We start from the raw sequence: 56,129 nt of genomic DNA on the forward strand, positions 1-56,129 counted from the left end.
AGTACTAACTTACTCGCATGGTCAGGATGAGTGCGGACGAGAGGCGTGAGGGCGTCATTCGTGCGGCGATCGCGGAGTTCTCGCAGAAGGGCTACTACGGCACCTCGACCGAGGCGATCGCCAAGCGGGTGGGGGTCTCACAGCCGTATCTCTTCCGGCTCTTCCCGGGCAAGAAGGCGATCTTCGCCGCCGCCTCGCTGCGCTGCGTCGACGATGTGTGCCGGGTTCTGGGGGAGGCGGGTGAGGGCTTCGAGGGTGAAGAGGCCGTGCATGCCATGGCCCGGGCGTATGTGCGGCTGATCCAGGAGCAGCCGGAGCGGCTCCTGATGCAGATGCAGACGTACACCGCGGTCGCCGCCGCCGAGGCGGAGGGCGACCATGAGTTCGGCGAGGCCGTGCGGGCCGGCTGGATGCGGCTGTGGGAGACCGTGTATCTGCCGCTCGGGGCCGACGACGCAGAGACGACGGTCTTCCTGGCCTACGGAATGCTCATCAACACCCTTGCGGCCATGGGCTTTCCGCCGGGCCACCGGGTCTGGCAGGCCATGTATCCATCCGCCCGGGTCGGCGAGCCGGCCGACGGGCAGGGGAACTGAGGCGGGCCCGCATCGCCGCCTTCTCATGGGCTCAAAAGTTAGTAATCCATAACTAATCATCGATCACGCTCTGGGGGAGCGATGCCACAGCAGACCGGGCCGACCACGGCACCTCGCGGAGGAGTCATATGGGCCCTCGTCATCACCAGCGTCGCCGGATTCATGGCGTCCCTGGACAACCTCGTCGTGACCACCGCCCTGCCCTCTATCCGCGAGGACCTGGGAGGGGCGCTGGACGACCTGGAATGGACCGTGAGCGCCTACACGCTCACCTTCGCCGTCCTGCTGATGTTCGGCGCCGCGCTCGGCGACCGCTTCGGCCGGCGCCGGCTCTTCCTCGCCGGGCTCACGGTCTTCACCGGCGCATCCGCCGCCGCGGCCATGGCGCCCGGCATCGACTCGCTGATCGCGGCCCGCGCGGTGCAGGGCGTCGGCGCGGCGGTGATGATGCCCCTGACGCTCACCCTGCTGACGGCGGCCGTGCCCGCAGCCAAGCGCGGCATGGCGTACGGGATCTGGGGCGCCGTCAACGGACTCGCGGTGGCCTCCGGGCCGCTCATCGGCGGCAGCCTCACCGAACATGTCTCCTGGCACTGGATCTTCTGGCTGAACGTCCCGCTCGGCCTGGCCCTGCTGCCGCTCGCCCGTCTCCGCCTCGCCGAGTCCCACGGCACCGGCGCCCCGCTCGACATCCCCGGCACCCTGCTCGCCAGCGGCGGACTCTTCGGGATCGTCTACGGGCTGGTCCGCGGCCCCGCCGACGGCTGGACCGACTCCATCGTCCTCACCGGCCTGCTCGCGGGCGGCGCGCTGCTGATCGCCTTCGTCGTCCACGGCTCCCGCGCCCGCAACCCCATGCTCCCGATGCGGCTCTTCCGCTCCCGCGCCTTCGCCGGGATCAACGCGGCCAGCCTCCTCATGTTCCTCGGGATGTTCGGCTCGATCTTCCTGCTCAGCCAGTACATGCAGGGCGTGCTCGGCTACTCGCCGACCGAGGCCGGCTTCAGGATGCTGCCGTGGACCGGCATGCCGATGCTGGTCGCGCCGGTCGCCGGGATGCTCTCCGACCGCATCGGCGGCCGTCCGGTCGTCGCGGCCGGCCTGTTCCTCCAGGCCGCCGGGCTCGGCTATCTGGCCTCCGTGGTCACCGCCGACGCCTCCTACGCCGCCCAACTGCCCGGCCTGATCGTCAGCGGCATCGGCATGGCCCTGTACTTCGCTCCGGCCGCCAACCTGGTCATGTCCAGCGTCCGGTCGTCCGAGCAGGGCATCGCGTCCGGCGCCAACAACGCCCTGCGCGAGGTGGGCGGCGCACTCGGCATCGCGGTCATGTCGTCGATCTTCGCGGCACAGGGCGGCTACGAGTCCGCGCAGTCCTTCGTGGACGGCCTGCGGCCAGCCCTGGTGACCGGCGCCGCGACGGTGGCGCTAGCCGGGGCCGCCGCCCTGCTGATCCCGGCCCGCCGCACCCCCGGCCGGCTGGTGACCCGGACCGAACCGGCGCCGGCACTGGAGACCGCCGCCCACTGAACGCCCGACCGGTACGCGCGCGTACGGCCCCGCCCACCGGCTGGGCCGTACGCGCGCGTACCCGTGGGCCGGCCGGGGATGTCGGTGCCGTCTCGTAGTCTTGGGCGCGTGCAGGAACTCCACGACGCCCCGCTCGCCCCCCTGACCACGTTCCGGCTGGGCGGACCCGCCGCCCGGCTGGTCACCGCCGCCACCGACGCCGAGGTCGTCGCCGCCGTCCGCGAGGCCGACGACAGCGGAACGCCCCTGCTGCTGATCGGCGGCGGGTCGAACCTGGTCATCGGCGACAAGGGCTTCGACGGCACCGCGCTGCGCATCGCCACCCGCGGGGTCGAACGGGACGGCACGCGCCTGGAACTGGCGGCCGGCGAGGTGTGGACCGACGCCGTCGCCCGTAGCGTCGAGGCCGGGCTCGCGGGCGTCGAGTGCCTTGCCGGGATCCCCGGCTCCGCGGGCGCGACACCCATCCAGAACGTCGGGGCGTACGGCCAGGAGGTCTCCTCCACCATCACCGAGGTGATCGCCTACGACCGCAGGGCCCGGGAGACGGTCACGCTCACCAACGCCGAGTGCGCGTTCTCGTACCGGCACAGCCGCTTCAAGGCCGACCCGGAGCGGTACGTGGTGCTGCGGGTCCGCTTCGCACTGGAGGACGCGGACGGGCTGTCGGCACCCATCAGATACGCCGAGGCGGCCCGGGCGCTCGGGACGGAGCCCGGCGGCCGGGTACCGCTGGCCGCGGCGCGCGAGGCCGTTCTGAAACTGCGCGCGGGTAAGGGCATGGTCCTCGACCCCGAGGACCACGACACCTGGTCGGCGGGATCCTTCTTCACCAACCCGATCCTCACGGACGCGGAGTTCGCCGCGTTCCACGCGCGCGTACGGGAACGGCTCGGGGACGGGGCCGAGCCGCCCGCGTACCCCGCGGGCGAGGGCCGCACCAAGACCTCCGCGGCCTGGCTGATCGACAAGGCGGGCTTCACCAAGGGGTACGGCAGCGGGCCCGCGCGCATCTCCACCAAGCACACTCTCGCCCTCACCAACCGGGGCGGGGCCACCACGGAGGACCTGCTGGCGCTGGCCCGGGAGGTCGTGGCCGGGGTCCGCGAGGCCTTCGGGATCACCCTGGTCAATGAGCCCGTGACGGTCGGCGTCAGCCTGTAGCTCCGCCGGCCTGGCCGGATTGGTGTGCGGCTGGGGCGGGGCCGGTTGCGCAGTTCCCCGCGCCCCCATGTTCCATGGGTGCTGGAGGGGACCTCGCCGAGATCGTCCGCCAGGCCGCCCTCCTACGAGCAGAGCTTCCCGATCGCGGGCTCCCTGTACGCCGAGATCCAGCTCACACGCCGTCACGACGACGCCCTGCAGCAGACGGGCTCCGGCCCGTACCGGCCGATCGAGGGCCTGGACGCCTGTCCGCGCGCCGAACAGCGGGCGGCCGCGTCCGCCGCGGCGCCGACACCTTCGCCGCCGCGCCGCTGCTGCCCGGCGCCTGCGCTCAACGGGCGTTCGCCTACGGGGCGTCGGAGCCGGGTGGGCGCCCCCGCGGTCGACGACTTCGCCCGCCGCCTGGAAGGCACCCTGCCGAGCGGAATCTCCGCCGAGCACCACGGGCTTGCCGCCCTGTCCGCACCCGCCCCGTTTCAGGCGGCCGGGCGGGTGAGCCAGTCGTCGACGCCGGCCAGCAGCTTCGCCCGCATCTCCGGCGGCGCGGCCGACGCCCTGACCGACTGCCGGGCCAGCTCCGCCAGTTCCGCGTCCGTGAAGCCGTGGTGCTCCCGGGCCAGCCGGTACTGGGCGGCCAGCCGCGAGCCGAACAGCAGCGGATCGTCGGCTCCCAGCGCCATCGGCACCCCCGCCTCGAAGAGGGTGCGCAGCGGGACGTCCTCCGGCTTCTCGTACACGCCCAGCGCCACATTCGACGCGGGGCACACCTCGCAGGTCACCTCCCGGTCCGCGAGCCGCTTGAGCAGACGCGGATCCTCCGCCGCGCGCACCCCGTGGCCGACCCGGTTCGCGTGCAGGTCGTCGAGGCAGTCGCGGACCGAGGACGGGCCGGTCAGCTCGCCGCCGTGCGGTGCCGACAGCAGGCCGCCCTCGCGCGCGATGTGGAACGCGCGGTCGAAGTCCCGTGCCATGCCCCGGCGTTCGTCGTTCGACAGGCCGAAGCCGACCACGCCCCGGTCCGCGTACCGCACCGCGAGCCGGGCCAGGGTGCGGGCGTCCAGCGGGTGCTTCATACGGTTGGCGGCCACCAGTACGCGCATGCCCACACCGGTGTCCCGCGAGGCCGTGTCCACCGCGTCCAGGATGATCTCCAGGGCCGGGATGAGGCCGCCCAGGCGCGGTGCGTACGACGTCGGGTCGACCTGGATCTCCAGCCAGCCGGAGCCGTCCTTCAGGTCCTCCTCCGCGGCCTCGCGGACCAGGCGCTGGATGTCCTCAGGTTCCCTCAGACAGGAGCGTGCCGCGTCGTACAGCCGCTGGAAGCGGAACCAGCCCCGCTCGTCCGTGGCCCGCAGCCGCGGTGGCTCCCCGCTGGTCAGTGCGTCGGTCAGCGCCTCCGGCAGGCGCACGCCGTGCTTGTCGGCCAGCTCCAGCAGGGTGCTGGGCCGCATCGAGCCGGTGAAGTGCAGGTGGAGATGGGCCTTCGGCAGGTCAGAGACATCACGTACACGCTCCATCCCCGGATCCTGCCGCACCTCGCCCGTGTCCCGGTAGCCGTTTCCCCGTTCGTGGTCTTGCCCGCACACAGAAGCGGGCCGCCTCCCGAAGGAGACGGCCCGCCGGCCCGCTCACCGTGAGCGGATTCAGTCCCTGGCCTCCGCCAGCAGCTTCTGGATCCGGCTCACGCCCTCGATCAGGTCCTCGTCACCGAGGGCGTAGGACAGCCGCAGATAGCCCGGGGTGCCGAACGCCTCGCCCGGGACGACCGCGACCTCGGCCTCCTCCAGGATCAGCGCGGCCAGCTCCACGGTGCTCTGCGGGCGCTTGCCCCGGATCTCCTTGCCGATCAGCGCCTTCACCGACGGGTACGCGTAGAACGCGCCCTCCGGCTCCGGGCAGACCACGCCGTCGATCTCGTCCAGCATCCGCACGATCGTCCGGCGCCGCCGGTCGAACGCCTCGCGCATCTCCGCTACGGCCTTCAGGTCGCCGGAGACCGCGGCGAGGGCCGCCACCTGCGCGACGTTCGACACGTTCGACGTGGCATGCGACTGGAGGTTCGTGGCGGCCTTGACCACGTCCTTCGGGCCGATGATCCAGCCCACGCGCCAGCCGGTCATCGCGTACGTCTTGGCGACGCCGTTGACGACGATGCACTTGTCACGCAGCTCCGGCAGGATCGCGGGCAGCGAGGTGAACGTCGCGTCGCCGTACACCAGGTGCTCGTAGATCTCGTCCGTCAGCACCCACAGGCCGTGCTCGACGGCCCAGCGGCCGATCGCCTCGGCCTCCGGCTCGCTGTAGACCGCGCCGGTCGGGTTGGAGGGCGAGACGAAGAGGACAACCTTCGTCTTGTCCGTGCGCGCCGCCTCCAGCTGCTCCACGCTCACCCGGTAGCCGGTCGTCTCGTCCGCCACGACCTCCACCGGGACACCGTCGGCGAGACGGATCGACTCCGGGTACGTCGTCCAGTACGGCGCCGGGACGATGACCTCGTCGCCCGGGTCGAGGATCGCGGCGAAGGCCTCGTAGATGGCCTGCTTGCCGCCGTTGGTGACCAGGATCTGCGACGGGTCGACCTCGTAGTTCGAGTCGCGCAGCGTCTTCGCGGCGATCGCGGCCTTCAGCTCGGGCAGGCCGCCCGCCGGGGTGTACCGGTGGTACTTCGGGTTCTTGCAGGCCTCGACCGCGGCCTCGACGATGTAGCCGGGCGTCGGGAAGTCGGGTTCGCCCGCGCCGAAGCCGATCACCGGACGCCCGGCGGCCTTCAGGGCCTTGGCCTTGGCATCCACGGCGAGGGTGGCGGACTCGGAGATCGCGCCGACTCGGGCGGAGACCCGGCGCTCGGTGGGAGGGGTTGCAGCGCTCATGGAGCCATCGTTTCAGACCGGAAATGTCCCCGGCACGCGGGTTTCACAGACTGAACGGCAAGGGACCGACCCGTGAACATGCGTCCGGATTCGGCCTCCGGCCAGGAGATCTTGCGTCTCGCGGGCGTAGGCGGGCACTTACTGTTCGACGCCGGGCCCAGGACCACGTACACTCTCACCTCGTTGGCCTTCGGGGGCCGCCTTCGAGCCGGTGCACGCCGCGCACTCGGTCGGATGCGGTACGTTGGGGGACATCAAACATCAAAGGGTCGTAGCTCAATTGGTAGAGCACTGGTCTCCAAAACCAGCGGTTGGGGGTTCAAGTCCCTCCGGCCCTGCTACACACACCGCCAGGATGTGTGCGCATGTACGTACAGCATTGCACTGCCGTGCGGCTCAGAACCGGGCGCGGCACGGCCACGACCCGGGATCAGGTGAGGACGAATGACGGACGCCGTGGGCTCCATCGACACTCCTGATGCCCAGGACGAGGTGCCGGAGTCCAAGAAGAAGACCCGTAAGGGTGGTAAGCGTGCCAAGAAGGGCCCGCTGAAGCGGCTGGCGATCTTCTACCGTCAGATCGTCGCGGAACTCCGTAAGGTCGTCTGGCCGTCGCGGAACCAGCTGACGTCGTACACCACCGTGGTGATCTTCTTCGTCGCCATCATGATCGCGTTGGTGACCGTGATTGACTATGGGCTCAACCACGCGGCCAAGTACGTCTTCGGCTGAGCCAAGAGCGAAGGGCGCCGTGGTACCGGCGCCCGTTTTCGCATGTTCCACCTCTATGTATCCAGGAAGAAGCAGCCATCGTGTCTGACCCGAACCTGAACGACGCCATCGAGCCTCGCGGGAATGCCGCCGAGGCGGTGGACGACGAGCTCGACATCGTCGAGGGCGCGGATGAGCAGGACGAGTTCGAGGCTGCCGAGGCCGAGGCGGGGGAGCCGGCCGAGGAGGCCGCCTTGCAGGTCGTGGACGAGGACGCCGAAGCCACCGGGGGCGAAGCCACCGAGGAGCCCGCGGAGCCCGTCGACCCCGTCGCGGCGCTGCGCGAGGAACTGCGTACGCTGCCCGGCGAGTGGTACGTCATCCACACCTACGCCGGCTACGAGAACCGCGTGAAGACCAACCTGGAGCAGCGCGCCGTCTCGCTGAACGTCGAGGACTACATCTTCCAGGCCGAGGTGCCGCAGGAAGAGGTCGTCCAGATCAAGAACGGCGACCGCAAGACGATCAAGCAGAACAAGCTGCCGGGTTATGTCCTGGTCCGCATGGACCTGACCAACGAGTCCTGGGGCGTCGTCCGCAACACGCCGGGCGTCACCGGCTTCGTCGGCAACGCCTACGACCCGTACCCGCTGACCCTGGACGAGATCGTCAAGATGCTCGCCCCGGAGGCCGAGGAGAAGGCCGCCCGTGAGGCCGCCGAGGCCGAGGGCAAGCCCGCTCCGCAGCGCAAGGTCGAGGTCCAGGTGCTGGACTTCGAGGTCGGCGACTCGGTCACCGTCACCGACGGCCCGTTCGCCACGCTCCAGGCCACCATCAACGAGATCAACCCGGACTCGAAGAAGGTCAAGGGCCTGGTGGAGATCTTCGGCCGTGAGACGCCGGTCGAGCTGTCCTTCGACCAGATCCAGAAGAACTGACGTCCTTACGGACGTAACGCCTCCGACCAGGTCGGGTGGACGCTCGGGCGGCCGCCTGACCTGCTCGGTTTTTGGCCGCGCACGTGTACCCGTTACCGTGGTGCGGTATGCCTCCGTCCGGATGATCCGGATCGGATGGCGGAACACTCTCACTAAGGACCCGGAGAGAGAGCACATGCCTCCCAAGAAGAAGAAGGTCACGGGGCTGATCAAGCTCCAGATCCAGGCCGGCGCCGCCAACCCGGCCCCGCCGGTCGGCCCCGCGCTGGGTCAGCACGGCGTCAACATCATGGAGTTCTGCAAGGCCTACAACGCCGCGACCGAGTCGCAGCGCGGCTGGGTCATCCCGGTGGAGATCACGGTCTACGAGGACCGCTCCTTCACCTTCGTGACCAAGACTCCGCCGGCCGCGAAGATGATCCTCAAGGCCGCGGGCGTCGAGAAGGGCTCCGGCGAGCCGCACAAGACCAAGGTCGCCAAGATCACCGAGGCGCAGGTCCGCGAGATCGCCCAGACCAAGATGCCCGACCTCAACGCCAACGACCTGGACGCCGCCGCGAAGATCATCGCCGGCACCGCCCGTTCCATGGGCGTCACGGTCGAGGGCTGAGTCCCACCCCGCAGAACCCACGCGGCGGTGTGACGCCGCACGTGGCAGGGCCTGCTCGGCCCGTACCACGACTCCTTTCCAGCACACCTCAGGAGCAGTTGTGAGCAAGCGCAGCAAGGCTCTCCGCGCTGCGGACGCCAAGATCGACCGGGAGAAGCTGTACGCCCCGCTCGAAGCCGTCCGTCTCGCCAAGGAGACCTCCACGTCCAAGTTCGACGGCACCGTCGAGGTCGCCTTCCGTCTGGGTGTCGACCCGCGCAAGGCCGACCAGATGGTCCGTGGCACCGTGAACCTTCCGCACGGCACCGGCAAGACCGCCCGGGTCCTGGTCTTCGCGACCGGTGACCGTGCCGAGGCCGCGCGTGCCGCGGGTGCCGACATCGTCGGCGCCGACGAGCTGATCGACGAGGTGTCGAAGGGCCGTCTGGACTTCGACGCCGTCGTCGCCACCCCGGACCTCATGGGCAAGGTCGGCCGGCTCGGCCGCGTCCTCGGCCCGCGTGGTCTGATGCCGAACCCGAAGACCGGCACCGTCACCCCCGACGTGACCAAGGCCGTGGGCGACATCAAGGGCGGCAAGATCGAGTTCCGCGTCGACAAGCACTCGAACCTGCACTTCATCATCGGCAAGACGTCGTTCGACGACAGCAAGCTGGTGGAGAACTACGGCGCCGCGCTGGAGGAGATCCTGCGTCTGAAGCCGTCCGCCGCCAAGGGTCGCTACATCAAGAAGGCTGCCATCACCACCACGATCGGCCCCGGCATCCCGATCGACCCGAACCGCACCCGCAACCTCCTCGTCGAGGAGGACCCGGCCGCCGTCTGAGCCAGCGCTCATCCCCGGCCGCCGCGTCAGGCACGCGTCGTGAGGGCGGGCCCCGCACCCTTGGGAGGTGCGGGGCCCGCCCTTTCCTTGTGCGCTTCTTCTTTGTGCGCTTCGCGTACGGCTGTCGGTGCGCTGCGTTAGCGTGCGCACACAGGACTCGCACAGGGGTGGGACGACATTGAAGAGCACGAGTGTGCGCCGTATGACTCTCTCGACGGCGGTGGTGACCGCGCTGGCGGCGGTGGCCGCCTGCGGTTCCCCGGGCCCCTCCGGGGACGGGTCAGCGGGCGGCAAGGCGGCGAAGGAGGGCGCGACGCGGGTCAGCCCCGTCGCGGCCCTGCGCTCCGCCGAGAAGTCCACGGCCGGGGCCGAGTCGGCCAAGGTCCGCTCCACCACCACCGTGGGCTCCGTGATGTCCATGACGGCCGACGGCTCCCTCGACTGGGGCGACGGCATCACCGGCACGCTCACCCTCACCTACACCGGCGGCACGGCGGCCGACACGATGCGCCGGCTCGGCTCCGCCTCCATGCAGGCCCGCTATCTCTCCGACGCCTACTACGCCGGGGTGAGTGACACCTTTGCCGAGAAGGCGGGCGGCAAGCACTGGATCAGGTACGCCTACGACGACCTGGCCGGCCTCGGCGGGTCCTCCGGCGTGTACCTCAAGGACCAGATGCGGACCTCCACTCCGGACCAGTCGGTGAAGCTCCTGCTGGCCTCCGGGGACGTACGGAAGGTCGGCGAGGAGAAGGTGTCCGGCCGGAACACCACGCACTACGCCGGGACGGTGGAGGTCGCCGACCTCGTCACCCGCGGCTCCCACCTCGACGCGAGCCGGCTGGCCGACCTGAAGAAGCAGCTCGACCAGGCCGGCATCACCACCGAGACCGTCGACATCTGGGTCGACGACCAGAATCTGCTGGTCAAGAAGATGGAGAAGGGCGACACGGCCAACGGCACGATGACCAGCACCGCGTACTACAGCGACTACGGCGTACGGGTCTCGGTCCAGGAGCCTCCCGCGGCCGACACCGAGGACTTCAAGGCCCTCATCGCCCAGCAGGGCGGAAGCGGGCCGGCCCCCTGAGGTGGTGTTCGGTAAATCGCTTACCAAGAGAGCACCAACAAACCGGGAAGACCCCGCGTGGAGCCGCCGGATACGATCGAGCCCGTACCTGTGCATCAGGCATGTGTTCCATGTGTTCCACGTGTGACGTGGGGGGAGAAGGTTTTGCTGTGTCCATGAGGTCTTCGGTGGGGGTCACCGGTATCGCTGTCCTGCTGCTCGCGGGGGGCGCGGTCGGCTGCGGCGCAAAGGACGACGCGGCGAAGTCGCCCGCGATGGAGCCGGCCGCGGCCGTCGCCGCGGCCGCGAAGAACGCGGACGGCATCACGTCGTTCCGCTACCGGCTGACCGGCAGCGTCCCGGGCGAGGGCAAGATCAAGGGCGAGGCGGCGATGAGCGTCAAGCCGCTGGCCATGAGCATGAAGATGGCGGTCGAGGACAAGGCCACCGACGGACAGGTCGAGATCCGGCTCATCGACAAGGCGATGTACATCGGCGGCAACGCCGAGATGGCCAAGGAGATGGACGGCAAGAGCTGGATCAAGTTCGACATGTCCGCCCTCGGCGGGGACAGCGGCCGCGCCATGGACCAGCTCGGCGCGGGCGAGGCCGGCAAGAACCCGGCCGCCGACTCCACCTTCCTCACCGGCTCCAAGGATGTGAAGAAGGTCGGCACCGAGACCGTCGACGGCGTGGAGACCACCCACTACAAGGGCACGGTCAGCCTCGACGACCTGCGGACCACACTCAAGGACAAGGACAAAGAGGCCCGCGAGCGGCGCGAGACGAGCATCGAGCAGTACGAGAAGATGGGCCTCGACTCGATGACCATGGACATGTGGATCGACGGCGAGCACCACACGAAGCAGTTCCGTATGCGCGGTGACGCCCAGAAGGGCCCGCTCGACATGACGATCACCTTCCTCGACTACAACAAGCCGGTGAAGGTCACCGCCCCGCCCGCCAAGGACACCGCCGACCTGGCCGAGATGATGAAGGCCGCCGAGCAGGCCTGAGTCCGTACGGAAGCCCCCGCGGGGACGGATTTGCTTGACGGCGATCCGTTCCCTTACTCTCCTACAGAAGCCAAAGACCGCTGGTCGTTGCCGCGCGCTCGGACGAGTGCGCGGTGGCCGAAGGATCCGCTGAAAAGTGGGCGACCCGCGCAGGTGACAGAGGAAGAACTCCCGGAGTGCGCGCACCGCGCGTGTACGACCGGTCGAGTCCGCCCCGTGCGCCTGCGCCGGGGCGTTTCGTTTCCCCAGTCCTCCTTCGGGTCCGCGCGGTCAGAATCACCCGGAAGGAGGCCGAGGCTCTATGGCGAGGCCCGACAAGGCTGCCGCGGTGGCCGAGTTGACGGAGCAGTTCCGCAACTCCAGCGCCGCTGTGCTGACCGAGTACCGCGGTCTCACCGTGGCGCAGCTCAAGACGCTGCGCCGGTCGCTCGGTGAGAACGCCCAGTACGCCGTGGTGAAGAACACGCTGACCAAGATTGCGGCCAACGAGGCCGGGATCTCGACGCTTGACGACCTGTTCAACGGTCCGACGGCTGTCGCCTTCGTCACTGGTGACCCGGTGGAGTCGGCGAAGGGTCTCCGTGACTTCGCCAAGGACAATCCGAATCTCGTCATCAAGGGCGGTGTCCTTGACGGCAAGGCGCTGTCCGCCGACGAGATCAAGAAGCTCGCGGACCTTGAGTCCCGCGAGGTTCTGCTCGCCAAGCTGGCGGGCGCTCTGAAGGGCAAGCAGACCCAGGCTGCTCAGGTCTTCCAGGCGCTCCCGTCGAAGCTCGTCCGCACCGTGGACGCGCTTCGTGCCAAGCAGGACGAGCAGGGCGGTGCCGAGTAATTCGGCTCGCGACATGACCAGCGCCGCCTGAGCGGCTCAGGTCGTAGCGGGCCGTACGTACGCCCGCCAGACATGTACATCCGGCACCAGCCGAATTAGTGGAAGGAAAGCCATCATGGCTCTCACCCAGGACGAACTGCTCGCCGAGTTCGAGACGATGACCCTCATCCAGCTCTCCGAGTTCGTGAAGGCGTTCGAGGAGAAGTTCGACGTCACCGCCGCCGCCGCCGCGGTCGCCGTCGCCCCGGGTGTCCCGGGCGTCCCGACCGAGGCCCCCGAGGAGCAGGACGAGTTCGACGTCGTCCTCACCGGCGCCGGCGACAAGAAGATCCAGGTCATCAAGGTCGTGCGCGAGCTGACCTCGCTGGGCCTGAAGGAGGCCAAGGACCTGGTCGACGGTGCGCCGAAGGCGGTTCTGGAGAAGGTCAACAAGGAGGCCGCGAACAAGGCCAAGGAGTCCCTCGAGGGCGCCGGCGCCTCCGTCGAGGTCAAGTAAGACCTTCCGGGGTTCCGTGAACCCCGTCGCACGCCCCCTGCGGCCTCCGAGCGGGCTGTAACGCGAGCGCACCGAGGAGCGATCATCCATCCGGGTGGTCGCTCTTCGGCTTTCCCGGAGGTCCGACCGCGGCTGCCTTGCACCCGCGTGAGCGGGGGGTATGGTGATCTTCGTCGTGTCCCCGGAAGCCCGGGTTGGACTGGGGGGCCTTGACGAACCGCACGCAGCGCGCAATTCTCAGGACGCGTCGTCACAACGATCCAGGTTCCGAGGCATGGATCGACGGCGAAGAGGGCAGTATCAACGTGCGTTGAGGGCAGGCATGGCGCAGGCGTTGAGGACAACGAGGGTCTCAGTAAAGCGGGACTGGACATCAGTGTGCCAAGTGGCTACACTGACCCTTTGCGCTGCCTGTTAGCTGTCCCCTGCCCGTCACCAGGGGTCTGTCCTCCCCCGAGCATCGATGACCGAACCCCCCTCGACCTGGGGTTTCTGCCTTCGTGTATGGGAGAGGGGCCGGTACGCGCGTAGTGAGTCCGAGCCCTCGGAAGGACCCCCTCTTGGCCGCCTCGCGCAACGCCTCGATCGCGAATACGAACAACGGCGCCAGCACCGCCCCGCTGCGCATCTCCTTTGCAAAGATCAAGGAGCCTCTTGAGGTTCCGAACCTGCTCGCGCTGCAGACCGAGAGCTTCGACTGGCTGCTCGGCAACACCGCCTGGCAGAGTCGGGTCGAGGAGGCTCTTGAGAACGGTCAGGACGTCCCCACCAAGTCCGGTCTGGAGGAGATCTTCGAGGAGATCTCCCCGATCGAGGACTTCTCCGGGTCGATGTCGCTGACGTTCCGGGACCATCGCTTCGAGCCGCCGAAGAACTCGATCGACGAGTGCAAGGAGCGCGACTTCACGTACGCCGCCCCGCTCTTCGTCACGGCCGAGTTCACCAACAACGAGACCGGCGAGATCAAGTCCCAGACCGTCTTCATGGGCGACTTCCCGCTCATGACGAACAAGGGCACCTTCGTCATCAACGGCACCGAGCGTGTCGTGGTGTCTCAGCTGGTCCGTTCCCCCGGTGTCTACTTCGACTCCACCATCGACAAGACGTCCGACAAGGACATCTTCTCCGCCAAGATCATCCCGTCCCGGGGTGCCTGGCTGGAGATGGAGATCGACAAGCGCGACATGGTCGGTGTCCGTATCGACCGCAAGCGCAAGCAGTCCGTCACCGTCCTCCTGAAGGCGCTCGGCTGGACGACCGAGCAGATCCTGGAGGAGTTCGGCGACTACGAGTCGATGCGCGCCACCCTGGAGAAGGACCACACCCAGGGCCAGGACGACGCGCTGCTCGACATCTACCGCAAGCTGCGCCCGGGTGAGCCCCCCACGCGTGAGGCCGCGCAGACGCTCCTTGAGAACCTCTACTTCAACCCGAAGCGCTACGACCTGGCGAAGGTCGGCCGCTACAAGGTCAACAAGAAGCTCGGCGCGGACGAGCCGCTGGACGCCGGTGTGCTCACCACCGACGATGTCATCGCCACCATCAAGTACCTGGTGAAGCTGCACGCCGGCGAGACCGAGACGATCGGTGAGTCCGGTCGCTCGATCATGGTCGAGACCGACGACATCGACCACTTCGGCAACCGTCGTATCCGCAGCGTCGGCGAGCTGATCCAGAACCAGGTCCGTACGGGTCTCGCCCGTATGGAGCGTGTCGTGCGCGAGCGCATGACCACCCAGGACGTCGAGGCGATCACGCCGCAGACCCTGATCAACATCCGGCCGGTCGTCGCCTCCATCAAGGAGTTCTTCGGCACCAGCCAGCTGTCCCAGTTCATGGACCAGAACAACCCGCTGTCGGGGCTGACGCACAAGCGGCGTCTGAACGCCCTCGGCCCGGGTGGTCTCTCCCGTGAGCGGGCCGGCTTCGAGGTCCGTGACGTGCACCCGTCGCACTACGGCCGCATGTGCCCGATCGAGACGCCGGAAGGCCCGAACATCGGTCTGATCGGCTCGCTCGCCTCGTACGGCCGGGTCAACGCGTTCGGTTTCATCGAGACGCCCTACCGCAAGGTCGTCGAGGGCCAGGTCACCGACGAGGTCGACTACCTGACCGCCGACGAGGAGGACCGCTTCGTCATCGCGCAGGCCAACGCGCCGCTGACCGACGAGATGCGGTTCGCCGAGGCCCGCGTGCTGGTCCGCCGGCGTGGCGGCGAGGTCGACTACGTCGGTGGCGAGGACGTCGACTACATGGATGTCTCGCCGCGCCAGATGGTGTCGGTCGCGACCGCCATGATCCCCTTCCTGGAGCACGACGACGCCAACCGTGCCCTGATGGGCGCGAACATGATGCGCCAGGCCGTGCCGCTCATCAAGTCCGAGGCACCGCTCGTCGGCACCGGCATGGAGTACCGCTCCGCCGTCGACGCCGGCGACGTCGTCAAGGCCGAGAAGGCCGGTGTGGTCCAGGAGGTCTCCGCCGACTACATCACCACGGCCAACGACGACGGCACGTACATCACGTACCGCCTGGCCAAGTTCGCCCGTTCCAACCAGGGCACCTCCGTCAACCAGAAGGTCATCGTCAACGAGGGCGACCGGATCATCGAGGGCCAGGTCCTCGCCGACGGTCCGGCCACCCAGAACGGCGAGATGGCGCTCGGCAAGAACCTGCTCGTGGCGTTCATGCCGTGGGAGGGGCACAACTACGAGGACGCGATCATCCTGTCGCAGCGCCTCGTGCAGGACGACGTCCTCTCCTCGATCCACATCGAGGAGCACGAGGTCGACGCCCGTGACACCAAGCTCGGCCCCGAGGAGATCACCCGGGACATCCCGAACGTCTCCGAGGAGGTCCTGGCCGACCTCGACGAGCGCGGCATCATCCGCATCGGCGCCGAGGTCATCGCCGGTGACATCCTCGTCGGCAAGGTGACCCCGAAGGGTGAGACCGAGCTGACCCCCGAGGAGCGCCTGCTGCGCGCGATCTTCGGTGAGAAGGCCCGTGAGGTCCGTGACACCTCGCTGAAGGTGCCGCACGGCGAGACCGGCAAGGTCATCGGCGTGCGTGTCTTCGACCGCGAGGAGGGCGACGAGCTGCCGCCGGGCGTGAACCAGCTGGTCCGCGTCTACGTCGCGCAGAAGCGCAAGATCACCGATGGTGACAAGCTCGCCGGCCGGCACGGCAACAAGGGCGTCATCTCCAAGATCCTGCCGATCGAGGACATGCCGTTCCTGGAGGACGGCACCCCGGTCGACATCATCCTGAACCCGCTCGGTGTGCCGTCCCGGATGAACCCGGGACAGGTCCTGGAGATCCACCTCGGCTGGCTCGCCAGCCAGGGCTGGGACGTCTCCGGTCTCGCCGACGAGTGGGCGCAGCGCCTGCAGATCATCGGCGCCGACCAGGTCGACCCGCGCACCAACGTCGCCACCCCGGTGTTCGACGGTGCCCGCGAGGACGAGCTGGCGGGTCTGCTGGAGCACACCATCCCGAACCGCGACGGTGACCGCATGGTCCTCCCGTCCGGCAAGGCACGGCTGTTCGACGGCCGCTCCGGTGAGCCCTTCCCGGACCCGATCTCGGTCGGCTACATGTACATCCTGAAGCTGCACCACCTGGTGGACGACAAGCTGCACGCCCGCTCGACCGGTCCGTACTCGATGATCACCCAGCAGCCGCTGGGTGGTAAGGCGCAGTTCGGTGGTCAGCGTTTCGGCGAGATGGAGGTGTGGGCGCTGGAGGCGTACGGTGCCGCCTACGCCCTCCAGGAGCTGCTGACCATCAAGTCCGACGACGTCACCGGCCGCGTGAAGGTCTACGAGGCCATCGTCAAGGGCGAGAACATCCCCGAGCCCGGCATCCCCGAGTCCTTCAAGGTGCTCATCAAGGAGATGCAGTCGCTCTGCCTGAACGTGGAGGTGCTGTCCAGCGACGGTATGTCCATCGAGATGCGTGACACCGACGAGGACGTCTTCCGCGCTGCGGAGGAGCTCGGCATCGACCTGTCCCGGCGCGAGCCGAGCAGCGTCGAAGAGGTCTGACGGGAGTCCGGCGGGCCCCCTGACCAGGTGGCCCGCCGACCCCCAGGCCCCCGTTTCAGACCACAGACTTACAACCCTGAGAGGGATTGACGCATAGTGCTCGACGTCAACTTCTTCGACGAGCTCCGGATCGGCCTGGCCACCGCTGACGACATCCGTCAGTGGAGCCACGGTGAGGTCAAGAAGCCCGAGACCATCAACTACCGCACCCTCAAGCCCGAGAAGGACGGACTCTTCTGCGAGAAGATCTTCGGCCCCACCCGGGACTGGGAGTGCTACTGCGGCAAGTACAAGCGCGTCCGTTTCAAGGGCATCATCTGCGAGCGCTGTGGCGTCGAGGTCACGCGCGCCAAGGTGCGCCGTGAGCGGATGGGCCACATCGAGCTGGCCGCGCCCGTCACGCACATCTGGTACTTCAAGGGCGTTCCCTCGCGCCTCGGCTATCTGCTCGACCTCGCCCCGAAGGACCTGGAGAAGGTCATCTACTTCGCGGCGTACATGATCACGTACGTGGACGAGGAGCGCCGCACCCGCGACCTGCCCTCCCTGGAGGCGCATGTCTCCGTGGAGCGGCAGCAGGTCGAGAACCGCCGCGACGCCGACCTCGAAGCCCGCGCCAAGAAGCTGGAGGCGGACCTCGCCGAGCTGGAGGCCGAGGGCGCCAAGGCCGATGTGCGCCGCAAGGTGCGCGAGGGCGCCGAGCGCGAGATGAAGCAGCTGCGCGACCGTGCGCAGCGCGAGATCGACCGCCTCGACGAGGTGTGGACCCGGTTCAAGAACCTCAAGGTCCAGGACCTGGAGGGCGACGAGCTGCTCTACCGCGAGCTGCGTGACCGCTTCGGCACGTACTTCGACGGCTCGATGGGTGCCGCGGCGCTGCAGAAGCGCCTGGAGTCCTTCGACCTCGACGAGGAGGCCGAGAAGCTCCGCGAGATCATCCGCACCGGCAAGGGCCAGAAGAAGACCCGCGCCCTCAAGCGGCTGAAGGTCGTCTCCGCGTTCCTGCAGACGTCCAACAGCCCCAAGGGCATGGTCCTCGACTGCGTGCCGGTCATCCCGCCGGACCTGCGTCCGATGGTGCAGCTGGACGGTGGCCGCTTCGCGACCTCCGACCTGAACGACCTGTACCGCCGTGTCATCAACCGGAACAACCGACTGAAGCGGCTTCTCGACCTCGGCGCGCCCGAGATCATCGTGAACAACGAGAAGCGCATGCTCCAGGAGGCCGTCGACGCGCTCTTCGACAACGGCCGCCGCGGCCGCCCGGTCACGGGCCCCGGCAACCGTCCGCTGAAGTCGCTGTCCGACATGCTCAAGGGCAAGCAGGGCCGCTTCCGGCAGAACCTGCTCGGTAAGCGAGTCGACTACTCGGCGCGTTCCGTCATCGTCGTCGGCCCGCAGCTCAAGCTGCACCAGTGCGGTCTGCCGAAGGCCATGGCGCTGGAGCTGTTCAAGCCGTTCGTGATGAAGCGCCTGGTCGACCTGAACCACGCGCAGAACATCAAGAGCGCCAAGCGCATGGTGGAGCGCGGCCGCACCGTCGTGTACGACGTCCTCGAAGAGGTCATCGCCGAGCACCCGGTGCTGCTGAACCGTGCTCCCACCCTGCACCGCCTCGGCATCCAGGCCTTCGAGCCGCAGCTGGTCGAGGGCAAGGCCATCCAGATCCACCCGCTCGTGTGCACCGCGTTCAACGCGGACTTCGACGGTGACCAGATGGCCGTGCACCTGCCGCTGTCCGCGGAGGCGCAGGCCGAGGCCCGCATCCTGATGCTGTCCTCGAACAACATCCTCAAGCCCGCCGACGGCCGTCCCGTGACGATGCCGACCCAGGACATGGTCCTCGGTCTGTTCTTCCTCACCACGGACTCCGAGATGCGGGACGTCAAGGGCGAGGGCCGGTCCTTCGGCTCGGCGGCCGAGGCGATCATGGCGTTCGACGCGGGCGAGCTGTCGCTCCAGTCGAAGGTGGACATCCGCTTCCCGGTGGGCACCATCCCGCCGCGCGGCTGGACCCCGCCGGCGCAGGAGGAGGTCGACGAGCTGGTCGGAGCAGCGGCGTGGCAGCAGGGTGACAGCTTCCGGCTGAGGACCACGCTGGGGCGTGCGCTCTTCAACGAGCTGCTGCCCGAGGACTACCCCTTCGTCGACTACGAGGTCGGCAAGAAGCAGCTCTCCGAGATCGTCAACGACCTCGCCGAGCGCTACCCGAAGGTCATCGTGGCGGCGACGCTCGACAACCTGAAGGCGGCCGGCTTCTTCTGGGCGACCCGTTCCGGTGTCACCGTGGCCATCTCCGACGTCGTCGTTCCCGAGGCGAAGAAGGAGATCGTCCGCGGCTACGAGGCGCAGGACGAGAAGGTCCAGAAGCAGTACGAGCGCGGTCTGATCACCAAGGACGAGCGCACACAGGAACTCATCGCGATCTGGACCAAGGCGACCAACGAGGTCGCCGAGGCGATGAACGAGAACTTCCCGAAGACCAACCCGATCTTCATGATGGTGAACTCGGGTGCGCGCGGCAACATGATGCAGATGCGTCAGATCGCCGGTATGCGTGGTCTGGTGTCGAACGCGAAGAACGAGACGATCCCGCGTCCGATCAAGGCGTCGTTCCGTGAGGGCCTGTCCGTCCTTGAGTACTTCATCTCCACGCACGGTGCCCGTAAGGGTCTGGCGGACACCGCCCTGCGGACCGCCGACTCCGGTTACCTGACCCGTCGTCTGGTGGACGTCTCGCAGGACGTCATCATCCGCGAGGAGGACTGCGGCACCGACCGTGGCCTCAAGCTGCACATCGCGGAGCGCGGCGCCGACGGTGTGCTGCGCAAGGCGGAGAACGTCGAGACGTCCGTGTACGCGCGCTGCCTCGCCGAGGACATCGTGGTCGACGGCAAGGTGCTGGCCCCGGCCGGCACCGACCTGGGCGATGTGCTCATCGACGAGCTGATCCTCCAGGGCGTCGAGGTGGTCAAGACCCGCTCGGTCCTGACCTGCGAGTCCGCGGTCGGCACCTGCGCCATGTGCTACGGCCGCTCGCTCGCCACCGGCAAGCTGGTCGACATCGGTGAGGCGGTCGGCATCATCGCCGCCCAGTCCATCGGTGAGCCCGGCACCCAGCTGACGATGCGTACCTTCCACACCGGTGGTGTGGCCGGTGACGACATCACCCAGGGTCTGCCGCGTGTCGTCGAGCTGTTCGAGGCCCGTACCCCGAAGGGCGTCGCCCCGATCTCCGAGGCCACCGGCCGCGTCCGGATCGAGGAGACGGAGAAGACCAAGAAGATCGTCGTCACCCCGGACGACGGCAGCGACGAGACGGCATACCCGATCTCGAAGCGCGCCCGACTCCTGGTCAGCGAGGGCGAGCATGTCGAGGTGGGCCAGAGGCTCACCGTGGGTGCCACCAACCCGCACGACGTGCTGCGCATCCTGGGCCAGCGTGCCGTCCAGGTCCACCTGGTCGGCGAGGTCCAGAAGGTGTACAACTCGCAGGGTGTGTCGATCCACGACAAGCACATCGAGATCATCATCCGGCAGATGCTGCGCCGTGTGACGATCATCGAGTCCGGCGACGCCGAGCTGCTGCCCGGCGAGCTGGTCGAGCGCTCGAAGTTCGAGCACGAGAACCGTCGTGTGGTCCAGGAGGGCGGTCACCCGGCCTCCGGTCGTCCGCAGCTCATGGGTATCACCAAGGCGTCGCTGGCGACGGAGTCGTGGCTGTCGGCCGCGTCCTTCCAGGAGACGACCAGGGTCCTCACGGATGCGGCGATCAACGCCAAGTCCGACTCCCTGATCGGCCTCAAGGAGAACGTCATCATCGGTAAGCTCATCCCGGCCGGTACGGGTCTGTCCCGCTACCGCAACATCCGGGTCGAGCCGACCGAGGAGGCCAAGGCCGCGATGTACTCGGCCGTCGGCTACGACGACATCGACTACTCGCCGTTCGGTACGGGCTCCGGCCAGGCCGTGCCGCTGGAGGACTACGACTACGGTCCGTACAACCAGTAAGCGAGCATGAGTCGAAGGGCGGTCACCCCGTCGGGTACGGGGTGGCCGCCCTTCGGCGTTCCCTGGTGCTTTTCAGCGCGCGGTGATCTGCAGAGCCGTGACGACCACAGTCGCCACGGCGGCCAGCGCGCCGATGCTCGCCAGCGGCCACCGCGTCCGCTCCAGGGCGTCGAGCCGCTGCTCGTGATCGGCGAGCTGCTTGTCGGTCTGGTCGCTGCGCTGGACCAGCAGCGCGAGCGACCCGTCGACCCGGGCGAACCCGGCCTCCACGGTCCCACGCAGCCGCTCCAGCTCGACGGCGACGGCGGCCGGGTCGGAGAGGGAGGAAGGGGTGGGGGGTTCGTTCATGTGTCCCGCCCTTCCCCGTCCGTCCGCAGCCACGCCGGCAGCAGCGCCTGTACGGCGGGTACGGCCATCACCCGGGTGACCCCGGCCGCGACGGCCAGCGCGCCGGCGGCCCGGGGCAGGGTGTCCGGGATGCCGGCGGCGTCGACGACCGCCGGCAGCAGGACGCACAGGCCGACAGCGGTTTGTACGACGGTGCGCAGGGTGCGCTTGGCGGCCTCTGACATGGTGAACCTCGTTTCTCCGAACGGCTTTCAGGAGCTGTGGGGGACCTGGAGCGCCGCCCAGGACTTCGCCCCCGGCCAGCCGTCCGCCGACGAGCCCGTGTAGCCGAGCTTGCGCTGCCACCTGGCGTACGACGCCCGGTCGGCCTCGGTCCACTGCGGGCCGGGCCCGGAGGAGTATGCCGAGCAGCCTTTGGCGACCAGCCGCTTGCCCATGGCGGTGACGATCGGCGACCTGGGGTTCTTCTTGAACCACTCGGCACCGGGGAAGGGCTGGTAGGCGGGCGTGCCGGGGGAGGTCTTCGTCTGCAGCCGGGCGGCGACCCGGCTCCGGAAGCCGGCCATCGCGAAGCCCTTCGGGTCGATCTTGGTGTTCGTCCACTCCTTGTGGCCGATCACCGACCACGCGCTCCAGCCGTGCGCCCGGCACAGCGCGGCCGACGCCCGGACCATGGCCTCCGTCTGGGCCTCGGGCCACGGGTCCTTGCCGTCGCCGAGGTTGACGCACTCGAAGCCGTAGAAGTGGACGTTGCCGTCGGTGTCGTTCGTGGTGGGCGCGGGCAGCGCGGTCTCGGCGATCACCGCCTTCAGTACGCCGCCGGCGCCGCTGCCGGCGTGGTTGGCGCGGCCGTTGCCGACCAGGTGGACCGTGCCGTCCTTGGCGATGACGCCGTGGCAGAGCGGGCCGGGCAGGTCGGAGTGGCCGTTGAAGCAGAGGCCGACCGAGGCGGCGGTGCCCGAGGTGACGGTGTGATGGATGACCACGCCGTGCACCGGGCCCCAACGTCCCTTGCTGTTGCGGTTGTTGGTGCGCCAACCATCGGTCTGGACGACGGTGACGCCCTCGGCCCGCAGGGCGGACACGAGGGCGTCGGCGGACAGGGGAGTGGCCATGGGCGGTGCCTTCCGGACAGGGGCGGACAGGAGAGAACCCCGGCCGGCGGGGCGGCACGGGGCTGCGGGTGTGGGTGCGGGCGGGGGAGTGCGGGGCGTCAGAGCGCGCTGTCCGGGGCGGTGGACAGGCCGGAGCCGCTGTCCACCGGCGGGTCGACCGGGTCGTCGGTGCCGCCAGGACCGCCGCCAAAGCCGCCTCCCGAGCCCCCGTCCCCGGTGCTCGTCCACCTGGCGCACAGGGCGGCGTGAGCAGTCACGTTCGCCGCGAAGTCGGCGAGCGCCGCGGCCACCGCCCGCTGGATCGCCGTCTGGTCGGGGACGACCGGGGCGGTGCCGATCGGCGGGACGGTGACCCGGCCGAGGCCGCGCAGCACGGCGCCGCCGGTCCCGGACTCGGTGAACTGTGCGGTGATGTCGACCGGCGCGTACGTGCCGGTGATCGAGTCGGGCGCGATGACGCTGTTGAAGCTGGTGTCGGAGACGTTGACGTAGATGGTGTGGCCGGCCTCGGGGAGGGTGGCCCGGCCGGCGAAGTCGATCGCGAGACCCCAGGGCTGGCTGGTGTCGATGTCCATGGGTGGTGGGTCCTTCCTCAGGTCTGGCGGCCGTACATCAGTACGGGGTTGGCGTAGACGGTGCCGGACGCGCTGGTGACCATCGCCTGGATCTCGACCTTGAGCAGGGTGCCGTAGACCGAGGCGAAGTCGGAGCTGATCGCCGCCGAGTAGTCGAAGACCGAGCCGGCGCTGACGGCGCTGCCCCACGGGGAGCCGTTGACGAGCACCTGCACCGAGCCGGTGGCGCCGGAACTGGCCCGGGTGTTCACGAGCAGCCGCATCCTCGGCTGCCAGACCAAGTTGTACGACATCGCGATCGTGGTGAAGGCAGTCGCCGTGGTCTGCGGCCAGCGGCTGACCGCCGTGTCCTGGGGCGGCAGCATGTTCAACCAGGGCTTGGCGATCCCGCCGGTGTCGATGTCGTCGGAGACGATCTCCCGTCCGGCGCTGTCGTAGATCCGCAGGGGCTGCTGCGAGGTGCTGGTGCCGTCGCCGTTGTACAGGGCCAGCCTGCCGGTCTGGCGGCGGATCGCCAGGCCGTACTCGTCGCCGCTCCACCGGCCGACCGCGAAGACGGCCGGGCCGCCGCCCGGCGGCCGGACTTCGAGAAAGCCGCCGCCGGTGATCTCCACGCCGCCGCCGGAGATCTTGTTGAGGGCGGGCCGGGTGTTGACCGCGGTGGACAGCTGTTGGATGCGGCGTTCCATCTGGGTCAGCCGGTCGATGATGTCTTCGGGCAACTGCGGCATCAGACCTCCTCCAGGTAGAGCTGGGCGGTGTCCGGGTGGCCACGCTGAGCGGGGCTGACCTTCACGCCGATGATCCGGTAGCGGGCGTCCAGGCCCTCGGTGAACCACTCGTCGGTGATCCGGATGCGCGCGGTCCGGCCGAGCAGCGCGGTCGGCACCAGGTCGTCCAGCGTGACGCTGATCTCCGGGATCACCACCGCCCCGCCCGCGGCGGCCAGTTCGGTGCGGGCGAGGGCGGTCAGGGTGCCCTCGTCGGTGATGTCGTTGTGGTCCGAGGTCAGGTCGATGCGCGGATAGCCGGCCCGCTCGATCAGTTCGGTGGCGACCGCGACCGTGGAGCACAGCGGCCGGGACTCGGAGGCCTGGTCGGCGTTGGTCGACGCGCCCCGGGCCCGGGCGGTGGTGCCGCCACGGGTGGCGTCGCGCGGGAAGGAGTACGACAGGATCGTGCCCGGCCGGTCCAGCACCAGGTCGGTGGTCCCGGTGGTGATCGTCGGACTGCCCAGCCGCAGCCGGCGCACCCGGGCGCCGTTGGCCGGGTCGGTGTAGACGGAGATGTGGTGCTCGAAGCCGTGCTCCAGCGCCGCCAGCGCGTCCAGGGCGTCGAGGTAGGCCGTCTCGTCGCCGTCCCGGTAACTCACCGAGCGGGTCACGCCCGAGGTCTCGTCGCCGTAGCTGACGCCGATGTCACCGCCCGGCAGCCCGGTCTGGAGGTCCTTCCACAGCGCTCGCGCGATGTCCAACTGGTCGCCTTGAGGGGCGAGTCGGTAGTCGGGGTCGTACGCGGGCGTGGTCGCCCGGATCAGGCGCCTGCCCGCGTACGACTCGAAGGTCGCCGCCTGGATGCCGAGGGTGAGGACGCCCTGCTCGTCGCTCTGCAGGGTGCTGGTCCAGACGATGCCGCCCCACCACAGGTCGGTGCCGCGCTGGAGGTAGACCGCGGTCCGGCCCTCCTCGATGCGGCGGACCCGGGCGGCGATCGCCGCGTTCGGCACCGGGACGGTCCCGGACAGGGAGCCGGCCTTGCCGATGTAGTCGTCGACGGTGACGTCGCGCAGCGGCAGGATGTCGAGGGTGCTGTCGGTGCGCAGATCGCAGAAGATCGCCCGGTAGGGCGTGTCGGCCGGGGTGGTCATGAGGCCGCCTCGTAGGTCGCGCCGCCCTTGATGACGTTGCCGCTCGCCCAGGTCCAGGGGGTCAGGGCGTCCACGGCACCGGACTGGGCCAGAGCGGTCGCGCTCGGCTGCCCGGAGATGACGAGCAGCTCGAAGGTGCCAGTGGTGGCGCAGTACAGGCGCGCGGTGGCGCGGGCGCTGTTGGAGACGCCGAGCTCGGCGTAGCCGATGTGCGGCTGCACGGACGCCGCAGTGACCGGCAGTGAGAACCGCCAGTTGTCGCTGGTGGTCGCGCTGGTGCCGTAGGTGGTGGTGCTGCCGAAGGTGATCGAGAACGTCATGTGCACGGTGGTGCCGAACTCGACGTACCGCCCGCTGACCGTGGCGTTGCCGTACGCGGGCAGGGCGCTGCCGCTGCTGGTCGTCCAGGTCGGCGACCAGTCCTGCCAGGCGGGCAGCACCGGGTAGGTGGTCCAGGCGGTGCCGTTCCAGCGCTGCAACTGGCCGTTCGCGTCCCGGTACTGGCCCGGGTAGGAGCCGGCGGAGGTGTCGGTGGTGACCGGCAGGATGCCGCCGATCCCGACGGTGGCGGTGCGCAGGTTGGTCAGGGCGGTGTCCCAGTCGATGGCCGTGGTGCCGGCGCTCGCGCCGGCCGGCACGACGACCTGGTACAGCGGGAGCGACAGGGGCGGGGTCGCGGGCGCCATCGGGATCGCGGCCGCGGTGCCCTCCACGATCTCGACGACGGCCTCGCTGCGGCCGAGGCCGTCGTAGGGGTCGTCGTAGACGCGCAGCACGACCAGGTCGATCCGGCCGTACTGGGCGCCGTCGGTGAAGGTCAGCGGCTGGTACTCGGTGAGGGCGACCGGGTAGGCGCCCTGGGCGTCGGTGCCCTGGATGACGGCCCGGCCGGGGCTGACGGTGGCGCTCATGGTGCCACGGGTGCCGGTCAGGGTGAAGCCGGAGATCCGCCACTGGCCGTCCGGCGAACCGGGCAGGATGCCGGAGCGGGTGGCCACGGGCGAGGTCGGGGTGAGGGGGCCGAGCGGGACCAGCCGGGTGTCCTCACGGGACTGGTCTTCGGACAGCCATCCGGAGCGCAGGGGCATGGTCGACTCCTTTGCGTGTCAGCGGGGTGGGGGTGGTCGGGCGATCGGGTCGAGGCGCGGACCAAGTGGGCCGCTGCGGTCAGGAAGCGGACTCGTATGTGCCGTAGACGGACAGCACGTCACCGGTGGCCCAGGTGATGGGGGCCGACTTGTCCCAGATGGCGGTGGTGGCGGCGATGCCGTCGCGCAGCGAGCGGACGATCCCGCCGTTGGCCGTCGAGAGCAGGCCGGTGCCCTGGTAGAACAGCTGGGCCGAGGAGTCGTAGGCGACCGTGGTCAGCACCCGGCCGTCCAGCTTCCACGCGGCGGAGATCGGTGCGACCGGCAGCGAGAACGTCCAGTTGGCGTTGGCGCCCTGCGCGGAGAGGTTGGTCGTCGACCCGATCAGCAGATAGATCCGGACGTGCACGACGGTGCCCGTCTTCACGTACGACCCGGCCAGCGTGCCGTTGCCGATCGCGGGCGCGGTGCCGGTCTCGGCGCGCCAGACCGGCGTGTAGTCGGTCCAGGCCGGCACCGGCTGGTACGACACCCATGCCGAGCCGTTCCAGCGCTGCAGCAGCCCGCCGGACGAGTCCCGGTACTGCCCGGTGTAGCTCGCGGTGGTGACCGCGCCCGCCGGGGCTATCCCGCCCAGCGCGCTCGGGTACGGCACCCACGCCGAGCCGTCCCAGCGTTGCAGCGCGCCGCCGGAGTCGCGGTACTGGCCCGGGTAGGCGCCGTTGCCCGTCTCGCCGTACACCGGCAGGATGCCGCCGACCGCGACGGTCGGGGTGCGCAGGTCGGTGGCGTCCGTGCTCCAGTTGATACCGCCCTTGCCGGAACTGATCCCGGCGGCCACCCTGACCTGGTAGATCGGCAGGCAGATAGCCGGGGCGGCGGGCGGCACCGGGGTGGCGGACGGGGCACCCTGAACGATCTCCAACGCGGCCTTGGTGACCCCGGAGTTGTCGTACAGCGCGTCGTAGATCTTCAGGACGACGAGGTCGATCCGGGGGTCCGCGGCGTCGCCGTCGGCGAAGGTGAGGGCGGTCGGCTCGGGCAGGGTGACCGGGTAGGCGCCCTGGGTGGCGCCCGCCTGGATGACGGCCCGGCCCTCGTGGACGACCGCCGTCATGGCGCCCGGGGCTCCTTCGAGCCGGAAGCCGGACAGGCGGTTCAGGCCGTCGTAGGACCCGGGCAGGATGCCGGAGCGTACTTCCAGGGGATTCGCCGGGGTGGTGGCGCCCAGCTGGGTCAGCCGGGTGTCCTCGCGGGTCTGGCCGGTCTCGGCCACCCATGAGCTGCGCAGGTTCATCTGCTGGTCTCCTGAGTTCTTGTGGCTTTGGTGCGGGCGGTCGGGGTGCTCACCACTCCGCTGAGCGCCAGCGGACGGTGAACTGGGCGCCGGTGCCGAAGCTGTCGGGCCGGAAGGCGAGTTGGGCGCGGCCCGGTCCGAAGGCGAACAGTTCCTCGGGGCTGCTGTCGGCGGCGGCGGTGTGGCGGCGCGCCGCGGTGCCGTTGAGGATGACCGTGCCGGCCGCCGTGTCCACGACCAGCTCGTCCACCGCCGCGAGCCCGATCTCGTAGCGCAGCCGGCGGCCGGTGGTGCGGTCCGTGACCGTCGGGTTGGTGCAGGGGCCGGTGAAGGTGAGGACCGGATGGGCGGGCGCCGAGCCGTGGTTGTCGGCGCTGACGTCACCGGTCGCCGCCGCCTCGCCCCAGTACAGCGGCCAGTTCAGCGGCCAGGTGAGGCCGCTCTCCGGCTGCGGGCCGCCGGTGACGGCCGCCTGCTCGTCCACGGCGTAGCGGCGCGGGTCGGTGGCGTACCACTGCACGGACGCCTTGGAGATGCCCTGCGTGGTGTACGTCCGGTCGGCGGTCAGCACCCGCTGGCTGACCCGCGCCCTGACGGCCAGGGTCTCGCCGTGCAGGCGCACCGCGAGCCAGCGCTCCGCGTCGCCGAGCAGCAGGGCCTGGCGCAGGGCGCGCATCGCGGCGAGGGAGGATGCGGTGTCGTCGGCCGCCGGTACGGTCCACACCGTGCCGCCGACCCTGCGTGGCTTGGCGTAGCGGGCGCCCGGCCAGGCGCCGTGCGCGGTGGGGCGGTCGGCGTCGGTGGTGTCGTACTCGGGCAGGTCCTCCCAGCCGGTGAGCCCGTCGCTGCCGATCTCGTACGGCGTGCCGGGGCCCAGCAGCAGTCCGGCCCACTGCATCTGCCCGTCGCGGGTGATGAGTGAGCCGGGGGGAACGTCGTCGGTGTATGCGGTTGTGGTCAGGTCGGCCATCGGGGCTTCACCTCACGTGACTGTCGTCATGGGCAGGCGTGGGCGGAGGCCAGGAAGAGCAGGTCCGTCGCGGTGGCGTGGGCGCCGGCGGCGTGGCTCTCGTGGAACTCCTTGATGTGGTGGCGGTGTTGGGCCTTTACGCTCCGGTTCCTGCGGGCGAGGGCGGTGAGCGGCAGGACGCGGCCGGTACGAGGGGCGGCGCCGGGGACGGCGACACCGCCCTCCGCGAGCATCGGGATTTTGCTCAGATGCACCCCGAACTTCTTGCCGAGGATGTTGAAGCTGAGCTTGTTGAGCCCGTCGATCACCCAGTTCGCGAAGGCGATGAGCCCCTGGATCGGGCCCTTGATCACCTCGGCCACGGTCTGCGCGCCGGTGGTGACGAACTGGCCCATGGCGTGCAGGGTGTTGGAGGTGGCGTCCTTGATCCGGGTGAACCCCTTGGAGATGTCCCTGGTGATCCAGTCCAGCACGGGCTTCACGGCGTTCTTGAACCCGCTCCAGATCGCCGACACCCTGCCGCTGAGCGCGCGGGTGTCGCCGGTGGTGAGGACCTTCAGGGCGGCGAAGCCGGTGCCGATGAGGGTGCCGAGGGCGCTGAGGACACCTTTGACCAGGGTGAGGTAGCCGGTGACGTACGTGCTCACCGCGCTCGCGATGGCCTTGAGGATCGGGGTGAGGATGGCCAGGTACTGCTGGACGTACTGGAGGATCAGCTTGGCGAGCTGGTCCATCAGCCGCTGCCCGGTCTCGGAGTTGACGGCGATGCCGAGCAGCCGGCCGGCGACGGGGAGCAGGATGCCGGTGACGAAGCCGATGGGGTTGGCGCGGGTCAGGACGTTGATCAGGATCATCACCCCGGAGCCGACGGTCATGGCGGTGCCGAAGGAGTCCAGGAGGCCGCCGAGGACGCCGGAGGCGGCGATGACCGTGCCGACGACGGCGAAGACACCGCCGAGGCCTTCCTTGAGCTTCCCGAGGGACTTTCCGGCGCTCTTGACCCTGCTTCCGACGGACTTGATGTCCGACGCGGAACCGGTGGCGGTCTGCCCGGCCTTGGTGACGGAGCGGGCGGCGTTCCCCGCCTCTTCCTTCACGTTGCTCAGGACGGCGGATGCCTGGTCGGCACCAGCACGCAGCCGGGCGACTGCATCAGAGGCGGAGCCCAGGCCTGACTTGGCCGTCCGCAGCGACCTGGTGGCCTGAACGACGGCACTCTCGGACTTGTCGAGCGCTCTGACCGCGACGGCCAAAGCGCTCGTCATGCTGCTCATCCGCGCGCCTTCGCCAGGAACATCAACGCGTCGGCGGTGCGCTGCGGGCTGCTGGTCTCGGCCGCGTAGTAGTGCTCGATGTGCAGCGCGCCAGCGTCGGAGCCGGAGGCCCCGGCATACGCCCGCCCGCGCGCGGCGGCTCGCTTCAGCAGCCGGTCGAGCTTGCTGAGCGGCAGCACGGCCTCCGCCTCACCGGCCTCGGCGAGCAGCGCCGGAACACCGCCCGAGCGGGGCATGACGACACCGCCGGTGGCCAGCGCGGGGATCCTCGGCAGACTGACCCCGAAGGTCTTGCCGCCGACCATCGGCACCCAGCCCGGGATGGAGACGTGGATACCGTTGAGGGCGCCGATCGCGGAGTTGATGATCCCGATGACCGCGTTGATGGGGCCCCGGACCGCGCCCTTGATGCCGTCGAAGGCGCGGCTCGCGATGCCCTTGAGCCCGCCCCAGATGCTGGACAACCTGTTCTTGACGGCCTGGAAGGCGCTGGGGATCGCGGACTTGATCCAGCTGACGACCGGCGAGATGACGGCCTTGATGCCCTTCCACACGTTGGAGACGACCGAGCGGATCGCGTTGAGGGCGCCGCTGATGATCGACTTCCACATGTTGACGTAGGTCCGGATGACGGTGGCGACGGCCTTGACGATGTTCGTGATCGCCGTCTTGATACCGTTCCAGACCGACTTGATCAGCTTGCCGGCGTTCTTCATGATCGGCCCGATGGCCTTCATGACATTGCTGATCACGGTCTTGATGACCTCGAAGGCCTGCTTGAGGACCTTCTGCATGGTCTTCGAGTTGGTCACCATGTCGATGAGCGGCTGGAGCAACTGCATGAGCAGGCCGAAGAAATTGCCTTTCATCGACTTGTTCATCTTGTCCTGGCCCTTGGCCGCCTTGCTCGCCCCGGACTCGTACTTCCCGAGGTTCTTCCCGGCACTGGAACCGGTCCTGCCGGCCTTCCCGAGCGACTTCTCGGCCTGGTCCGACGCGGCCTTGAGGTCCTTCAGCTCCTTCGTCGAGCCCTGGGCCGAGCTCTTCAGCTGCTTGAGGGTGGTCCCTCCAGACTTGGCGTTCTCCCCCACGCTCTTCGCGGCTTTGCCGGCAGCATCAGCCTGGGTCTTGAAATTCTTGAGGGCCGTGGATGTGCTACTCAGCGAGCGAGCGAGTCCCATGGTTCATCCGTCCTTTCGGTCGAGTGCCAACCGCTATGCGGCGGCCTGCACCACTCGCTCCATTTCCTGCGAAAGATTGGTCAGAGACCGCGCCAAGGCCGTGGCAACCCGTCGGGCATCCTTAAGGTTCTGGATGTCTGCCGAACGTATCGGACCCTGCGGCTGAGGAGCGGTCGGCTTCTTTCCGTACTTCAAGAAGCCATCCGACTTTTCTTCGTAACCCCTCTTGTCCATTGCTTTCTTGAGCAGGCTGGTCCATGAGACGAACTGGACACCGAAGAGGGCCAGGACGGCGAGGGTCAGTGCTTCCCACTTGCCGGCGAGTAGATTTTCTACGACCTTTCCGACACCGCCGAGGAGTCCATCGGACCAGTTGGTGATTCGTGTCTTCCAGTCCTCGTCGTCCTTCTTCTCGGCAGAGGATTCCTTTCCGGAAAGTTGCTCTATTTTCGCGTCGAAGTCGGCTCGGCTGAGCATCTCCTGCCTGATGCGGTTGACGTTCGCGTCAACCCGGCCGAGTTGACCCTTGACCTCCACTATTTTGTTGCATATGTCCGTATTGCTAGGTTCGCTCATTTTTGATGACCCTCCAGTGGGTTCACCTCGTGGCGGTGAAGTCCGTACAGTGATGGGAGACTTGGCCGGTTCTTTCTCGTCGGAGGTGGGCGCCTTGAGTGTATGGGCTTATGTAGTGATCTCAGCCGCCTGTGTCGGCGTGCTGCTGTGGGATTTGCGTGGTGTGCGCATCTATCGCGCATTGCGCGTTCGGGGTGTTCCCGTGAAAGCTAGGTGTGTCGGCATCGAGAAGGACAAGAGTGGCCAATACGCCATCAAGTTGAATTACACGAATGTTCAGGACGGCCGCGTCTATCAATTCAAGGAGTCCAACTACAAGAATCCGCCCCTCGGGATCGGTGAAGAGTCCGATGCGCTCTACGACCCCGCCGGCTACGCGCCGGCCTCTCTCGTTTCGCGGCACACCTTGACGGGAGCCTTCCCTTATCCCTCCTGCGTGGCGCTGCCGTTGTTGGTGGCGGCGACAATCGCGTTTGCGGGTGGAATCTGATCCTCGACCCACCGTGCGACGGACTGTCTGCTGTCTGGGGGCAGGGAAATGTGAACAGGTGCTTGCTGACCTGTGATGACGGGAGTGAGGCTGGAATCGGCCGACTCGCGGGGGCGTGTGGTGCCTGTTCCCTGCGCCCCCGAAAGCCCGGCGCGTGTGAAAGCCGAATCGACGTTGGTAAATTGCGTGCACGTACGAGAATCAGGGGGTTGTGACGAGTGCGGTGCCGGCCATGGCCGGAGTCATCGTGATTTTTCTCGGTATCGTGGCCTGTTTCCTCAATCTAGAAGGTCTCTTGATTTTTCTGAAGGCGGAGCCTGAAACGCCATGGCGTTTCAGGCGAAGCGGTTTCTGAGCTTCAGGAGTGGATCAGGGCCGGGCATCGCGTCTATTACAAAATCCTTGTTCCGGGGATTTCGCCCCAGCAGAGATCGCCCCGGTTCATTGAGGTAGGGCCTGAGCCGCAGGGGCCGGTGGGAACGAACGATCGTTCCTGTCGTGTACGACCGTAGGAAACCGAGGCGGGCCAAGACCGGAACGCTTGCCGACATCGACCTGTCCGACGAAGGGGACGGTGTCAAGCTGCACTGGGGTGATGGATTCGCTCTGATCTTCCTAGGCTTGGCGCTCGTGCTGGTCTTCCAGTGATGAGAAATTTACAAGGGTGGTCCTGGTCGCGGTCGGCGTCTTCTTCTTTCTAGGGGCGAGCCAGAGAAACGGCCTCCTCGTTTCATCGACTCGTGACTCAGACATTGGTAGTGTGATCATTCAACCATAAAAATAGGGGGTGGGCGGTGAGTACTGCCCTGGCCGTAATCGGATTTATCCTTATGTTTCTCGGTGTCCTGGCCTGCTTTGCGAATTCGGGGGGCCTCGTCAAGTTCCTGAAGGGTGCCGCCCCGATTCACCGAGGTCGGCCGGAGCCGCGGGAGCCGGTGCGCACGGTCGTGCTGGTGGTGTATGACCGCAGGAAGCCGAGTCGGGCCAGGACGGGAAAGCTCGCGGACATCGATCTGTCCGACGAGTGGGGCGGCGTGAAGGCGTTCTGGGGTACCGGGTTCGCATGCATCGGCCTGGGGCACTACGTCACGATGTCGGTCATAGTGGCTGGCTGTGCCGGCCCACCCGGTGGCGGGACATCGCGGGCACGAACAAGGAGCGCACGGTTTCCGCGGCCTTCGTCTCCGACTCCGGCCACGTGGTCTGGGGCACGACTCCGAAGGACGACTACGTGTACTACCTGCGCGCCGCCGGCGCACCGGTGTGCCAGACGGACACCGCGCTCGCCGCCGCACCGCTTCCCCGGCCGTCCCGGTACTTCCCGAAGGCACACACCTCACATCTGGGCATCGCGGCGGTCGGCGCGCTCCTCTCCGTCCCCTGCCTGCTGGGTGTCGTCCCGCACTGGGCCGGCATGCTGCTGGGTGTGCTCTCGGGGGCCGTGGGGCTCCTCGCGGGGATGACGATGGGCGGAGTGGGAGTGGACCAGGAACCGTGGACCGTACGCACGACATCGCATCCGTCACTGCGGTAGGCGCCCGCTACGGACGGGCAGGCGCCAGATCGCACCCGGCTCGCGCCACGTCGTGCAGCACGCTGCCGCCGGTGAGGAGGGTGTCCAGTGCCATGTCCTGGGCGCCGGTCACTGTGGGGGCAAGGGGTGTTCCAGGGCTTCGGTGAACTTCGTCCAGGCCGACCGGCTCACCGTGGCCCAGGGCAGCAGCGGGTGCTTGGAGTCGCGGATTGCGATCAGGGGGCCGGTCTCCGCTATCTCCACGCAGGCGTTGCCGGAATCCTCGGAGTACGAGGACTTGCGCCACCGTGGCTGGGACAAGGGGCACCTCACAGGTCATGGGTGACCTCGCGGATGAGGTCTCTCGACTTCGTCGGATTCAACGCCAGCTGTTCGACCAAGTCCAGCCGTCGGCGGAAGTTGGCCAGTTGCGTCGGTGAGTCGAAGAAGACCGCGCCGCTCCGGGAGTCAACCTCGACCGTGTCCAGACGAGGGCTGGCAGCGTAGACGTACATCATCGTGTCGCCGGCCATGGGGAAGCCCCCAGCGGTGAAAGGGATCACGAGCAGACGGACGTTGGGGCGTTCGCTCTCCTCCAGCAGCCGTTGCAGCTGTGCTCTGGCTACCTGGCGGCCACCCGTCTGCATGCGGAGCGCCGCCTCGTGCACCAGACCGACATACGGCGCTGTCGGCTCGTTGCCGATGACGGTGTGCCGTGCCATGCGCTGCGCGATCCTCAACTCGACCTCCAGACGCGGCAATGCGGGGACGAAGAGGTCGAAGAGGGCTCGGGCGTGCTCCTCGGTCTGGAAGGGACCGGGGATGTGGATGGTCTGAAGGGTGCGCAGGGCCGTGGCGTGGTGTTCCAGCTCCGCCACGTCCAGGAAGTCCGGCGGGATCTTGCCCCGGTACTCGTCCCACCAGCCCTTTGGACGCCCGCCCGTCATCGTGGCGAGGGCGTCGATCAGTTCGGCGTCGTCGCACTCGTAGATGCTCGCGAGCCGCCGCAGCCGTTCCTCGCTGATGCCGAAGCGCCCTGCCTCGATGTTGGAGATCATCGTCCGGTCCGCGCCGAGGCGCTCGCCCGCGACCGGTGCCGACATGCCGATCGCCTCGCGCAGCCTGCGCAACTCGGCTCCGAAACGCCGCTGACGGACGGTGGGGGTGGGGCGGGGTGCCATGCATCAACTCCTCTGTTCGCGCGCACAGTTTGCCCACCTTCGGGGCACCCGTCCACTCGATCAGAGAACAGCACTCGTTCTAGTGAGTTCAGTAGCACGCGTTTTAGAGATGCCAGTAGCGTGTGTTTTAGATCACTCCTCGACTCCCGTGAGGTGAACGATGGACCCCTGCTGTTTCGACACCACCCCCACCCGCGTCGGCTGGGACGTCTCCGCCCTCGATCCGCTCCGGCCCGTCGCCGAGGCTCGGTACCGGACGCGGGTGTGGGTTCAAGAGCGGTGGGGGCTGGGGGAGTTGGCCGATTCCGTCGAGTTGGCCGTCGGGGAGCTGTGTGCCAATGCCGTACGGCACGGGGGTGGGCTCGCCGGGCTGGAGCTGGTGTTGGGCGCCGGGCGGCGGTTCGCGCTGCCGTCGCTTCGGGTGGTGGTGGTCGATCGGGAGCCCGCGCGGGTGCCTCAACTCACCGTCAGCAGCGACCCGTTGGTGGAGAGCGGGAGGGGGCTGCGGCTGGTCGAGGCGGTGTCGCGGCGGTGGGGGTGGCATCGGGCGGGATGCGGCGAGAAGTCGGTGTGGAGCACGTTCGCCGTGTGAGCCAGGGACTATGGGCGGCTTCGGCGGGCTTCCGTCAGGGCGTCCGTCCAGCCGGCCACGTAGGCGCGCGACTCGCGGGTGAGCAGTTCCTCGTACAGCCGGTCGAGCAGTGCCTCGCGGTCGGGCGCGGGGGAGTGCAGGAGGTGGGCGAGGCGGGAGTAGGTGTCGATCGGCTGGTGCGGGGAGTTGCTCGTGCCAGTCGCCATGGCGTCGTCCTGCTTTCCGGTCTGTCCGCTGGGCTGGTGGTACAGGTGTGCTCCTGACGCGTTCGAAGCGTCTGTTCGAACTAGTGTACGAGTAGCCTCGTGGTGTCGCTCCGTGTTTGCCGAAGGCGATTGGTTCCACTCTCTGTTGCCGCCCGGTCCGGACCTGCGGAGATGCTGGGGGTGCGGTGGATGTTGTGTCAGGTTCGTGGAGTAGGATCCCGCCGTTCTCCCGTCGGTGAATCGACAGTGAACGGTGTGGCCTGACAACGGACCTGAGGGCCTGTCATGCGACGGCGGACGGCGACCGGGCGGCCGTCCTCGCGCTGGGGGCGCGATGGGGCAGGTACGAGAGCAAGGCCTATGGGGTGGACGGGGACGCGGGCGACGCGCGGCAACGGCACGGGATCGACTGGCTCGAACAAGCCGCTGATCTGCCACATCTCATCGCTCGTCTCTCCGAGCTGGTCCTGAGCCTCGGTTACCAGCCCGGGGATCTGGTGATCCTGCCGCGTGGTGAGCTCGACCGGCGTGAGACGGCCGCGTACAGCGCAGGCTGGGCCGATGTGGTCGAGGAGCAGATTCCGGTCGTACGGCGGGCGTACGAACAGCGGATCACCGCCGCCTATCTACAGGGGCAGAGGACGCTCGGACCGGGCGGCCGCCTCGGCCGGACCGACGGCCGGAAGGGAAGCAGGGCGGTGAGGTCATTCCGCTGCCCTACGTCCAACTTCTGCGTCCTCCATCCGAATTGACGCGGGTGGAGCAGCGCGGGGATCGGGAGCGGTCGGTCGCGGACGGGACGCCGTGGGACGACGGCGTCGGCGATGGCGATATGGACGGTACGGAGGCCGGGCCCGGGAACGACACCCTGCTGTCCGCGCGTGAAGTGCGGGAGAAGCGGGTGTCACCGGCCGCCGCCGAACGGCGTTCGGTCGTACGGCGGAACGGGCGGCCCAGTGTGCCTCCGCTGACCCGGGACGGTTCGGGCGGCGGAGGCCGGGACAAGGGGCGTCGGGCGGGTGCGGGGGATCGGGGGCACCAGGAGCAGACCGAAGCGCCGTCGTCCGGCAGCTGGCTCTCGGACAAGGCCCGGGCCCTCGCGGACGAGCTGGAGGACCGGGCCCCGAGTCGGCGCCGGGACGAGTAGAGCGCCGTACAGCATGGTCAGCCGAAGAAACGGGCCAGCTGTACGGCCGACGGTGCCGAGTCGGAGGGGGCCGGGTCCGTTTTTGGGGGTTGTTCGGCCGGGGGTGCCTCGTCGTCGTACGACGGCCTCGGTACCGGTGCCGGTGGCTCCGGCTGGTCGCCCTCCTCCGAGTTCACGCACGCGAACATCCAGTTCGCGGCGGCCAGATGGTCCACCGCGGCGGCGAGGAGATGGTCGGAGACCGACCACTCGGCGGCCTCGCCGTGCAGTTCCCTGTTCAGCGCGCTGTCGCGCGGCAGGTGCTTGACGAGCAGTGCGAGCCGCCGTGCGGTCAGCGTCTCGCGGTGCCAGTCGAGCAGGTCGATGCCGTAGTAGCGGAGCAGGTCCGCTTCGAGGGCCTCGGCGTGTTCGTCGACGAACCCGACGAGGCTCAGCCTTCCCCCAGGCCGAGCCCGGTCTCCTTGCCGTAGGCCTCCAGGATGGCGGCGATGTCCTGCATGGTGACCTCGTGCTGCTCGAAGCGGGCGAACTGCTTCTCGCCGAGCAGCAGGCGCAGCAGCCCGTCCACGTCGTTGTCGTCGAGCTTGCGCAGGGCCTTCGCGGTCGCGCGGGTCAGCTCGGTGGGCAGGGTGTAGCTTTCGCTGTCGAGTTCGAACGACCAGGTACGGCCGAGGGCTTCGAGGCGCTGGGCGCGGGCGGCGTTGACGTCGAAACGGGCCATGCGTGCTCCTTGATCAGAGACAGGGGTGGCTGGTACGGGTCCGGAGTGGGGCAGACGGGTGCGCCGGCCCCACCCCGGCGGGTCAGGACGCGGCGTATGCCGGGTCCTTCATCACGAAGCCGGCCAGTGCCGAGCCGTCGGCGGAGGCCATCGCCGTGAAGGTGATGCCGAGCTGGACCGCCGACTTGCGCGCCAGCTTGATGTCGTCCGCCGCGGTGACCTGGCCGCGCGGGATGCCGAAGCGGTAGGTGACGGTGGTGCCGTTGCTCGCCTTGACGTCCGTGAACTCCAGGCCGAGGGCGCGCGCGTCGGCGAACGGGCGGTCGGCGATGTCGTACGTGTAGACGTCGCTCGATCCGGTCGCCGCGGCGACCGAGCCGCCGCCCATGAAGAACGGCAGCGTGTCCTCGTTGAACTGCATCAGCGAGAACTTCAGCGTCAGGTCGCGGTCCGAGTACACGAAGTGCACCGGGCTGACGGCCTGCCACACGTCGACCGGCTCCAGCTTGTCCTTCTTGGAGAAGGTGACGCCGTCACCGGAGGTGAAGCCGAGGTTCTTCCAGCTCGCCCAGTCGGTGGAGGTGTCGTCGGAGAAGGTCGTCGGAACGGCGGTGCCGCTGGTGGCGACGTACAGACGGCCTACGCCGGCGATGCGGATCTCGGAGGAGTTGGTTCCTGCCATGGTTGTTTCTCCTTGTTCGATATCGGTGTGGGTGAGTGCCGTACTCGGTGGTGGTCCGGGTACGACGAAGGCCCCGCCGGGGTGGCGGGGCCTTCGGTCTGTGGGGTGCAGGCGCTTCGCGTCCGTCAGTAGACGTCCACGGACAGCTTCGTCAGGCTGACGTAGCGGTTGGCGGCCGAGTAGAGGTAGTCGGGCAGCCAGCGCGGGCCGTCCTGTTCCTCCACGTCCGTGACGAGGTTCGTGCCGTACTGCTTGTTGGCCATGGACAGCAGAACCTGACGGGCGTCGTTGGCCAGGACGTGTGCGGCCTGCTTCGTCGGGCCGTACACCTCCAGCTCGATGACCGGATGGTCGACGTGGAGTTCGCCGACCCAGGCGCCGCCGCGGCGGTTCACGAAGACGGCGGCGCTCGTGCCGTTGAAGCCGGACGGCGCCTGTACGGCGACGGTCGCGCCGGAGAGCCGCGAATCGTCCTTCAGGACGTCGACGATCATCGCCTCGACGTCGGGGAACGATGCCGGTGGGGTGGGTGTGGTCATGCCGGATCACCTCGGGGCAGCGGTTGGATGCGTGCGGAGGCGGCGGGATGCGGTGAGCCGGTGTGTGGCCGTCCTGCGGGCACAGCTCCGCCGCTGCACCAACTGTGACATAGATGCGTGCGCGCGCGCAACTAAATCGGGGATCCGTTGTGGACGACGATTGAGCGAGGCGGGGGAGAGGGGGGGGCCTCGGGCCGGGGGGAGGGGCCTCGCGCGTGCGGGCGCAGGGCTCACGGCGGTTCGCGCCGGGCCGGCGCCGCTCCCGTAGGCGCACCCGTCGGTCCACGGGTGCCCTCGATGGCGCGGTCGGCGGTGGTGGTGCGGTGGAGCTCAGTCGGCGGTGGTGGTGTCCGCCAGTGGCCGGGTGTCCTCGTCGTGCTCCATGGCCGGCGGCACGTCGTTGGGCAGGAACTGCTCCACCACCCGCACGAACATCTCCCGTCGGTCCGCCGGCACTCCCAGCAGGTCGGCCACCTCCTCCAGTGTGGGTCGGCGGCCCAGCTCCGCGCCGGGTGCCGGGGAGGTCAAGCAGTCGTGCGGGTCGGCCAGTTCCTCCGCCGTCAAGCGGCCGGAGCGGATGAGCATCTCCCGGACCGGAACTCCCAGCACGCGGGCAAGCCTGCGCGTGGTCTCCAGGTCCGGCATGCTCTGGCGCTGCAACAGGCGGGTGACGGCGGCCCGGTGGACCCCTGCCTCGTCCGCCATCCGCGACTTGCCGCCGCCGCGTGGGCTGTCGATGTCGTATCCGCGTTCGCGCATCAGGCCTTCGACCCATGCGGCGAACGCGTCCAGATCCTGGCTGGTCATCTGAGGGCTCGCTTCCTTTGGAGTGCGGCAACTTTAGCTTGCTTGCGCGCACGGAATTACGTGCTCTCGTGCAGGCATCAAGGGGAATTGGCGCAACAGGGGAGTTTTGGTACAGATGATGATGGAGGTGTTCGGATCTTTCGAAAAGGTCACTGGCATATTTGTTGCGAGCGCGCGCGCAATCTGTAAGTCTGGTGGCGCTTACCTCACCCAGCCACACCGGAGCCACCCTGGGAGGCCCTATGTCCGTCACCGGCTCGTGCCCGCCGCCGGAACGCAGAGAACCCGCCGCCTGGCAGGCCGCGGCCGCCTGTGCCGGGCTTCCGACCCGGGTCGTCTTCTCGAAGAAGGTCAAGGAGGCCGCCCCCGCGCTGCAGGCCTGCGCCCGCTGCCCGGTCCGGCGCGCCTGCGAGGAGACCGTCGCCCCCGCCGACAACTGGTTCGACGGCGTCTGCGGCGGCCGCCTCTGGCGCCGGGGTCGTCCGGTCCAGATACCCGCCCTTCTCCTCCCGGTCATGCAGGGTGTCCTGCGTCGCGGAGGCTCCGTTGCCTGACCCGTGCCCGCCGCCCGACCACCGGCCCCTCGCACACTCGCCTTCCGAAGACCGCCCCGCCGACAACGCCGCCCTCTGGATCGGCCTGCTTCTCCAGCAGTTCCCCGAGCTGACCATCGAGCTGGCCCCCGGCCGCGCCACCCCGGCCCACCGGCCGACGCCCGCCCCGCCCCCCGCGGACCTCGCCGACCGGCTTCGTGAGGAGCGCGCCGAGGCCCTGCTCCTCCAGCAGGCCCACGGACTCGTCGCCCCCGGCCCCGGTGCCGCGCCCCTGCGCCTGCACATCTCCGACACCATCCGCGACATCACCGACGGCGTGATCGAGTTGGAGGAAGCGGTACGGGACCGGCTCGGGCTGCCCCGCGTGCGCCGCGCCTCGGTGCCCGAGCGGCTGCGTCGGATCGTCGGCCTCCTCGACAGCATCGCCGCCGACCCCGTGCTCGCCGCCCACGTCCGGGACGAGACCCGCCGGATGGCCCGGCGTTGCGCCCGTGCCCTGGGCGACACCGAGACCGTCGTCCGTGTCTCCGGGCGCTGCCCCTGGTGCGACTCCGTCTCGCTGCGCGCCTTCCCGGACCGTGCCGCCGTGCTCTGCGTCAACCCGGCCTGCCGCTGCACCGACCCGGACTGCGGCTGCCACGACGACCCGGCCTGCCGGCACACCTGGGACGAGGGGGAGTGGAGCCACCGATGAAGACACAGAGCCTGCCCACGCTCGTCCCCGGGCCCCTCGCCGCCCAGGAGGCCGGTGTCGCCCCGGCGACCATCCGCAAGTGGGTTCAGCTGGGCCGCCTCAAGGCCGCCGGCAAGGCGGGCCGGGCGGCGCTGTTCCGCCTGGAGGACGTCTTCGCGGCGGAGCGTGCGGCGACCCGCCGGGCCAGGTAAGCCCGTACGGCGGGGCCGCCGCTCCAGGGGCCGCCACCCCAGCCGCCCCCGCCTTACGGACTCCCCCGCTCGGAGATCACGTAGTGCGCGTACCACCCCGAGGCCACCGCCGCCGTTCCGAAGAACACCGCCAGGCTCGGCCACTTCGCCTCGTCATCGCCGCCGCCGGGGCCAGGAGCAGCGGAAGGACCGGGAGCAGACAGCGCGCGGGGTGTTGCCGCACAACTGCTGGGTGCCGAGACAAGGACGGGGCCCGGGGGAGGCGGAAGGGGCTCGGCGGTCTTTCGGCGGCCGGCGCGGTGTCGCTCGGAGCCGTGCTTGTGATCGTCAAGCCCCCTGAGAAACGCCGTGAGGAGTGCCGCGCGTGGTCATCGGGCGGCTGCGGGTCCGTTGTGGTTGATCGCGCCCACGCGGCGGAGCCGCACAGTGACACAGCCCCGCGCCCCTGTCGTCCGTCGGGGCGCTGTAATGAACCGGCGATCAGAAGACCGGATCGGCGTCGTACAGCCGCCCAATCGATCCTCGTCGGTCCGCGTCCACTACCGTTCGCGTGTCGTTCGCCTTCGTGGTATATCGGAATCGGATCTCAAAACCGCAGCTCAGCACCTCCGCAGCCGGTCCCGCACCTATTGTTTTGACCGAAGTGACTGCGCTGGGTACGCTCAGACCTTGTGCCTGGGGTGTGCCCTGGCTCTCGTGCGTGCCTTCAACCGCATGGCGAGCCGACACCGGCCACCGTAACTCTGCGACCTTTTCGCCGCGCGGCGGGAGTCCGCGGGATTCGACACACCCGACCGCGTGGGTCGGAGGCGTTCCAGGTTAGCTGTACACATCGGCACACAGAAACCGGAGAAGTAGTGCCTACGATCCAGCAGCTGGTCCGCAAGGGCCGGCAGGACAAGGTCGAGAAGAACAAGACGCCCGCACTCGAGGGGTCACCTCAGCGTCGTGGCGTCTGCACGCGCGTGTTCACGACCACCCCGAAGAAGCCGAACTCGGCCCTGCGTAAGGTCGCGCGTGTGCGTCTGACCAGCGGCATCGAGGTCACCGCCTACATTCCGGGTGAGGGACACAACTTGCAGGAGCACTCCATCGTGCTCGTGCGCGGCGGCCGTGTGAAGGACCTGCCGGGTGTTCGCTACAAGATCATCCGTGGCTCCCTCGACACCCAGGGTGTCAAGAACCGCAAGCAGGCCCGCAGCCGTTACGGCGCCAAGAAGGAGAAGTAAGAATGCCTCGTAAGGGCCCCGCCCCGAAGCGCCCGGTCATCATCGACCCGGTTTACGGCTCCCCTCTGGTGACCTCCCTGATCAACAAGGTGCTGCTGAACGGCAAGCGCTCCACCGCCGAGCGCATCGTCTACGGCGCCATGGAGGGTCTGCGTGAGAAGACGGGCAACGACCCGATCATCACGCTGAAGCGCGCGCTTGAGAACATCAAGCCGACCCTTGAGGTCAAGTCCCGCCGTGTCGGTGGTGCGACGTACCAGGTTCCGATCGAGGTCAAGCCCGGCCGTGCCAACACCCTGGCGCTGCGCTGGCTCGTCGGTTACTCCCGCGCCCGTCGCGAGAAGACCATGACCGAGCGTCTCCTCAACGAGCTTCTCGACGCCTCCAACGGCCTCGGTGCGGCCGTGAAGAAGCGCGAGGACACCCACAAGATGGCCGAGTCCAACAAGGCCTTCGCGCACTACCGCTGGTAGTCGCTACCCACATCGAGACCGAGAGAAGACTGAAGCCTTATGGCTACCACTTCACTTGACCTGGCCAAGGTGCGCAATATCGGCATCATGGCCCACATCGACGCGGGCAAGACGACCACCACCGAGCGGATCCTGTTCTACACCGGCGTTTCGTACAAGATCGGTGAGGTCCACGACGGCGCCGCCACCATGGACTGGATGGAGCAGGAGCAGGAGCGTGGCATCACGATCACCTCTGCTGCCACCACCTGTCACTGGCCGCTGGAAGACGTCGACCACACCATCAACATCATCGACACCCCGGGCCACGTCGACTTCACGGTCGAGGTGGAGCGCTCCCTGCGCGTTCTCGACGGTGCCGTGACGGTGTTCGACGGCGTCGCCGGCGTTGAGCCGCAGTCCGAGACGGTGTGGCGTCAGGCGGACCGCTACGGCGTCCCGCGCATCTGCTTCGTCAACAAGCTCGACCGCACCGGTGCCGAGTTCCACCGCTGTGTCGACATGATCAGCGACCGCCTGGGCGCGCAGCCGATCGTCATGCAGCTCCCGATCGGTGCCGAGGCCGACTTCCAGGGCGTCGTGGACCTGGTCCGCATGAAGGCGCTCGTGTGGTCCGCCGAGGCCACCAAGGGCGAGATGTACGACGTCGTCGACATCCCGGCCACCCACACCGAGGCTGCCGAGGAGTACCGCGGCAAGCTGCTCGAGGCCGTCGCCGAGAACGACGAAGAGCTGATGGAGCTGTACCTGGAGGGCGAGGAGCCCACCGAGGAGCAGCTGTACGCGGCCGTCCGTCGTATCACCATCGCGTCCGGCAAGGGCACCGGCACCACCGTCACCCCGGTGTTCTGCGGTACCGCGTTCAAGAACAAGGGCGTCCAGCCCCTGCTCGACGCGGTCGTGCGCTACCTCCCCTCGCCCCTGGACGTCGAGGCCATCGAGGGCCACGACGTCAAGGACCCCGAGGTGATCATCAAGCGCAAGCCGTCCGAGGACGAGCCGCTGTCCGCGCTGGCGTTCAAGATCATGAGCGACCCGCACCTGGGCAAGCTCACCTTCGTCCGCGTGTACTCCGGCCGCCTGGAGTCCGGCACCGCCGTGCTCAACTCGGTCAAGGGCCGCAAGGAGCGCATCGGCAAGATCTACCGTATGCACGCCAACAAGCGTGAGGAGATCGAGTCGGTGGGCGCCGGCGACATCGTCGCCGTCATGGGCCTGAAGCAGACCACCACCGGTGAGACGCTGAGCGACGAGAAGAACCCGGTGATCCTGGAGTCCATGGACTTCCCGGCGCCGGTCATCGAGGTCGCGATCGAGCCCAAGTCCAAGGGCGACCAGGAGAAGCTGGGTGTCGCCATCCAGCGTCTCGCGGAGGAGGACCCCTCCTTCCAGGTGCACACCAACGAGGAGACCGGCCAGACCGTCATCGGCGGCATGGGCGAGCTGCACCTGGAGGTGCTGGTCGACCGCATGCGTCGTGAGTTCAAGGTCGAGGCCAACGTCGGCAAGCCGCAGGTCGCGTACCGCGAGACCATCCGCAAGGCCGTCGAGAAGGTCGAGTACACCCACAAGAAGCAGACGGGTGGTACGGGCCAGTTCGCCCGCGTCATCATCGCGATCGAGCCGATCGAGGGCGGCGACGCCTCGTACGAGTTCGTGAACAAGGTGACCGGTGGCCGTATCCCGAAGGAGTACATCCCTTCGGTCGACGCCGGTGCGCAGGAGGCCATGCAGTTCGGCATCCTGGCGGGCTACGAGATGACCGGTGTACGGGTCACCCTGCTCGACGGTGCCTACCACGAGGTCGACTCCTCCGAACTCGCGTTCAAGATCGCCGGCTCGCAGGCCTTCAAGGAGGCCGCGCGCAAGGCCAGCCCGGTACTGCTCGAACCGATGATGGCCGTCGAGGTCACCACGCCCGAGGACTACATGGGTGAGGTCATCGGCGACATCAACTCCCGCCGTGGTCAGATCCAGGCCATGGAGGAGCGGGCCGGTGCCCGCGTCGTCAAGGGCCTCGTGCCCCTGTCGGAGATGTTCGGCTACGTCGGCGACCTCCGCAGCAAGACGTCGGGTCGCGCAAGCTACTCGATGCAGTTCGACTCCTACGCCGAGGTTCCGCGGAACGTCGCCGAGGAGATCATCGCGAAGGCCAAGGGCGAGTAACGCACCCCGTTCACACGCCGTAGGCTTGACTCCGGAGCCTCCAGGGGCATACCCCCGCAAACGCGGACGGAATGCCCCCGGGTTCCGGGCCTTTACAGCAAAGATCACCTGGCGCCGATGAAGTAAGGCGTACAGAACCACTCCACAGGAGGACCCCAGTGGCGAAGGCGAAGTTCGAGCGGACTAAGCCGCACGTCAACATCGGCACCATCGGTCACATCGACCACGGTAAGACGACCCTCACGGCCGCCATTACCAAGGTGCTGCACGACAAGTACCCGGACCTGAACGAGGCCTCGGCCTTCGACCAGATCGACAAGGCTCCTGAGGAGCGTCAGCGCGGTATCACCATCTCCATCGCGCACGTCGAGTACCAGACGGAGGCGCGCCACTACGCCCACGTCGACTGCCCGGGTCACGCGGACTACATCAAGAACATGATCACCGGTGCCGCGCAGATGGACGGCGCCATCCTGGTGGTCGCCGCCACCGACGGCCCGATGCCGCAGACCAAGGAGCACGTGCTCCTGGCCCGCCAGGTCGGCGTTCCGTACATCGTCGTCGCCCTGAACAAGGCCGACATGGTGGACGACGAGGAGATCCTTGAGCTCGTCGAGCTCGAGGTCCGTGAACTCCTCTCCGAGTACGAGTTCCCGGGCGACGACGTTCCGGTCGTCAAGGTCTCGGCGCTCAAGGCCCTTGAGGGCGACAAGGAGTGGGGCCAGTCGGTCCTGGACCTGATGGACGCCGTCGACAGCGCGATTCCGGAGCCGGAGCGCGACATCGACAAGCCGTTCCTGATGCCGATCGAGGACGTCTTCACCATCACCGGTCGCGGTACGGTCGTCACCGGCCGTATCGAGCGTGGTGTCCTCAAGGTCAACGAGACCGTCGACATCATCGGCATCAAGACCGAGAAGACCACCACCACGGTCACCGGCATCGAGATGTTCCGCAAGCTGCTCGACGAGGGCCAGGCCGGTGAGAACGTCGGTCTGCTCCTCCGCGGCATCAAGCGCGAGGACGTCGAGCGCGGCCAGGTCATCATCAAGCCGGGCTCGGTCACCCCGCACACCGAGTTCGAGGCGCAGGCCTACATCCTCTCCAAGGACGAGGGTGGCCGCCACACGCCGTTCTTCAACAACTACCGTCCGCAGTTCTACTTCCGTACGACGGACGTGACCGGCGTCGTGACCCTCCCCGAGGGCACCGAGATGGTCATGCCGGGTGACAACACCGAGATGAAGGTGGAACTCATCCAGCCCATCGCCATGGAAGAGGGCCTGAAGTTCGCCATCCGTGAGGGTGGCCGGACGGTGGGCGCCGGCCAGGTCACCAAGATCAACAAGTGATCTCGGGCTGACCCGGTAGGTCTCTGAGAGGCCCGTACGACTCCGGTCGTACGGGCCTCTCGGCGTTCCGGCGACTCGTCGCCGCGTTGACTGCGTGGGCGTTGGGACGGCTGCGTCGGCTGCCGTGGGCTGCGTGGGCTGCGTCGGCGCTCAGGGGGTCACTGCGCCCCCCGTTGGCGCGGGTCTCGTGTGTCCTCTGTCTTCACCGCGTCGTTGACCTTCTTCGCCAGTTCGTCGTCGAGCTTCTTGAACTCGCGCACCACCGTGTCCGACATGTCGGCGAGGGCGTCCAGTTGCTGCGTGATGTCCTCGCGCCCGTCCTCCCAGTTCGACTCGAAGTCGTCGAGGGCGTCGTTGACCTTGCCGTCGCCGATGTCGTCCTTGTAGCTCTCGAAGAGCTTCTTGGTGTGGTTCAGGCGGGTCTTGATCGAGCGCAGCCGCCGGCCGTAGTCCTCCAACTCGGTCAGCGGGAGCGAGAGGTCGCTCTTGCCCTTGCCCATGCGTCCGTCCCCCGTTCTCGGTTCTCGTAGGCTGGGCCGCACCGTACAACAGCATGCTGCCCGGACGAGTGATCGACTGAACGGGGGACACGACAGCCATGGCCCGCTACATGGAGACGCTCACCGTCGAGCGCGGCGGCTTCCGCATCAAGGTGCCGGAGTCGTGGTGGGAGTTCGACGTACGCCCGGAGTCACGTGACGACTCGATCCGGCGCATGGTGAACGAGCGGATCGAGCAGCACCCGGAGCTGGCCCCGTACCGCGACACGTACACCGGTTTCCTGCGGAAGGCCGCGGCCGATGCCTGGAAGTCCGGCGCGCTGTACTGCGGCTGCATGGCCGAGAGCTTCGGCGGTGACACCCCGATCACCGGTTCGGTCACCGTCTCCCTGGTCGGCGGACGTACCGGCGAGGGCGCGCCTCTGCCGAGCGACCCCGCCACGATCGCCTCCCAACTCGCCGTCAAGGAAGCGAGGAAGCCCGGCGACTCCTGGCGCAAGGTGACGACCGTCGAGCTGCCCGGGGTCGGCCCGGCCGCCCGCACCCACGGCATCGAGGACATCCCCGTCCCGGGCGACAGCCTCAACCGCACCGTACGGGCCGTGCTGATGCAGACGTACATCCCGGTCCCCGGGCAGGAGGGCAAGGTGGCCCTCGTCGCCGGCAGCAGCCAGGTCCTCGACCTGGCCGACTCCTTCTTCGACATCTTCGACGCGATCACCTCGACGTTCCGCTTCGCGGACTGAGCCGCTCGACGGCGCGGGTCTCAGATCGCGGACAGCCGTGGCAGGGAGACTGGCCTTCGCGTTTACACAGAGGTAACACTGAGGTGCCGGCCGCCCCTGGACATTCGCTCCGGGGCGGCCCCAGTCCTGCGCGCGGCAACGGCGCCGAGCGCTCGCCACCGGTGTGTACCGGTAGTAGCCGTGCCCGGAAGGGAACCACGTGACGACCCGATCCGAAACGAGCATCTCGCCGACTTCGCCGACTTCGCCGACTTCGCCGACTTCGCCGACTTCGCCGACTTCGCCGACTTCGCCGACTTCGCCGACTTCGCCGACTTCGCCGTCCTCGTCGTCCTCGTCGTCCGCACTCGACATCCTGCGGACCGAGATCGAACACCGCAATCCGGCCCAATCCGAGTTCCACCAGGCCGTCCGCGAGGTGCTGGAGACGCTCGCTCCGGTGCTCGCGGCCCGCCCGGAGTACGCGGAGCCGGGACTCGTCGAGCGGCTGTGCGAGCCGGAGCGGCAGATCATCTTCCGGGTGCCATGGCAGGACGATCACGGCCGGGTCCACGTCAACCGCGGTTTCCGCGTCGAGTTCAACAGCGCGCTCGGCCCGTACAAGGGGGGCCTGCGCTTCCACCCGACGGTGAACCTCGGCATCGTGAAGTTCCTCGGTTTCGAGCAGATCTTCAAGAACGCGCTCACCGGGCTCGGCATCGGCGGCGGCAAGGGCGGCAGCGACTTCGACCCGCACGGCCGCAGTGACACGGAGGTCATGCGGTTCTGCCAGTCGTTCATGACGGAGCTGCACCGGCACATCGGTGAGCACACGGACGTTCCGGCGGGTGACATCGGCGTGGGCAGCCGTGAGATCGGTTACCTGTTCGGCCAGTACCGGCGGATCACCAACCGCTGGGAGTCCGGCGTCCTCACCGGCAAGGGTTCGCTGTGGGGTGGTTCCCTGATCCGGCCGGAGGCGACCGGGTACGGGAACGTGCTGTTCGCCGCGGAGATGCTGCGCGAGCGGGGCGAGGACCTGGAAGGTCTGTCGGCGGTCGTCTCCGGCTCGGGAAACGTCGCGATCTACACCATAGAGAAGCTCCTCGCCCTCGGCGCGAACCCGCTGACCTGCTCGGACTCCAGCGGGTACGCGGTCGACGACAAGGGCATCGACCTGGATCTGCTCAAGCAGGTCAAGGAGGTCGAACGCGGCCGGATCAGTACCTACGTCGAGCGCCGGGGCGCGTCCGCGCGGTTTGTGCCCGGCGGACGGGTCTGGGAGGTGCCGGCCGATGTCGCGCTGCCGTCGGCGACGCAGAACGAGCTGAACGAGAACGACGCGGCCGCCCTCGTACGCAACGGTGTGAAGGCGGTGTCGGAGGGCGCGAACATGCCGACGACACCCGAGGCCGTGCACCTGCTCCAGCGCGCGGGGGTGGCCTTCGGCCCCGGCAAGGCGGCGAACGCGGGCGGGGTCGCGGTCAGCGCCCTGGAGATGGCACAGAACGCGTCGCGCACCGCGTGGACGGCCGCCCGTGTCGAGGAGGAACTGGCCCGCATCATGCGGGACATCCACACCACCTGCCATCAGACCGCCGAACGCTACGGCCTCCCCGGCGACTATGTGACCGGCGCGAACATCGCCGGCTTCGAGAGGGTCGCCGACGCGATGCTGGCACAGGGCGTCATCTGACACGACCGCCACGACGCCCGCCCCGCCCCTGCGGGCGGGCGGTGGTTGTCCGTGACGGCGGTGAGGTTGAGCCGCGCCCCGCCTGCCCCTGCGGGCGGGCGGGTTACCCGACCGCCCCGGAGAACTCGCCGCGGCGGGGCGAACGAGGGCGGCGTCCGCCTCGGTGCCGCCGAGGAGGGTGCGCTTCACCTTGCGGGGATCGCCGCGTGGAGCGGCCGACCGGAATCGTCGGTGAAGGGCTGGACCGGGTGGTGTCGACGCAGAGTGCCCGGACCGCGCCCCGGGGGCCGGCGGGTCTGCGGCCACGCATCCGTTCTGGTGGCGGCTCGACGCGGTGGCAGCCGACGAGGATGCCGGGCGGCAGTGGGCCCGTGCAGATCGATCGCGTGCTGCGGGCGGGCGGCCGGTTTCCGGGCCGGTCGACCCTCACGGTGACCGCTGCGCGGCGAGCCGGCAGGCGTCGGTCCCCGCGCGCTCGGCTTCTCTCGTACATCCGTTGCCGGTAAGTTCGCGTGTGCACAGGGCTGTTGGGGCTGCGCATGTGACGGGGGTTGCGGGATGGTGGGGCATCGGCCTGCGGACTGGCATCCGCTGGATCTTGACAAGGACCCGACACCGGGGGATCCGCAGCGGGTGCGTTCCCTGGCGAAGCAGCTCCACGATTTCGCGGACGATGTCTCCGATGCGCTGCGTCTGGTCAAGGGGATGGCGGGCGAGGAGACGCTGCTGGAGTGGGCGGGCAAATCGGCCGAGGCCTTCAAGGAGCAGTTCGGGGACGTCCCGAAGGACTTGAAGAAGCTGACGAAGTCATACGCGTTGTGCGGTGACGCGCTCGCGGGTTTCTGGCCGAAGCTGGAGCGTGCGCAGGCGTTGGCGGACCGGGCGCTGGCCAGGGCGAAGGAGGCGCAGTCCGATCTGTCCTCGGCCAAGTCCCGTCTGGCGTCGGCCGATTCGTGGGTGACCCGGGCCGGCAAGGAGGCGGACAAGTACAAGGACGACCCGACCGGCCGCAGGAGTGACGGGGACGAGCCGGACGAGGCGAAGGTCCGTGCCGCGGCCCGGGATGTGCACAACGCCAAGTCCGCGCATGCCACGGCCCAGTCGGATGTCACCACCGCGCAGGACGCGCTTGACGCGGCGAAGAAGATGGCCGCGGATGCTCGGGCGATGCGGGACGAGGCGGCGCGTGAGGCGAAGTCGAGGATCGATGAGGCGTCGGACGCGGGGATCCAGAACCGGTCGTGGTGGGAGGACATCGGCCACTGGTTCGAGAACAACTGGGACACGATCGTCGCGGTCTGCAAGGTGGTCGTCGCGGTCGTCGGCATCGTCGCGATGATCATCGGTGGGCCGATCCTGGGCGCGATCGTCCTGATCGCGGCCCTCGTCGTCCTCGCGGACACGCTCTACAAGTACTCACAGGGCAGGGCGTCCCTGTGGGACGTGGCCTTCGCGGCCCTGGACTGCATACCCGGCGGCAAGGCCATCACCACCCTCGGCGGCCTCGCCCGGGGGATGAAGGGCCTGGGCAAGATGGGCCTGAAGGGCATGGCCAAGGGGCTCGGGAAAGGACTGCGTCGGGAGGCGGACGACGCCGTCGCCAAGAGCAAGCCCGGCAAGGGGCGATGCCTGAACGGCGACCCCATCGACATGGTTTCCGGCGAGATGCTGATGGCGGAGACCGACGTCGACCTGCCGGGCCTGCTCCCGCTGGTCCTGCGCCGCACCCACCTGTCGACCTACTGGGCGGGCCGCTCCTTCGGCCCCTCCTGGGCCTCCACGCTCGACGAGCGGCTGGAACTGGACGACCAGGGCGCCGTGTACGCCACCGAGGACGGCATGATCCTCTTCTACCCCGTGCCCCGGCCCGGCACCTCGGTCCTACCCGCCGAGGGGCCCCGCCGGCCACTGGACTGGGACGGCGCCCCCGGCGCCCCGCTGCGCGTCACCGACCCGCTCACCGGCGTCACCCGCCACTTCGCGCCGCCCCGGCGTCCCGCGAGGGCCGACGAGCCGTTCACCCTCCTCCTCGTTGCCATGACGGATCGCAACGGCTACCGGATCGACTTCGAGCGCGCTGCCGACGGCACCCCCGTCGCCGTGCGCGACTCGGGCGGCCGGTACCTCCACGTGGACACCGACGGCGGGCGCGTCACCGGGCTGCGGCTGCGCGATCCGGAGAACGGCCCACAGGGCACGCTCCTCAGACGCTTCGGCTACAGCCCCGAAGGCGACCTCACCGAGGTCTTCGACTCCAGCGGTCTGCCCCTGAGCCTCACCTACGACGAGCGCGGGCGCATCACCTCGTGGACCGACCGCATCGGCTGCTGGTACCGCTTCACCTACGACGAGCAGGACCGCTGCGTCCGGGGTCAAGGGGCCGACGGCCGGCTGTCCTGCACCATCGCCTACGACACCGAGCGCCGGGAGACCCGCTACACCGACGCGCTCGGCAACACCACGACGTACCGGCACAACGAGCTGTACCAGCTCGTCGCCGTGACCGACCCGCTCGACCACACCACGTACTCCGAGTGGGACCGCCACGACCGGCTGCTGTCCCGTACGGACCCGAACGGCCACACCAGCCGCTACGAGTATGACGAGCACGGGGCGCCGACCTCCGTCCTCCGGGCCGACGGCAGCCGGGAGTCGGCCCGGAACAACGCGTTCGGGGATCCGGTCTCCGTGACCCAGGCCGACGGCCATGTCTGGCACCTGGAGTACGACGAGCGCGGCAACCTGATCAGCGAGACGGACCCCGCGGGGGCCCGCACCCGGTACGTGTACAACGCCGTCGGCGCCGTCACGGCCGTGACCGACGCCATGGGCCGGACGGCCGTCGTGGAGCCGGACGCCGCGGGTCTGGTGATCGCCGCCCGCGACGCCGAGGGCATGACGACACGGTACGAGCGGGACGCGTTCGGCCGGATCGTCACCCGGACGGGGCCCGACGGGGCGGTGACGCGTTTCGAGTGGACCCCCGAAGGCAGGCTCAGCCGAACCGTCCTGCCCGACGGTGCCATTGAGCGGCACGTCTACGACGCCGAGGGCAATCGGGTCGAGCACACCGACGCCCTCGGTCAGGTGACGCGGTTCGAGTACGTCGGATTCGACCTGCTGGCGGCCCGCGTCGATCCCGACGGCTCCCGGCTGGAGTTCACCTACGACGGGGAACTGCGCCTCGCCTCGGTGTCCAACCAACTGGGCCACGCCTGGGACTACTTCTACGACGAGGCCGGCCGCCTGGTCCGCGAGCAGGACTTCAGCGGCCGTACGCAGCGCTACCGCTTCGACGCGGCCGGCCGGCTCCTCGGGCAGACGAACGGGGCGGGCGAATCCGTCGACTACGTCCGCGACGCGCTCGGCAAGATCATCGAGCAGGACACCCCGGAGGGCAGGACCTCCTACACGTACGACCCGGTCGGCAACCTCCGCCGGGTGGTGAGCGGGCGGACCGAGCTGATCTACGAGCGGGACCCCCGGGGCCGGATCCTCGCCGAGACCTGCAACGGCGCGACCGTGCGGTCCGCCTACGACATCCTCGGCCGACGCGTCCGCCGGGTGACACCGTCGAACTCCCAGAGCGTGTGGGAGTACGACGGCCGCGACAAGCCGGTGCTCCTGAGGACCGCGGACCGATGTGTCACGTTCGCCTACGACGAGGCCGGCCAGGAGACCGAGCGCCGGATGGGCGGCCTCGTGCTCAGCCAGACCTGGGACGCGCGCGGCAGGCTCGACTCGCAGGTTCTGACCGCGGAGGGCGAACCGGGCGCGGCGGCCTCTCCGCGGCGTCTTCAGCACCGCGCCTACCGGTACCGAGCCGACGGGGCCGTCTCGGCGATCAGCGACCTGCTGAACGGCGACCGTGTCCTCGATGTCGACGCCACTGGACGGGTCACCGGAGTGCGGGCGGAGTCCTGGACGGAACGCTACGCGTACGACGCGGCGGGCAACGTCACGCAGGGCGACTGGCAGCGCAACGCCCCCGGAGGTTCCGGCGGTGCCCTCGGCTCCGGTCGGTCCGGCGAAGCGGCCCCCGGGCACCGGTCGAGGAACATCCGCTACGAGCACGACCGGCAGGGCCGGGTGGTGCTGCGGGTCAGAAAGCGCCTGTCGCGCAAGCCCGAGGTGTGGCGGTACACCTGGGACAGCCAGGACCGCCTCGTCGGCGTGACCACCCCTGACGGCGCCAAGTGGGCCTACTTCTATGACCCGTTCGGGCGACGTATCGCAAAGCAGCGCTTCGCCGCGGACGGGGAGACCGTGGTGGAGGAGGTGATCTTCGCCTGGGACGGGTTCGTGCCCGCCGAGCAGGTGCGGCGAACGGCGGGCGAGGCGCCGGAGTGCACGGTGTGGAACTGGGAGCCGGACCGCTTCAGCCCGGTCACCCAGACGGAGCGGACCCAGACGTCAGAACCGTCCCAGGAGTGGGTGGACGAGCGCTTCTACTCCCTTGTCACCGACCTCGTCGGAACACCGACCGAAATGGTCGATGAGGCGGGGGAGTTGGCCTGGCGCTCCCGGACCACGGTGTGGGGTGCGCCCCTCAACGACGACGCCCCCGGCCGGGCACGGTGCCCGTTACGTTTCCCGGGTCAGTACCACGACCAGGAGACCGCGCTCCACTACAACTACCAGCGGCACTACGACCCGGAGACCGGGCAGTACGTCTCCGTGGACCCGCTGGGCCTCGCGCCCGGGCCCAACCCGCGTGCGTACGTGGCCAATCCCTACACGGCCGTCGACCCCTTCGGGCTGGCGCCCTCCTGCGAGGACGCGGCACGCGCCGCCGCCCGGCGACGGGCGGACGTGGAACAGCAGCGCCCGGGGGCCAGCAAGAAGACCAGGCCGACCAGCACGGCTGGGCTGTCCGTGCCGGGGCACGGCACACCCTTCGAAGGCGCGAGCATCAAGGGCGGGGCCAGCCACAATCTGCACCCCGACGTCCAGGCTGCCTATGATCGGGTCCCGCAGGCCATCAAGGACAGCGTGGGCGGAGCGCACTCGAAGTGCGGTGAGGCGGAGGCGCTGTCGGACGCCATGAAGGCGGGGGTGGATCCCCGAGGCGGGACGATGGCGGCCGTGAACGTTCGCGCGGAAGGCAACCCCGCGCACGGCACCCCGAAGGCGCCGTGCGCTTCCTGTCAGCATGTTCTTGATCAACTGGGTGTTCGGGCGGTGTTGTGAATGAGTCATGGCCAGGTGGGGCGTTGGTCCCCGCAGACCGACGAGGTGCTGCGGCGCGCGGGATGGCGGCCGGGTCGTGCCGTGCCGACGGAGACCTGGGAGGCGGTCCTGCTGGAGCGCGGCGGGTTCGTGGCGCATGAGGCCGCGCGCCGGTTCCTCGCCGAGTTCGGTGGGCTGGTGACCTACGGCTGGCCGGTCGACCCGGTCGTGACCGGCTCGGCCGTCCGGTTCGACCCGCTCCCCGACGCGTGGGAGGCCGAGGCGTTCGCGTCGATGAGCCGGGAGGCGGGGACGGCCCTGTATCCCGTGGGCCGGGCGGACGGGGGCGGCAGCCGCCTCGGGATCGCCGAGGACGGCGCGCTCCATCTCGCGACCGAGCGCGTGGAACGGCTGGGCGGGACGGCCGACGAGGCGCTGGACCGGCTGATCGCGGCACAGGGCGCCCGGACCGCGCCGCGGCGGCCGGACGACACCTGGGCCGCCGACCGGTTCCGACACCGGCTGGACGCCGCGGACGCCGACGAGACCGCGAAAGGCGACGAGACCGCCGGGGAGCGGTGGTCCGCGCGGACCGACCGGGTGCTGCGGGCCGGCGGCTGGTTCCCGGGCCGCTCGATTCCCACCGCGACCTGGGAGACCGTGCTCCTGGAGACGGGCGAGTACGAGATCCACGACGCCGCGCAGCGGTTCCTCGCTGAGTTCGGATACGTCGGCGTCCCCTTCCCCGCGCCGGGGGAGACGCCGCCGGGCCCGGAGTTCCTGCTGGACCCGCTGGCGGCGATGTGGGACGCGGAGATCATCGACGACCTCGCCGAGCAGGCGGGCGCCGACCTGTACCCCGTCGGCACGATGGACCGCCGCAACCAGTACCTCGCGGTGGCGGAGGACGGTTCGCTCTACGCCGGGATGGACTCCGTCCGACTCCTGGGCCACACCACGGAGGAGGCGCTCGCGAAACTCACGGGGCAGGCGGGGCCAGGGGTATGACGGGACATCGGCTATGGCGTCAGGGTGGGACCGGGAGAACGGCGAGGGGCTGCTGGGGCTCGATGACCCCGAGGAGTGGGAGGCCGCCTTCGAGCGCGGTCGGCCGTCAGGCCGAAGGTGAACTCGCGACCGGGGTGCCGGGGCCCGGTGCGCTCTGGACGGCGCCATGACGGCTGACCGCGCCCGTGGCCCCCTCGCGGTGTACCGGCTGATGCCGAGCCTGGGGGAGTTCAGGACCCTGTCCCTGGAGGAGTACGCCCACCGGAGACTGATCCGGTGGCTGCGCACCGGTGCCGCCGAGGGCCTGCCGGAGTCGTTCACGGCCGAATGGGTGGGGAATCCGCGCCTGCGGCCGACCGAGTTCCCCTGCGGCTACCCGGGTGCTCCGGTGTTCAGCCGCCGGATCGCCGAACCGGTGGCGGAAGACCTCGCAGCGGCCGGCAGGTACCTCCCCGTCCACCCCGAAGACTCCGGCCCGGGGGGCGAAGCGCCCTATCTCCTCCATCTCGTGGAGAAGGTCGTCGACTGCGTCGACCCGCGCAGGTTGTCTAAGCCGAAGAGGGGAACGGGGCAGATGAAGCAGACCGTCTTCCTCCCCGAGGCCCTGCCGACCGGGTTGCCCTGTTTTCGCGTGCCCGAATTCCCCGGAGGCGCCCACTGGAACGCCTGGGCGGTGGACCGCCTCAAGGACATGCTCGGCGCCGATCTGGAGGCCCGCCTGATCTGGTCCGAAGACCTCACGCTCACTCCCCATCCCAACCCCCGGGGATTCTGAACCCCGGCCACGCCGACACCCCCCGGCCCTCTTCCCGTCAGGCGGTGTGTGTGGCCGCGGCGGGCCGGCCGATGGCCCCGGCGGTCCGTGCCGGCGGTCATCTGTGACCCACGGGCGGCCGGGGACCGTCGATGAGGGGCTGGAGCGGCCGCGTCGGGGCAGGTGCCGGGCGGGCCATTCAGGCCGGATGTGCCTACGGGCATCCGCCCGTTCGGGCAGCGGTTCGACGCGGGGAAGCCGGGGGGGCGCCGGGCGGCGGACTGTGAGGGACGCCCGGGCGGCCTACACGGTCCGCGTGTGGCATTCGCCAGCTGCGGGCGGGCGGCTGGTTTCCGGGCCGGTCGATCCCCATGAGAACACCCACGACGCCATGAGACGGCTCCTCGCGGAGTTCGGCTGTGGCGGCGTGCCCCGTTCTCTGACCGCTCGCGATGGCCGGCCGTCGTGACCGGTGTGCGGGGCCCGCGCGGCAGGCCCTGGGTTTGACTCATGTCACCCCCGGGGTACCCTCTCCGGCTCGATTGGCCAGGCCCCTGCACCCTATGGCAGACTGTCCGAGTTGCTCGGCCGAGTGTTGATGCTGCGCGCCTCCCGCCGGGAGGACCGGAAGCGAGTCCCACAGTACTCGTCAACCCCGTGTGGGTTGGACGTACGGGAATCTTCCGGGAAGTGTCGGCGCGGCACCGGCCAGGCACCCGGTGGGCCTTCCGTCC

Annotated in this window: 54 protein-coding genes, 1 tRNA gene and 1 pseudogene; 33 read left to right on the top strand and 23 right to left on the bottom strand. The window is 69.0% G+C overall.

From position 1 onward, the window contains the following. Window positions 1–17: 17 nt before the first annotated feature. The 4 genes and pseudogenes from ABT245_RS21520 to ABT245_RS21535 all read left to right on the top strand — a co-directional run. Complete coding sequence (locus ABT245_RS21520; protein ID WP_351735877.1) at window positions 18–596, top strand: TetR/AcrR family transcriptional regulator; 579 nt, start codon at window positions 18–20, stop codon at window positions 594–596. Between the two features lie 81 nt (window positions 597–677). Then, window positions 678–2,126, top strand: coding sequence for a DHA2 family efflux MFS transporter permease subunit (locus ABT245_RS21525; protein WP_351735879.1), 1,449 nt, complete (start codon window positions 678–680; stop codon window positions 2,124–2,126). 108 nt (window positions 2,127–2,234) lie between these two features. Beyond that, complete coding sequence (locus tag ABT245_RS21530) at window positions 2,235–3,290, top strand: UDP-N-acetylmuramate dehydrogenase (RefSeq protein WP_351735881.1); 1,056 nt, start codon at window positions 2,235–2,237, stop codon at window positions 3,288–3,290. Window positions 3,291–3,379: 89 nt separating this feature from the next. Next, window positions 3,380–3,722 (top strand): annotated as a pseudogene (locus ABT245_RS21535) (TetR/AcrR family transcriptional regulator); the annotation flags it as partial. 44 nt (window positions 3,723–3,766) lie between these two features. Here the strand turns inward: ABT245_RS21535 and ABT245_RS21540 are convergent. Next, on the bottom strand, window positions 3,767–4,807 hold the full coding sequence (locus ABT245_RS21540; protein WP_351735883.1) for an adenosine deaminase: 1,041 nt from the start codon (window positions 4,805–4,807) through the stop codon (window positions 3,767–3,769). A gap of 126 nt (window positions 4,808–4,933) precedes the next feature. Then, window positions 4,934–6,160 carry a pyridoxal phosphate-dependent aminotransferase gene (locus tag ABT245_RS21545; RefSeq protein ID WP_351735885.1) on the bottom strand — a complete coding sequence of 409 codons (1,227 nt, stop codon included), beginning with the start codon at window positions 6,158–6,160 and terminating at the stop codon, window positions 4,934–4,936. A gap of 265 nt (window positions 6,161–6,425) precedes the next feature. Here ABT245_RS21545 and ABT245_RS21550 point away from each other — a divergent pair. The 11 genes from ABT245_RS21550 to ABT245_RS21600 all read left to right on the top strand — a co-directional run bounded on the left by ABT245_RS21550 (window position 6,426) and on the right by ABT245_RS21600 (window position 20,715). After that, window positions 6,426–6,498, top strand: a tRNA-Trp gene (locus ABT245_RS21550). Between the two features lie 106 nt (window positions 6,499–6,604). Beyond that, window positions 6,605–6,892 (top strand): preprotein translocase subunit SecE, encoded by a 288-nt coding sequence (gene secE, locus ABT245_RS21555; RefSeq protein WP_351735887.1) that lies wholly within the window; start codon window positions 6,605–6,607, stop codon window positions 6,890–6,892. An 80-nt stretch (window positions 6,893–6,972) separates the two neighbouring features. After that, window positions 6,973–7,809, top strand: a complete 837-nt coding sequence (nusG, locus tag ABT245_RS21560; RefSeq protein WP_351735889.1) for a transcription termination/antitermination protein NusG — start codon at window positions 6,973–6,975, stop codon at window positions 7,807–7,809. 175 nt (window positions 7,810–7,984) lie between these two features. Next, window positions 7,985–8,419, top strand: coding sequence for a 50S ribosomal protein L11 (gene rplK / locus ABT245_RS21565; RefSeq protein WP_030747472.1), 435 nt, complete (start codon window positions 7,985–7,987; stop codon window positions 8,417–8,419). A 100-nt stretch (window positions 8,420–8,519) separates the two neighbouring features. Continuing rightward, a complete protein-coding gene (rplA, locus tag ABT245_RS21570; protein ID WP_351735891.1) occupies window positions 8,520–9,245 on the top strand; it encodes a 50S ribosomal protein L1 in 726 nt (241 codons plus the stop codon). Window positions 9,246–9,423: 178 nt separating this feature from the next. Next, window positions 9,424–10,335 carry an SCO4651 family lipoprotein gene (locus ABT245_RS21575; RefSeq protein WP_351735893.1) on the top strand — a complete coding sequence of 304 codons (912 nt, stop codon included), beginning with the start codon at window positions 9,424–9,426 and terminating at the stop codon, window positions 10,333–10,335. A gap of 155 nt (window positions 10,336–10,490) precedes the next feature. Further along, window positions 10,491–11,330 (top strand): SCO4651 family lipoprotein, encoded by an 840-nt coding sequence (locus ABT245_RS21580; RefSeq protein ID WP_351735895.1) that lies wholly within the window; start codon window positions 10,491–10,493, stop codon window positions 11,328–11,330. A gap of 301 nt (window positions 11,331–11,631) precedes the next feature. Next, a complete protein-coding gene (rplJ, locus tag ABT245_RS21585; RefSeq protein WP_055622549.1) occupies window positions 11,632–12,162 on the top strand; it encodes a 50S ribosomal protein L10 in 531 nt (176 codons plus the stop codon). Window positions 12,163–12,277: 115 nt separating this feature from the next. After that, window positions 12,278–12,658 carry a 50S ribosomal protein L7/L12 gene (rplL, locus tag ABT245_RS21590; protein ID WP_502982159.1) on the top strand — a complete coding sequence of 127 codons (381 nt, stop codon included), beginning with the start codon at window positions 12,278–12,280 and terminating at the stop codon, window positions 12,656–12,658. 560 nt (window positions 12,659–13,218) lie between these two features. Beyond that, complete coding sequence (rpoB, locus tag ABT245_RS21595) at window positions 13,219–16,704, top strand: DNA-directed RNA polymerase subunit beta (protein WP_351735897.1); 3,486 nt, start codon at window positions 13,219–13,221, stop codon at window positions 16,702–16,704. Window positions 16,705–16,800: 96 nt separating this feature from the next. After that, complete coding sequence (locus tag ABT245_RS21600) at window positions 16,801–20,715, top strand: DNA-directed RNA polymerase subunit beta' (protein WP_351735899.1); 3,915 nt, start codon at window positions 16,801–16,803, stop codon at window positions 20,713–20,715. A 72-nt stretch (window positions 20,716–20,787) separates the two neighbouring features. On the opposite strand, the gene ABT245_RS21605 is transcribed toward ABT245_RS21600, so the two are convergent. The 12 genes from ABT245_RS21605 to ABT245_RS21660 all read right to left on the bottom strand — a co-directional run bounded on the left by ABT245_RS21605 (window position 20,788) and on the right by ABT245_RS21660 (window position 31,006). After that, window positions 20,788–21,063: a hypothetical protein gene (locus ABT245_RS21605; RefSeq protein WP_351735901.1), complete on the bottom strand. Its 276-nt coding sequence runs from the start codon at window positions 21,061–21,063 to the stop codon at window positions 20,788–20,790. Next, a complete protein-coding gene (locus ABT245_RS21610) occupies window positions 21,060–21,287 on the bottom strand; it encodes a hypothetical protein (protein ID WP_351735903.1) in 228 nt (75 codons plus the stop codon). The genes ABT245_RS21605 and ABT245_RS21610 overlap by 4 nt, the downstream gene beginning before the upstream one ends. A 27-nt stretch (window positions 21,288–21,314) precedes the next feature. Continuing rightward, entirely contained in the window at window positions 21,315–22,178 is an 864-nt protein-coding gene (locus ABT245_RS21615) for a peptidoglycan-binding protein (RefSeq protein ID WP_351735905.1), read from the bottom strand. Between the two features lie 98 nt (window positions 22,179–22,276). Then, entirely contained in the window at window positions 22,277–22,753 is a 477-nt protein-coding gene (locus ABT245_RS21620) for an ATP-binding protein (RefSeq protein WP_351735907.1), read from the bottom strand. Between the two features lie 17 nt (window positions 22,754–22,770). Then, window positions 22,771–23,484: a hypothetical protein gene (locus ABT245_RS21625; RefSeq protein ID WP_351735909.1), complete on the bottom strand. Its 714-nt coding sequence runs from the start codon at window positions 23,482–23,484 to the stop codon at window positions 22,771–22,773. Further along, a complete protein-coding gene (locus tag ABT245_RS21630) occupies window positions 23,484–24,620 on the bottom strand; it encodes a hypothetical protein (RefSeq protein WP_351735911.1) in 1,137 nt (378 codons plus the stop codon). The genes ABT245_RS21625 and ABT245_RS21630 overlap by 1 nt, the downstream gene beginning before the upstream one ends. Next, the gene (locus ABT245_RS21635) at window positions 24,617–25,708 is read right to left on the bottom strand and encodes a hypothetical protein (protein ID WP_351735913.1); all 1,092 of its coding nucleotides are present in this window, start codon (window positions 25,706–25,708) and stop codon (window positions 24,617–24,619) included. Before ABT245_RS21635 ends, ABT245_RS21630 begins: the two co-directional genes overlap by 4 nt. Before the next feature lie 79 nt (window positions 25,709–25,787). Next, a complete protein-coding gene (locus ABT245_RS21640) occupies window positions 25,788–27,005 on the bottom strand; it encodes a hypothetical protein (RefSeq protein WP_351735915.1) in 1,218 nt (405 codons plus the stop codon). Between the two features lie 49 nt (window positions 27,006–27,054). Beyond that, window positions 27,055–27,975: a phage distal tail protein gene (locus ABT245_RS21645; protein WP_351735917.1), complete on the bottom strand. Its 921-nt coding sequence runs from the start codon at window positions 27,973–27,975 to the stop codon at window positions 27,055–27,057. 26 nt (window positions 27,976–28,001) lie between these two features. Further along, a complete protein-coding gene (locus ABT245_RS21650; RefSeq protein ID WP_351735919.1) occupies window positions 28,002–29,249 on the bottom strand; it encodes a phage tail family protein in 1,248 nt (415 codons plus the stop codon). Continuing rightward, window positions 29,246–30,430: a phage tail protein gene (locus ABT245_RS21655; protein ID WP_351735921.1), complete on the bottom strand. Its 1,185-nt coding sequence runs from the start codon at window positions 30,428–30,430 to the stop codon at window positions 29,246–29,248. Before ABT245_RS21655 ends, ABT245_RS21650 begins: the two co-directional genes overlap by 4 nt. A gap of 33 nt (window positions 30,431–30,463) precedes the next feature. Next, a complete protein-coding gene (locus ABT245_RS21660) occupies window positions 30,464–31,006 on the bottom strand; it encodes a hypothetical protein (RefSeq protein WP_351735923.1) in 543 nt (180 codons plus the stop codon). Window positions 31,007–31,067: 61 nt separating this feature from the next. Between ABT245_RS21660 and ABT245_RS21665 the strand changes: the two genes are divergently transcribed. From ABT245_RS21665 to ABT245_RS21675, 3 genes are all read left to right on the top strand, one after another. Next, window positions 31,068–31,496: a hypothetical protein gene (locus tag ABT245_RS21665; protein WP_351735925.1), complete on the top strand. Its 429-nt coding sequence runs from the start codon at window positions 31,068–31,070 to the stop codon at window positions 31,494–31,496. A 498-nt stretch (window positions 31,497–31,994) separates the two neighbouring features. After that, window positions 31,995–32,144, top strand: coding sequence for a hypothetical protein (locus ABT245_RS21670; protein WP_351735927.1), 150 nt, complete (start codon window positions 31,995–31,997; stop codon window positions 32,142–32,144). A gap of 415 nt (window positions 32,145–32,559) precedes the next feature. Further along, entirely contained in the window at window positions 32,560–33,030 is a 471-nt protein-coding gene (locus tag ABT245_RS21675; RefSeq protein ID WP_351735929.1) for a hypothetical protein, read from the top strand. Between the two features lie 108 nt (window positions 33,031–33,138). Here ABT245_RS21675 and ABT245_RS21680 read toward each other — a convergent pair whose 3' ends face one another. Beyond that, the gene (locus ABT245_RS21680; RefSeq protein WP_351735931.1) at window positions 33,139–33,330 is read right to left on the bottom strand and encodes a DUF397 domain-containing protein; all 192 of its coding nucleotides are present in this window, start codon (window positions 33,328–33,330) and stop codon (window positions 33,139–33,141) included. Window positions 33,331–33,338: 8 nt separating this feature from the next. Continuing rightward, window positions 33,339–34,190, bottom strand: coding sequence for a helix-turn-helix domain-containing protein (locus ABT245_RS21685; protein ID WP_351735933.1), 852 nt, complete (start codon window positions 34,188–34,190; stop codon window positions 33,339–33,341). Window positions 34,191–34,350: 160 nt separating this feature from the next. Between ABT245_RS21685 and ABT245_RS21690 the strand changes: the two genes are divergently transcribed. Then, a complete protein-coding gene (locus ABT245_RS21690; protein WP_351735935.1) occupies window positions 34,351–34,782 on the top strand; it encodes an ATP-binding protein in 432 nt (143 codons plus the stop codon). An 8-nt stretch (window positions 34,783–34,790) separates the two neighbouring features. Here the strand turns inward: ABT245_RS21690 and ABT245_RS21695 are convergent, their stop codons facing one another. Continuing rightward, window positions 34,791–34,988 carry a hypothetical protein gene (locus tag ABT245_RS21695; RefSeq protein WP_351735937.1) on the bottom strand — a complete coding sequence of 66 codons (198 nt, stop codon included), beginning with the start codon at window positions 34,986–34,988 and terminating at the stop codon, window positions 34,791–34,793. A 365-nt stretch (window positions 34,989–35,353) separates the two neighbouring features. On the opposite strand from ABT245_RS21695, the gene ABT245_RS21700 reads away from it, so the two are divergent. Together ABT245_RS21700 and ABT245_RS21705 are read left to right on the top strand one after the other, a co-directional pair. Further along, on the top strand, window positions 35,354–35,740 hold the full coding sequence (locus tag ABT245_RS21700) for a hypothetical protein (RefSeq protein WP_351735939.1): 387 nt from the start codon (window positions 35,354–35,356) through the stop codon (window positions 35,738–35,740). Between the two features lie 80 nt (window positions 35,741–35,820). Next, window positions 35,821–36,135, top strand: coding sequence for a hypothetical protein (locus ABT245_RS21705; RefSeq protein WP_351735941.1), 315 nt, complete (start codon window positions 35,821–35,823; stop codon window positions 36,133–36,135). A 17-nt stretch (window positions 36,136–36,152) separates the two neighbouring features. Here the strand turns inward: ABT245_RS21705 and ABT245_RS21710 are convergent, their stop codons facing one another. The 5 genes from ABT245_RS21710 to ABT245_RS21730 form a co-directional block, all read right to left on the bottom strand. Next, on the bottom strand, window positions 36,153–36,500 hold the full coding sequence (locus ABT245_RS21710) for a hypothetical protein (protein WP_351736004.1): 348 nt from the start codon (window positions 36,498–36,500) through the stop codon (window positions 36,153–36,155). Window positions 36,501–36,565: 65 nt separating this feature from the next. Further along, window positions 36,566–36,856, bottom strand: a complete 291-nt coding sequence (locus ABT245_RS21715) for a hypothetical protein (RefSeq protein WP_351735942.1) — start codon at window positions 36,854–36,856, stop codon at window positions 36,566–36,568. Window positions 36,857–36,938: 82 nt separating this feature from the next. After that, window positions 36,939–37,538, bottom strand: a complete 600-nt coding sequence (locus ABT245_RS21720; RefSeq protein WP_351735943.1) for a phage tail tube protein — start codon at window positions 37,536–37,538, stop codon at window positions 36,939–36,941. Window positions 37,539–37,663: 125 nt separating this feature from the next. Beyond that, window positions 37,664–38,077: a phage tail termination protein gene (locus ABT245_RS21725; protein WP_351735944.1), complete on the bottom strand. Its 414-nt coding sequence runs from the start codon at window positions 38,075–38,077 to the stop codon at window positions 37,664–37,666. 330 nt (window positions 38,078–38,407) lie between these two features. After that, complete coding sequence (locus ABT245_RS21730; protein ID WP_351735945.1) at window positions 38,408–38,884, bottom strand: helix-turn-helix domain-containing protein; 477 nt, start codon at window positions 38,882–38,884, stop codon at window positions 38,408–38,410. Window positions 38,885–39,126: 242 nt separating this feature from the next. Between ABT245_RS21730 and ABT245_RS21735 the strand changes: the two genes are divergently transcribed. The 7 genes from ABT245_RS21735 to tuf all read left to right on the top strand — a co-directional run bounded on the left by ABT245_RS21735 (window position 39,127) and on the right by tuf (window position 45,543). Beyond that, entirely contained in the window at window positions 39,127–39,438 is a 312-nt protein-coding gene (locus ABT245_RS21735) for a WhiB family transcriptional regulator (protein WP_351735947.1), read from the top strand. Continuing rightward, entirely contained in the window at window positions 39,431–40,132 is a 702-nt protein-coding gene (locus ABT245_RS21740; protein WP_502982160.1) for a hypothetical protein, read from the top strand. Before ABT245_RS21735 ends, ABT245_RS21740 begins: the two co-directional genes overlap by 8 nt. After that, the gene (locus tag ABT245_RS21745) at window positions 40,129–40,323 is read left to right on the top strand and encodes a MerR family transcriptional regulator (RefSeq protein ID WP_351735949.1); all 195 of its coding nucleotides are present in this window, start codon (window positions 40,129–40,131) and stop codon (window positions 40,321–40,323) included. Before ABT245_RS21740 ends, ABT245_RS21745 begins: the two co-directional genes overlap by 4 nt. Window positions 40,324–41,180: 857 nt before the next feature. Beyond that, window positions 41,181–41,552, top strand: coding sequence for a 30S ribosomal protein S12 (gene rpsL / locus ABT245_RS21750; RefSeq protein WP_003948652.1), 372 nt, complete (start codon window positions 41,181–41,183; stop codon window positions 41,550–41,552). Between the two features lie 2 nt (window positions 41,553–41,554). Further along, window positions 41,555–42,025, top strand: a complete 471-nt coding sequence (rpsG, locus tag ABT245_RS21755; RefSeq protein WP_003992340.1) for a 30S ribosomal protein S7 — start codon at window positions 41,555–41,557, stop codon at window positions 42,023–42,025. A 39-nt stretch (window positions 42,026–42,064) separates the two neighbouring features. Continuing rightward, on the top strand, window positions 42,065–44,191 hold the full coding sequence (gene fusA, locus ABT245_RS21760) for an elongation factor G (RefSeq protein ID WP_351735951.1): 2,127 nt from the start codon (window positions 42,065–42,067) through the stop codon (window positions 44,189–44,191). 158 nt (window positions 44,192–44,349) lie between these two features. Continuing rightward, window positions 44,350–45,543, top strand: a complete 1,194-nt coding sequence (tuf, locus tag ABT245_RS21765; protein ID WP_351735953.1) for an elongation factor Tu — start codon at window positions 44,350–44,352, stop codon at window positions 45,541–45,543. A gap of 158 nt (window positions 45,544–45,701) precedes the next feature. Here the strand turns inward: tuf and ABT245_RS21770 are convergent, their stop codons facing one another. Beyond that, complete coding sequence (locus ABT245_RS21770; protein ID WP_351735955.1) at window positions 45,702–46,043, bottom strand: hypothetical protein; 342 nt, start codon at window positions 46,041–46,043, stop codon at window positions 45,702–45,704. 98 nt (window positions 46,044–46,141) lie between these two features. On the opposite strand from ABT245_RS21770, the gene ABT245_RS21775 reads away from it, so the two are divergent. The 5 genes from ABT245_RS21775 (at window position 46,142) to ABT245_RS21795 (ending at window position 55,416) form a co-directional block, all read left to right on the top strand. Beyond that, window positions 46,142–46,789, top strand: coding sequence for a hypothetical protein (locus ABT245_RS21775; protein ID WP_351735957.1), 648 nt, complete (start codon window positions 46,142–46,144; stop codon window positions 46,787–46,789). A 352-nt stretch (window positions 46,790–47,141) separates the two neighbouring features. After that, a complete protein-coding gene (gene gdhA, locus ABT245_RS21780; RefSeq protein WP_351736008.1) occupies window positions 47,142–48,464 on the top strand; it encodes an NADP-specific glutamate dehydrogenase in 1,323 nt (440 codons plus the stop codon). Window positions 48,465–49,022: 558 nt separating this feature from the next. Continuing rightward, window positions 49,023–53,654, top strand: a complete 4,632-nt coding sequence (locus ABT245_RS21785; RefSeq protein ID WP_351735959.1) for a DUF6531 domain-containing protein — start codon at window positions 49,023–49,025, stop codon at window positions 53,652–53,654. Beyond that, window positions 53,655–54,641, top strand: coding sequence for an SUKH-3 domain-containing protein (locus ABT245_RS21790; RefSeq protein ID WP_351735961.1), 987 nt, complete (start codon window positions 53,655–53,657; stop codon window positions 54,639–54,641). It begins immediately after the preceding gene. A gap of 166 nt (window positions 54,642–54,807) precedes the next feature. After that, entirely contained in the window at window positions 54,808–55,416 is a 609-nt protein-coding gene (locus tag ABT245_RS21795; protein WP_351735963.1) for a hypothetical protein, read from the top strand. The last annotated feature ends 713 nt before the right edge of the window (window positions 55,417–56,129 follow it).

It is taken from the genome of Streptomyces sp. NPDC001508 (genome assembly GCF_040298665.1).
GTDB lineage: Bacteria > Actinomycetota > Actinomycetes > Streptomycetales > Streptomycetaceae > Streptomyces.

Excerpts from the sequence above, each read along its gene's own strand:
- ABT245_RS21660 (WP_351735923.1), bottom strand. The coding sequence starts at position 31,006 with ATGAGCGAACCTAGCAATACGGACATATGCAACAAAATAGTGGAGGTC.
- ABT245_RS21730 (WP_351735945.1), bottom strand. The coding sequence starts at position 38,884 with ATGACCAGCCAGGATCTGGACGCGTTCGCCGCATGGGTCGAAGGCCTG.
- ABT245_RS21640 (WP_351735915.1), bottom strand. The coding sequence starts at position 27,005 with ATGAACCTGCGCAGCTCATGGGTGGCCGAGACCGGCCAGACCCGCGAG.
- ABT245_RS21735 (WP_351735947.1), top strand. The coding sequence starts at position 39,127 with ATGTCCGTCACCGGCTCGTGCCCGCCGCCGGAACGCAGAGAACCCGCC.
- ABT245_RS21720 (WP_351735943.1), bottom strand. The coding sequence starts at position 37,538 with ATGGCAGGAACCAACTCCTCCGAGATCCGCATCGCCGGCGTAGGCCGT.
- ABT245_RS21650 (WP_351735919.1), bottom strand. The coding sequence starts at position 29,249 with ATGAGCAGCATGACGAGCGCTTTGGCCGTCGCGGTCAGAGCGCTCGAC.
- ABT245_RS21520 (WP_351735877.1), top strand. The coding sequence starts at position 18 with ATGGTCAGGATGAGTGCGGACGAGAGGCGTGAGGGCGTCATTCGTGCG.
- ABT245_RS21725 (WP_351735944.1), bottom strand. The coding sequence starts at position 38,077 with ATGACCACACCCACCCCACCGGCATCGTTCCCCGACGTCGAGGCGATG.
- ABT245_RS21630 (WP_351735911.1), bottom strand. The coding sequence starts at position 24,620 with ATGACCACCCCGGCCGACACGCCCTACCGGGCGATCTTCTGCGATCTG.
- ABT245_RS21745 (WP_351735949.1), top strand. The coding sequence starts at position 40,129 with ATGAAGACACAGAGCCTGCCCACGCTCGTCCCCGGGCCCCTCGCCGCC.
- rplJ (WP_055622549.1), top strand. The coding sequence starts at position 11,632 with ATGGCGAGGCCCGACAAGGCTGCCGCGGTGGCCGAGTTGACGGAGCAG.
- ABT245_RS21620 (WP_351735907.1), bottom strand. The coding sequence starts at position 22,753 with ATGGACATCGACACCAGCCAGCCCTGGGGTCTCGCGATCGACTTCGCC.
- ABT245_RS21675 (WP_351735929.1), top strand. The coding sequence starts at position 32,560 with ATGCATCGGCCTGGGGCACTACGTCACGATGTCGGTCATAGTGGCTGG.
- ABT245_RS21645 (WP_351735917.1), bottom strand. The coding sequence starts at position 27,975 with ATGGCCGACCTGACCACAACCGCATACACCGACGACGTTCCCCCCGGC.
- ABT245_RS21625 (WP_351735909.1), bottom strand. The coding sequence starts at position 23,484 with ATGCCGCAGTTGCCCGAAGACATCATCGACCGGCTGACCCAGATGGAA.
- fusA (WP_351735951.1), top strand. The coding sequence starts at position 42,065 with ATGGCTACCACTTCACTTGACCTGGCCAAGGTGCGCAATATCGGCATC.
- rplK (WP_030747472.1), top strand. The coding sequence starts at position 7,985 with ATGCCTCCCAAGAAGAAGAAGGTCACGGGGCTGATCAAGCTCCAGATC.
- rpsG (WP_003992340.1), top strand. The coding sequence starts at position 41,555 with ATGCCTCGTAAGGGCCCCGCCCCGAAGCGCCCGGTCATCATCGACCCG.
- ABT245_RS21525 (WP_351735879.1), top strand. The coding sequence starts at position 678 with ATGCCACAGCAGACCGGGCCGACCACGGCACCTCGCGGAGGAGTCATA.
- ABT245_RS21690 (WP_351735935.1), top strand. The coding sequence starts at position 34,351 with ATGGACCCCTGCTGTTTCGACACCACCCCCACCCGCGTCGGCTGGGAC.
- ABT245_RS21715 (WP_351735942.1), bottom strand. The coding sequence starts at position 36,856 with ATGGCCCGTTTCGACGTCAACGCCGCCCGCGCCCAGCGCCTCGAAGCC.
- ABT245_RS21795 (WP_351735963.1), top strand. The coding sequence starts at position 54,808 with ATGACGGCTGACCGCGCCCGTGGCCCCCTCGCGGTGTACCGGCTGATG.
- ABT245_RS21705 (WP_351735941.1), top strand. The coding sequence starts at position 35,821 with ATGGACGGTACGGAGGCCGGGCCCGGGAACGACACCCTGCTGTCCGCG.
- ABT245_RS21580 (WP_351735895.1), top strand. The coding sequence starts at position 10,491 with ATGAGGTCTTCGGTGGGGGTCACCGGTATCGCTGTCCTGCTGCTCGCG.
- ABT245_RS21785 (WP_351735959.1), top strand. The coding sequence starts at position 49,023 with ATGGTGGGGCATCGGCCTGCGGACTGGCATCCGCTGGATCTTGACAAG.
- rplL (WP_502982159.1), top strand. The coding sequence starts at position 12,278 with ATGGCTCTCACCCAGGACGAACTGCTCGCCGAGTTCGAGACGATGACC.
- ABT245_RS21655 (WP_351735921.1), bottom strand. The coding sequence starts at position 30,430 with ATGGGACTCGCTCGCTCGCTGAGTAGCACATCCACGGCCCTCAAGAAT.
- ABT245_RS21635 (WP_351735913.1), bottom strand. The coding sequence starts at position 25,708 with ATGCCCCTGCGCTCCGGATGGCTGTCCGAAGACCAGTCCCGTGAGGAC.
- ABT245_RS21605 (WP_351735901.1), bottom strand. The coding sequence starts at position 21,063 with ATGAACGAACCCCCCACCCCTTCCTCCCTCTCCGACCCGGCCGCCGTC.
- ABT245_RS21610 (WP_351735903.1), bottom strand. The coding sequence starts at position 21,287 with ATGTCAGAGGCCGCCAAGCGCACCCTGCGCACCGTCGTACAAACCGCT.
- ABT245_RS21615 (WP_351735905.1), bottom strand. The coding sequence starts at position 22,178 with ATGGCCACTCCCCTGTCCGCCGACGCCCTCGTGTCCGCCCTGCGGGCC.
- ABT245_RS21685 (WP_351735933.1), bottom strand. The coding sequence starts at position 34,190 with ATGGCACCCCGCCCCACCCCCACCGTCCGTCAGCGGCGTTTCGGAGCC.
- ABT245_RS21545 (WP_351735885.1), bottom strand. The coding sequence starts at position 6,160 with ATGAGCGCTGCAACCCCTCCCACCGAGCGCCGGGTCTCCGCCCGAGTC.
- ABT245_RS21695 (WP_351735937.1), bottom strand. The coding sequence starts at position 34,988 with ATGGCGACTGGCACGAGCAACTCCCCGCACCAGCCGATCGACACCTAC.
- ABT245_RS21790 (WP_351735961.1), top strand. The coding sequence starts at position 53,655 with ATGAGTCATGGCCAGGTGGGGCGTTGGTCCCCGCAGACCGACGAGGTG.
- ABT245_RS21770 (WP_351735955.1), bottom strand. The coding sequence starts at position 46,043 with ATGGGCAAGGGCAAGAGCGACCTCTCGCTCCCGCTGACCGAGTTGGAG.
- secE (WP_351735887.1), top strand. The coding sequence starts at position 6,605 with ATGACGGACGCCGTGGGCTCCATCGACACTCCTGATGCCCAGGACGAG.
- ABT245_RS21540 (WP_351735883.1), bottom strand. The coding sequence starts at position 4,807 with ATGGAGCGTGTACGTGATGTCTCTGACCTGCCGAAGGCCCATCTCCAC.
- ABT245_RS21775 (WP_351735957.1), top strand. The coding sequence starts at position 46,142 with ATGGCCCGCTACATGGAGACGCTCACCGTCGAGCGCGGCGGCTTCCGC.